This is a genomic window from Bradyrhizobium sp. USDA 372, assembly GCF_053629095.1.
This window is the reverse complement of the sequence record NZ_JBRJHR010000001.1, coordinates 7,926,244-7,975,116: the sequence shown is the minus strand read 5'-3', so window position 1 is coordinate 7,975,116 and position 48,873 is coordinate 7,926,244. Positions and strand designations below refer to the sequence as shown.

General features: G+C 62.2%; 65 protein-coding genes and 1 pseudogene (1 of these 66 only partly in view). 29 read left to right on the top strand and 37 right to left on the bottom strand.

The genetic code is table 11. The annotated features are described in order from the left end of the window. Positions 1-107: 107 nt before the first annotated feature. Positions 108-278 carry a hypothetical protein gene (locus tag AB7M16_RS37275; RefSeq protein ID WP_453947105.1) on the bottom strand — a complete coding sequence of 57 codons (171 nt, stop codon included), beginning with the start codon at positions 276-278 and terminating at the stop codon, positions 108-110. A 108-nt stretch (positions 279-386) separates the two neighbouring features. On the opposite strand from AB7M16_RS37275, the gene AB7M16_RS37270 reads away from it, so the two are divergent. The 3 genes from AB7M16_RS37270 to AB7M16_RS37260 all read left to right on the top strand — a co-directional run bounded on the left by AB7M16_RS37270 (position 387) and on the right by AB7M16_RS37260 (position 2,289). Beyond that, the gene (locus AB7M16_RS37270) at positions 387-1,298 is read left to right on the top strand and encodes a hypothetical protein (RefSeq protein WP_453947104.1); all 912 of its coding nucleotides are present in this window, start codon (positions 387-389) and stop codon (positions 1,296-1,298) included. An 87-nt stretch (positions 1,299-1,385) separates the two neighbouring features. Continuing rightward, entirely contained in the window at positions 1,386-2,060 is a 675-nt protein-coding gene (locus AB7M16_RS37265; protein WP_453947103.1) for a recombinase family protein, read from the top strand. Continuing rightward, a complete protein-coding gene (locus tag AB7M16_RS37260; protein ID WP_453947102.1) occupies positions 2,047-2,289 on the top strand; it encodes a hypothetical protein in 243 nt (80 codons plus the stop codon). The genes AB7M16_RS37265 and AB7M16_RS37260 overlap by 14 nt, the downstream gene beginning before the upstream one ends. Before the next feature lie 206 nt (positions 2,290-2,495). On the opposite strand, the gene AB7M16_RS37255 is transcribed toward AB7M16_RS37260, so the two are convergent. The 14 genes from AB7M16_RS37255 to AB7M16_RS37190 form a co-directional block, all read right to left on the bottom strand. Beyond that, entirely contained in the window at positions 2,496-3,179 is a 684-nt protein-coding gene (locus AB7M16_RS37255; RefSeq protein ID WP_453947101.1) for a helix-turn-helix domain-containing protein, read from the bottom strand. Between the two features lie 731 nt (positions 3,180-3,910). Further along, positions 3,911-4,420 carry a hypothetical protein gene (locus tag AB7M16_RS37250; protein ID WP_453947100.1) on the bottom strand — a complete coding sequence of 170 codons (510 nt, stop codon included), beginning with the start codon at positions 4,418-4,420 and terminating at the stop codon, positions 3,911-3,913. A 270-nt stretch (positions 4,421-4,690) separates the two neighbouring features. Then, positions 4,691-5,047, bottom strand: coding sequence for a DUF1376 domain-containing protein (locus tag AB7M16_RS37245; protein ID WP_453947099.1), 357 nt, complete (start codon positions 5,045-5,047; stop codon positions 4,691-4,693). Beyond that, entirely contained in the window at positions 5,044-5,262 is a 219-nt protein-coding gene (locus AB7M16_RS37240; protein ID WP_453947098.1) for a hypothetical protein, read from the bottom strand. Before AB7M16_RS37240 ends, AB7M16_RS37245 begins: the two co-directional genes overlap by 4 nt. Next, on the bottom strand, positions 5,259-5,558 hold the full coding sequence (locus AB7M16_RS37235) for a DUF968 domain-containing protein (protein WP_453947097.1): 300 nt from the start codon (positions 5,556-5,558) through the stop codon (positions 5,259-5,261). The genes AB7M16_RS37240 and AB7M16_RS37235 overlap by 4 nt, the downstream gene beginning before the upstream one ends. After that, positions 5,551-6,033 carry a hypothetical protein gene (locus AB7M16_RS37230; RefSeq protein WP_453947095.1) on the bottom strand — a complete coding sequence of 161 codons (483 nt, stop codon included), beginning with the start codon at positions 6,031-6,033 and terminating at the stop codon, positions 5,551-5,553. Before AB7M16_RS37230 ends, AB7M16_RS37235 begins: the two co-directional genes overlap by 8 nt. After that, on the bottom strand, positions 6,026-6,502 hold the full coding sequence (locus AB7M16_RS37225) for a hypothetical protein (RefSeq protein ID WP_453947094.1): 477 nt from the start codon (positions 6,500-6,502) through the stop codon (positions 6,026-6,028). The genes AB7M16_RS37230 and AB7M16_RS37225 overlap by 8 nt, the downstream gene beginning before the upstream one ends. Further along, entirely contained in the window at positions 6,502-7,191 is a 690-nt protein-coding gene (locus tag AB7M16_RS37220) for a hypothetical protein (protein WP_453947092.1), read from the bottom strand. The genes AB7M16_RS37225 and AB7M16_RS37220 overlap by 1 nt, the downstream gene beginning before the upstream one ends. Next, entirely contained in the window at positions 7,175-7,855 is a 681-nt protein-coding gene (locus AB7M16_RS37215; RefSeq protein WP_453947091.1) for an RAD52 family DNA repair protein, read from the bottom strand. Before AB7M16_RS37215 ends, AB7M16_RS37220 begins: the two co-directional genes overlap by 17 nt. Next, positions 7,855-8,184 (bottom strand): hypothetical protein, encoded by a 330-nt coding sequence (locus tag AB7M16_RS37210; protein WP_453947090.1) that lies wholly within the window; start codon positions 8,182-8,184, stop codon positions 7,855-7,857. Before AB7M16_RS37210 ends, AB7M16_RS37215 begins: the two co-directional genes overlap by 1 nt. Continuing rightward, positions 8,184-8,684: a siphovirus Gp157 family protein gene (locus AB7M16_RS37205; protein ID WP_453947089.1), complete on the bottom strand. Its 501-nt coding sequence runs from the start codon at positions 8,682-8,684 to the stop codon at positions 8,184-8,186. Before AB7M16_RS37205 ends, AB7M16_RS37210 begins: the two co-directional genes overlap by 1 nt. After that, positions 8,681-8,881, bottom strand: coding sequence for a hypothetical protein (locus AB7M16_RS37200; protein ID WP_453947088.1), 201 nt, complete (start codon positions 8,879-8,881; stop codon positions 8,681-8,683). Before AB7M16_RS37200 ends, AB7M16_RS37205 begins: the two co-directional genes overlap by 4 nt. Beyond that, positions 8,871-9,098 carry a hypothetical protein gene (locus AB7M16_RS37195; protein ID WP_453947087.1) on the bottom strand — a complete coding sequence of 76 codons (228 nt, stop codon included), beginning with the start codon at positions 9,096-9,098 and terminating at the stop codon, positions 8,871-8,873. The genes AB7M16_RS37200 and AB7M16_RS37195 overlap by 11 nt, the downstream gene beginning before the upstream one ends. A gap of 5 nt (positions 9,099-9,103) precedes the next feature. Then, positions 9,104-9,319, bottom strand: a complete 216-nt coding sequence (locus AB7M16_RS37190) for a hypothetical protein (RefSeq protein WP_453947086.1) — start codon at positions 9,317-9,319, stop codon at positions 9,104-9,106. A 216-nt stretch (positions 9,320-9,535) separates the two neighbouring features. Here AB7M16_RS37190 and AB7M16_RS37185 point away from each other — a divergent pair, with 216 nt between their 5' ends. The 3 genes from AB7M16_RS37185 to AB7M16_RS37175 all read left to right on the top strand — a co-directional run bounded on the left by AB7M16_RS37185 (position 9,536) and on the right by AB7M16_RS37175 (position 10,675). Continuing rightward, positions 9,536-9,904: a hypothetical protein gene (locus AB7M16_RS37185; RefSeq protein WP_453947085.1), complete on the top strand. Its 369-nt coding sequence runs from the start codon at positions 9,536-9,538 to the stop codon at positions 9,902-9,904. A gap of 76 nt (positions 9,905-9,980) precedes the next feature. Beyond that, positions 9,981-10,373, top strand: a complete 393-nt coding sequence (locus tag AB7M16_RS37180; RefSeq protein WP_453947083.1) for a hypothetical protein — start codon at positions 9,981-9,983, stop codon at positions 10,371-10,373. A gap of 2 nt (positions 10,374-10,375) precedes the next feature. Next, positions 10,376-10,675 (top strand): helix-turn-helix transcriptional regulator, encoded by a 300-nt coding sequence (locus AB7M16_RS37175; RefSeq protein ID WP_453947082.1) that lies wholly within the window; start codon positions 10,376-10,378, stop codon positions 10,673-10,675. Positions 10,676-10,701: 26 nt separating this feature from the next. Here the strand turns inward: AB7M16_RS37175 and AB7M16_RS37170 are convergent, their stop codons facing one another. Continuing rightward, positions 10,702-10,941: a PilZ domain-containing protein gene (locus AB7M16_RS37170; protein WP_453947081.1), complete on the bottom strand. Its 240-nt coding sequence runs from the start codon at positions 10,939-10,941 to the stop codon at positions 10,702-10,704. A gap of 166 nt (positions 10,942-11,107) precedes the next feature. On the opposite strand from AB7M16_RS37170, the gene AB7M16_RS37165 reads away from it, so the two are divergent. The 4 genes from AB7M16_RS37165 to AB7M16_RS37150 all read left to right on the top strand — a co-directional run bounded on the left by AB7M16_RS37165 (position 11,108) and on the right by AB7M16_RS37150 (position 14,733). Continuing rightward, positions 11,108-11,329: a hypothetical protein gene (locus AB7M16_RS37165; RefSeq protein ID WP_453947079.1), complete on the top strand. Its 222-nt coding sequence runs from the start codon at positions 11,108-11,110 to the stop codon at positions 11,327-11,329. Positions 11,330-11,464: 135 nt separating this feature from the next. Beyond that, complete coding sequence (locus AB7M16_RS37160) at positions 11,465-11,707, top strand: hypothetical protein (protein ID WP_453945074.1); 243 nt, start codon at positions 11,465-11,467, stop codon at positions 11,705-11,707. A 419-nt stretch (positions 11,708-12,126) separates the two neighbouring features. Beyond that, positions 12,127-12,567 (top strand): DUF1810 domain-containing protein, encoded by a 441-nt coding sequence (locus AB7M16_RS37155; RefSeq protein ID WP_453947078.1) that lies wholly within the window; start codon positions 12,127-12,129, stop codon positions 12,565-12,567. 84 nt (positions 12,568-12,651) lie between these two features. Next, complete coding sequence (locus tag AB7M16_RS37150; RefSeq protein ID WP_453947077.1) at positions 12,652-14,733, top strand: methyl-accepting chemotaxis protein; 2,082 nt, start codon at positions 12,652-12,654, stop codon at positions 14,731-14,733. A gap of 7 nt (positions 14,734-14,740) precedes the next feature. On the opposite strand, the gene AB7M16_RS37145 is transcribed toward AB7M16_RS37150, so the two are convergent. Then, on the bottom strand, positions 14,741-15,331 hold the full coding sequence (locus AB7M16_RS37145; RefSeq protein ID WP_453947076.1) for an NADPH-dependent FMN reductase: 591 nt from the start codon (positions 15,329-15,331) through the stop codon (positions 14,741-14,743). 50 nt (positions 15,332-15,381) lie between these two features. After that, positions 15,382-16,329, bottom strand: coding sequence for a helix-turn-helix domain-containing protein (locus AB7M16_RS37140; RefSeq protein ID WP_453947075.1), 948 nt, complete (start codon positions 16,327-16,329; stop codon positions 15,382-15,384). Between the two features lie 297 nt (positions 16,330-16,626). Here AB7M16_RS37140 and AB7M16_RS37135 point away from each other — a divergent pair, with 297 nt between their 5' ends. The 3 genes from AB7M16_RS37135 (at position 16,627) to AB7M16_RS37125 (ending at position 19,255) form a co-directional block, all read left to right on the top strand. Next, positions 16,627-17,736: a DUF2336 domain-containing protein gene (locus tag AB7M16_RS37135; RefSeq protein WP_453947074.1), complete on the top strand. Its 1,110-nt coding sequence runs from the start codon at positions 16,627-16,629 to the stop codon at positions 17,734-17,736. Then, positions 17,736-18,065 (top strand): PilZ domain-containing protein, encoded by a 330-nt coding sequence (locus tag AB7M16_RS37130; protein WP_172788528.1) that lies wholly within the window; start codon positions 17,736-17,738, stop codon positions 18,063-18,065. The genes AB7M16_RS37135 and AB7M16_RS37130 overlap by 1 nt, the downstream gene beginning before the upstream one ends. A gap of 68 nt (positions 18,066-18,133) precedes the next feature. Then, positions 18,134-19,255 carry an HD-GYP domain-containing protein gene (locus AB7M16_RS37125; RefSeq protein ID WP_453947073.1) on the top strand — a complete coding sequence of 374 codons (1,122 nt, stop codon included), beginning with the start codon at positions 18,134-18,136 and terminating at the stop codon, positions 19,253-19,255. Positions 19,256-19,282: 27 nt separating this feature from the next. Here the strand turns inward: AB7M16_RS37125 and AB7M16_RS37120 are convergent, their stop codons facing one another. Continuing rightward, positions 19,283-19,486, bottom strand: a complete 204-nt coding sequence (locus tag AB7M16_RS37120) for a hypothetical protein (protein ID WP_175422601.1) — start codon at positions 19,484-19,486, stop codon at positions 19,283-19,285. 512 nt (positions 19,487-19,998) lie between these two features. On the opposite strand from AB7M16_RS37120, the gene AB7M16_RS37115 reads away from it, so the two are divergent. After that, a complete protein-coding gene (locus AB7M16_RS37115) occupies positions 19,999-20,961 on the top strand; it encodes an alpha/beta hydrolase (protein ID WP_453947072.1) in 963 nt (320 codons plus the stop codon). Between the two features lie 6 nt (positions 20,962-20,967). Here the strand turns inward: AB7M16_RS37115 and AB7M16_RS37110 are convergent, their stop codons facing one another. After that, complete coding sequence (locus tag AB7M16_RS37110; protein WP_212258436.1) at positions 20,968-21,432, bottom strand: cupin domain-containing protein; 465 nt, start codon at positions 21,430-21,432, stop codon at positions 20,968-20,970. 203 nt (positions 21,433-21,635) lie between these two features. On the opposite strand from AB7M16_RS37110, the gene AB7M16_RS37105 reads away from it, so the two are divergent. Beyond that, on the top strand, positions 21,636-21,884 hold the full coding sequence (locus AB7M16_RS37105; RefSeq protein ID WP_172788524.1) for a hypothetical protein: 249 nt from the start codon (positions 21,636-21,638) through the stop codon (positions 21,882-21,884). A gap of 355 nt (positions 21,885-22,239) precedes the next feature. Next, on the top strand, positions 22,240-23,331 hold the full coding sequence (locus AB7M16_RS37100) for a type II asparaginase (protein WP_439363207.1): 1,092 nt from the start codon (positions 22,240-22,242) through the stop codon (positions 23,329-23,331). A gap of 248 nt (positions 23,332-23,579) precedes the next feature. Here the strand turns inward: AB7M16_RS37100 and AB7M16_RS37095 are convergent, their stop codons facing one another. Both AB7M16_RS37095 and pyrF read right to left on the bottom strand, forming a co-directional pair. Beyond that, entirely contained in the window at positions 23,580-25,202 is a 1,623-nt protein-coding gene (locus AB7M16_RS37095; protein WP_212258432.1) for an ABC-F family ATP-binding cassette domain-containing protein, read from the bottom strand. A 208-nt stretch (positions 25,203-25,410) separates the two neighbouring features. Further along, a complete protein-coding gene (gene pyrF / locus AB7M16_RS37090) occupies positions 25,411-26,415 on the bottom strand; it encodes an orotidine-5'-phosphate decarboxylase (protein WP_453947323.1) in 1,005 nt (334 codons plus the stop codon). A gap of 536 nt (positions 26,416-26,951) precedes the next feature. Between pyrF and AB7M16_RS37085 the strand changes: the two genes are divergently transcribed. Continuing rightward, positions 26,952-27,224 carry a hypothetical protein gene (locus AB7M16_RS37085; protein WP_172788520.1) on the top strand — a complete coding sequence of 91 codons (273 nt, stop codon included), beginning with the start codon at positions 26,952-26,954 and terminating at the stop codon, positions 27,222-27,224. A gap of 177 nt (positions 27,225-27,401) precedes the next feature. Here AB7M16_RS37085 and AB7M16_RS37080 read toward each other — a convergent pair whose 3' ends face one another. Next, entirely contained in the window at positions 27,402-27,644 is a 243-nt protein-coding gene (locus AB7M16_RS37080) for a hypothetical protein (RefSeq protein ID WP_453947071.1), read from the bottom strand. A gap of 130 nt (positions 27,645-27,774) precedes the next feature. On the opposite strand from AB7M16_RS37080, the gene AB7M16_RS37075 reads away from it, so the two are divergent. After that, positions 27,775-28,506: a DUF3750 domain-containing protein gene (locus AB7M16_RS37075; RefSeq protein ID WP_453947070.1), complete on the top strand. Its 732-nt coding sequence runs from the start codon at positions 27,775-27,777 to the stop codon at positions 28,504-28,506. Between the two features lie 106 nt (positions 28,507-28,612). Here the strand turns inward: AB7M16_RS37075 and AB7M16_RS37070 are convergent, their stop codons facing one another. The 3 genes from AB7M16_RS37070 to AB7M16_RS37060 form a co-directional block, all read right to left on the bottom strand. Then, on the bottom strand, positions 28,613-29,443 hold the full coding sequence (locus AB7M16_RS37070) for a hypothetical protein (RefSeq protein ID WP_453947069.1): 831 nt from the start codon (positions 29,441-29,443) through the stop codon (positions 28,613-28,615). Between the two features lie 337 nt (positions 29,444-29,780). Then, the gene (locus tag AB7M16_RS37065; RefSeq protein WP_172788518.1) at positions 29,781-31,061 is read right to left on the bottom strand and encodes an amidohydrolase family protein; all 1,281 of its coding nucleotides are present in this window, start codon (positions 31,059-31,061) and stop codon (positions 29,781-29,783) included. Positions 31,062-32,012: 951 nt separating this feature from the next. Further along, positions 32,013-32,363 (bottom strand): PilZ domain-containing protein, encoded by a 351-nt coding sequence (locus AB7M16_RS37060; RefSeq protein WP_172788517.1) that lies wholly within the window; start codon positions 32,361-32,363, stop codon positions 32,013-32,015. A 2,608-nt stretch (positions 32,364-34,971) separates the two neighbouring features. Here AB7M16_RS37060 and AB7M16_RS37055 point away from each other — a divergent pair. After that, entirely contained in the window at positions 34,972-35,310 is a 339-nt protein-coding gene (locus AB7M16_RS37055) for an H-NS histone family protein (protein WP_260383466.1), read from the top strand. 77 nt (positions 35,311-35,387) lie between these two features. On the opposite strand, the gene AB7M16_RS37050 is transcribed toward AB7M16_RS37055, so the two are convergent. After that, the gene (locus tag AB7M16_RS37050; protein ID WP_453947067.1) at positions 35,388-35,618 is read right to left on the bottom strand and encodes a hypothetical protein; all 231 of its coding nucleotides are present in this window, start codon (positions 35,616-35,618) and stop codon (positions 35,388-35,390) included. A gap of 217 nt (positions 35,619-35,835) precedes the next feature. Here AB7M16_RS37050 and AB7M16_RS37045 point away from each other — a divergent pair, with 217 nt between their 5' ends. From AB7M16_RS37045 to AB7M16_RS37005, 9 genes are all read left to right on the top strand, one after another. After that, complete coding sequence (locus AB7M16_RS37045) at positions 35,836-36,963, top strand: TRAP transporter substrate-binding protein (RefSeq protein ID WP_453947065.1); 1,128 nt, start codon at positions 35,836-35,838, stop codon at positions 36,961-36,963. A gap of 39 nt (positions 36,964-37,002) precedes the next feature. Then, positions 37,003-37,698, top strand: a complete 696-nt coding sequence (locus AB7M16_RS37040; RefSeq protein ID WP_306557873.1) for a TRAP transporter small permease subunit — start codon at positions 37,003-37,005, stop codon at positions 37,696-37,698. Further along, complete coding sequence (locus AB7M16_RS37035) at positions 37,695-39,218, top strand: TRAP transporter large permease (protein WP_172788514.1); 1,524 nt, start codon at positions 37,695-37,697, stop codon at positions 39,216-39,218. Before AB7M16_RS37040 ends, AB7M16_RS37035 begins: the two co-directional genes overlap by 4 nt. Positions 39,219-39,318: 100 nt before the next feature. Beyond that, entirely contained in the window at positions 39,319-40,638 is a 1,320-nt protein-coding gene (locus AB7M16_RS37030; RefSeq protein WP_439363218.1) for an amidase family protein, read from the top strand. Next, positions 40,635-40,805, top strand: coding sequence for a hypothetical protein (locus AB7M16_RS37025; protein ID WP_172788512.1), 171 nt, complete (start codon positions 40,635-40,637; stop codon positions 40,803-40,805). Before AB7M16_RS37030 ends, AB7M16_RS37025 begins: the two co-directional genes overlap by 4 nt. A 272-nt stretch (positions 40,806-41,077) precedes the next feature. After that, complete coding sequence (locus tag AB7M16_RS37020; RefSeq protein WP_172788511.1) at positions 41,078-41,293, top strand: dodecin family protein; 216 nt, start codon at positions 41,078-41,080, stop codon at positions 41,291-41,293. Positions 41,294-41,436: 143 nt separating this feature from the next. Continuing rightward, positions 41,437-41,748 carry a hypothetical protein gene (locus AB7M16_RS37015; protein WP_172788510.1) on the top strand — a complete coding sequence of 104 codons (312 nt, stop codon included), beginning with the start codon at positions 41,437-41,439 and terminating at the stop codon, positions 41,746-41,748. A 144-nt stretch (positions 41,749-41,892) separates the two neighbouring features. Next, positions 41,893-42,078 carry a hypothetical protein gene (locus tag AB7M16_RS37010; protein ID WP_453947061.1) on the top strand — a complete coding sequence of 62 codons (186 nt, stop codon included), beginning with the start codon at positions 41,893-41,895 and terminating at the stop codon, positions 42,076-42,078. 39 nt (positions 42,079-42,117) lie between these two features. After that, a complete protein-coding gene (locus AB7M16_RS37005; protein ID WP_172788508.1) occupies positions 42,118-42,444 on the top strand; it encodes a GcrA family cell cycle regulator in 327 nt (108 codons plus the stop codon). Positions 42,445-42,737: 293 nt separating this feature from the next. Here the strand turns inward: AB7M16_RS37005 and AB7M16_RS37000 are convergent, their stop codons facing one another. The 7 genes and pseudogenes from AB7M16_RS37000 to AB7M16_RS36970 form a co-directional block, all read right to left on the bottom strand. After that, positions 42,738-43,043 carry a VOC family protein gene (locus AB7M16_RS37000; protein WP_453947060.1) on the bottom strand — a complete coding sequence of 102 codons (306 nt, stop codon included), beginning with the start codon at positions 43,041-43,043 and terminating at the stop codon, positions 42,738-42,740. Between the two features lie 136 nt (positions 43,044-43,179). Then, positions 43,180-43,488: pseudogene (locus AB7M16_RS36995) on the bottom strand (GrlR family regulatory protein); the annotation flags it as partial. Between the two features lie 63 nt (positions 43,489-43,551). After that, positions 43,552-44,037 carry a hypothetical protein gene (locus AB7M16_RS36990; protein WP_453947058.1) on the bottom strand — a complete coding sequence of 162 codons (486 nt, stop codon included), beginning with the start codon at positions 44,035-44,037 and terminating at the stop codon, positions 43,552-43,554. Between the two features lie 317 nt (positions 44,038-44,354). After that, entirely contained in the window at positions 44,355-44,705 is a 351-nt protein-coding gene (locus AB7M16_RS36985; protein WP_453947057.1) for a hypothetical protein, read from the bottom strand. Between the two features lie 231 nt (positions 44,706-44,936). Then, positions 44,937-45,158, bottom strand: coding sequence for a hypothetical protein (locus AB7M16_RS36980; protein ID WP_172788506.1), 222 nt, complete (start codon positions 45,156-45,158; stop codon positions 44,937-44,939). Between the two features lie 27 nt (positions 45,159-45,185). Further along, positions 45,186-45,446, bottom strand: a complete 261-nt coding sequence (locus AB7M16_RS36975; RefSeq protein ID WP_373569492.1) for a hypothetical protein — start codon at positions 45,444-45,446, stop codon at positions 45,186-45,188. 124 nt (positions 45,447-45,570) lie between these two features. Beyond that, positions 45,571-45,753 (bottom strand): hypothetical protein, encoded by a 183-nt coding sequence (locus AB7M16_RS36970; RefSeq protein WP_172788470.1) that lies wholly within the window; start codon positions 45,751-45,753, stop codon positions 45,571-45,573. A 505-nt stretch (positions 45,754-46,258) separates the two neighbouring features. On the opposite strand from AB7M16_RS36970, the gene AB7M16_RS36965 reads away from it, so the two are divergent. Beyond that, on the top strand, positions 46,259-46,453 hold the full coding sequence (locus tag AB7M16_RS36965; protein ID WP_260383459.1) for a hypothetical protein: 195 nt from the start codon (positions 46,259-46,261) through the stop codon (positions 46,451-46,453). Positions 46,454-46,602: 149 nt separating this feature from the next. Here the strand turns inward: AB7M16_RS36965 and AB7M16_RS36960 are convergent, their stop codons facing one another. The 3 genes from AB7M16_RS36960 to AB7M16_RS36950 form a co-directional block, all read right to left on the bottom strand. Continuing rightward, a complete protein-coding gene (locus AB7M16_RS36960; RefSeq protein ID WP_172788504.1) occupies positions 46,603-47,307 on the bottom strand; it encodes a GrlR family regulatory protein in 705 nt (234 codons plus the stop codon). Positions 47,308-47,628: 321 nt separating this feature from the next. Continuing rightward, a complete protein-coding gene (locus AB7M16_RS36955) occupies positions 47,629-48,450 on the bottom strand; it encodes a tetratricopeptide repeat protein (protein WP_453947056.1) in 822 nt (273 codons plus the stop codon). 32 nt (positions 48,451-48,482) lie between these two features. Next, positions 48,483-48,873 carry the 3' portion of a substrate-binding domain-containing protein gene (locus AB7M16_RS36950; protein ID WP_453947054.1) on the bottom strand. The gene runs 293 nt beyond the window's last position, so only the last 391 of its 684 coding nucleotides appear in the window; its start codon lies beyond the right edge, outside the window; the stop codon is at positions 48,483-48,485.

The following is a 48,873-nucleotide window of genomic DNA, read 5'->3' as shown; positions in this document are numbered from 1 at the left end:
CGCGCTCTGCACGCCCTCAGCCACGTCGCGGCGATGCCGCGCCTTCCGGCTCGTGCCCGAAGCCTTACGCCAGTAGCGCCGCTTGTCCCGGTGTCGCACCGTCCGGCTCATGGCAGCACCTTCCGCGCCCGCTCCAGATCGAGCAGCGCCCAGCTCGCCTGCTTCACAGCTAGGGCGGGCGTCTTACCTACGGCCAGCAGCCCCTTCTCATCCGGGCTGGTCGCATACCAAAGGCCGCGCTCACCCTGCTCGACGACTACGGTCAGCCTGTTCGTCACGTTCGCTTCTCCTATTGCGCCAAGTGCTTTTTATTTCCACACTACCCCTGACTGTGCAGGCAGCTGCTGCCGCAGCTGTTGGATGATTTGCGACCGGCCGGGGGAAGAATGGTGAGAGAGCGAAAGGCAGCGCGGCCCAGGACGGCCGATATCCGCAAGCTTGCGCGTAAAGATCGCGCTGACCTGGAGAAGGCGGAAATCGAAGCAGAAGTTGCGAACACTTTCCGTAGCGCAGGATTTGAGCCCCTCTTCCCGACCAAGGGAGCGACCCATGTGATGATGGTTGACGCAGCCGGGTATCGTCTTTTGGTCACTGCACTCCCGTTGCTAACCATCGACGATGTCGAAGCCATCTTGAACTCGCGGCTTGTTAACAGCACCGCAGTCAGAGACCTGTGGCTCGTTTCTAGCGAGATGAGTGACGATCTCCACGAAAGCAGGAACAGGTACGGCTGCCGCATACTGTTCCGAGCTGAACTGAGGGAGGAAGTCGAGCGCCTAAGTCGCTACCGGCCACGGGAGCTTCCGCAGCCGCGCCCCTCTGCGCGGACGCCCGTCGGCAGAGCTTTGGCCTTGAACGCCGACGAGCTTAAAACAGCGGCAACCACCTCTTTGCTGCTGATCGAGGACCGGCTTGATGTCTTGACCAGCGAGCGGCCGAACTCGCCGGAGGGGAAGGCGCAGAGGCAACAAGAGATCGAGTCTCTGACGACCTTGAAGGACCAGCTCATCGTCATTCGCGACTTGCCGGATCAAGTCAAAAAGGGAGCAGTCAGCGAAGGGCAGGCAAACAAGTCGGTAAAGTCCGTGATGGAGGCCGTGCGCGAGTATTGGAATAAGAACAGCGAAACCATCTGCGGCCGAGCTGTGACCATCGCGTTGTTCACTTCCACTGTGCTCGTCTGCAAGCTGGCCGGGGCGTCCGGCGACTTCACCATCGCCGTTTCCGCCGCGATGGCGGGCGGCAAGACCGTCATGGACGGTCTAAAGGGGATTGCACACAAGCGCTTCAAGAGCTGACCTGACGAATTCCCTGCACGACCGAACGGGCCTTGACGTATAGGCATTTAATGCCTATATGGAGAAAGCTAACCGCAGGGCCTGATTATGATGTTCTCGCAAATCGTCGCTTACTATCGCGTCTCTACTGGCAAGCAGGGCCGCTCCGGCCTTGGCCTTGAGGCGCAGCAGGCTGCCGTGCATCGCTTCGCGCAGGCCGAGGGTCTGGAGATCGTCGCCGAGTACATCGAGACAGAGAGCGGCAAGGGCCACGACGCGCTGGAGCGCCGCCCGCAGCTCGCCGCTGCGCTGGCCAAGGCCCGCGAGCTGGGCAAGAACGTGCCGGTGGTCGTCTCCAAGCTGTGCCGTCTCGGCCGCGACGTTCACTTCATCTCTGGCCTGATGGCGCACCGCGTCCCCTTCCTCGTCACCGAGATGCCGGACGCCGACCCCTTCATGCTCCACATCCGCGCCGCCCTGGTTGAAGAGGAGCGCCGCCGCATCGCCTCGAACACTAAGGCCGCGCTTGCGGCCTGCAAGGCGCGCGGCGTCAAGCTGGGCGCGCCCAACGCTGGCCAGAGCAAGGCCGCCGCCGCTGCCGCGTTCGCCGAGAGCCTTCGCGAGGTCGTCGAGCCGATCATGTGCCAGTCGTCGCGCCAGATCGCGGCGCACCTCAATGCGCGCGGCATCACCACTGCGGAAGGCTCCTCGTGGCAGTCCGCTCAAGTCATCCGGCTGATCGCCCGCCTGCGACCGAAGGAGCAGCTCGATGCCGCAGCGTAAGACCCTCAACGCGCCCATGAGCGGCGCGGAGCTGGACGCCGCCCTCGTCAAGATTTTCGGCGAGAACCGCCAGTCCGCCTTCGCGCGGGCCATCGCCTCGACGCCGCGCACGGTGCGCTCGTGGATCGCCGAGACCTACGGCCTCGTGCCCACGCACATCGCCATCCTCGTGCGCCTGATGGTGCAAGCCAAGGTGACGCCTGATCAGCTGCCGGAGGTCGAACACTGATACGTATGAGGCCGCAGGCTTTCAGCGGGAGGCAAAAACCTACTTCGAGGTACGCCGCCCCTAGGGCTCGGAGCGGGCTCGCCGCCTGACATCCGCGTCTGGCACATAGCTGAAAAAAGCTGAGCTGATGGACGCCTGCGTAGCAGATCGGACGCGCGGCCGCTAACGCCCGGACCGCCGCCTTGAACCCGAACCGGACGGGCAACTCATTGATGGTGGAAATCAACCGCGCGAAGTCTTGCCCGGTCCAAGATGACGATTTCGCGCTGCGTCGAGCCCACGAAGTCGAGCAGTCCAGCGCGTCGCAATTTAGACAAGGCTCGCGATACGGTTTCGAGTGTAAGGCCAAGATAATCGGCAATATCCCGTCGCCTCATCGGGAGAGCCATGACTTGCGAATCAATGCGTTGATCCATTTCAACTAGAAAAGCGGCTACCCTCTCGACTGAGTCCTTGCGGCCCAAGAGCAGCATATGGTCCTCGGCATGCTTCAGATTGAGCGTAGTCCTGCTGAGGAGCTCGCGTGTTACAATAGCATCGGTCTCGGCTACGGAATCTAAAGTCCTACGCTTGATCAAACGCAGAGTGGTTTCGATGATCGCCTCGGCTGTGAACCGGTGTGCAACATCATCAGCCAGACCGAAAATATCTCCCACTAGGTGAAATGCCCCAATCTGGCGTCGGCCATCTGAGAGCAATTTGTATGTTCGCACGGCCCCCTTTTGAACTTGATAGACGTATTCGGCAGGCTCCTTTTCACCGTAAATTTCCGAGCCCTTTTTATATGTGATCTCGTTCAGGCATACGAACGGATCTGAATGGCTCGTTATACCAAATTCGCCGAGAGTATTAGGGTAAGACTTAGTGTTTCTTGTGATGCGCAGAAACATGGCACTCTCATTGATATTCCCCCATTCTGGACTGTAATTGCCCCCTGTACTAAGGAACATTGTCCCAAGGTACAGGTGTAGAGGATCAGTTTAAACGGCGCCGAAGCTTATCCATCAATTTGCGCAGGTCTTTCACGTAGTCTGAAATCATCCGCATGACCTCCTCGGACCTGCTCGCTTTGCGAACTGGGCTGCGCTTGCGTACTTTTGAACGCCGAGCGGTCTTCATATCAACAGGCTGATGTGAACACCGGTCGCCCGTTTGATATAGATCAAGTCCAGAGCTGCTACTCCCGAGGGTCTTCGGCTCAAGTCTGCTAGTGACCTTAGCGGTCCTCAGGGCGACGTGATGTCGGCTTTCCAAGATGGTACAGACTGGCGGCCTAGATCAATCTTTGAGCAGATCAACGTACCGCGCATGCAGGATCAGATAACTCTTGGCGCCGTCGAGTAGCACCTTGACCTGAGTGGCGGTTACTCCCCATCCCAGGATCGTTCCCCTGCGCCCACAAAGGCGGGGCCCCGCAGAAGCGGCAACAACAATCCTGCGGCCAGGCGTCAGTTCTTCTTTGACGACCCGCAGGTCTGCGGACCTGGGCAGGTTTCGGTTTGTGCTGCGGGGCATGCCGTGGTTCTGAAAAATAATAAGACCCGCGCGCTAGCGGTCCCGTTCTTCCTGCAATGAATCGGCGCAGTTCGGAATATAGCACAAGCGTGCCTCAATTCGCCCCTCAACGCAAGGCGTCGAAGAACACGCTGAGGCGGTGCCCCGCATCCGCCAGCAGCGCGGCGGCCTTCTGCCGCGCCCGGTACGGCGACCGCATCCCGAGGCTCTCGCCGGTCTCCTGCAGCCCCCTGCCGAAGCACGCCACCTGATCGGCCACGAATGAGGGCCGGAAGCCAATCGCCTGCTTCGCGCCGTAGTAGGTCCGCTTGTGATCGAGCTGCGCCTCCGTCCGCGCCAGCCCGCTCATGGCCGCCGGGTCGAAGCTGTAGATGCGGTTGAGATCAACACTGTTGAGCGGCCCCTGCAGGCCCGCCGCAGCCCAGTGCAGCGCGTAGCGGCGAAGCGCCTGATATTCGAGCGCGGACAAGATCTGACGCACCAGCGCCTTCCCCAGCGGGTCGTCCAGCATGGTGATGCGGCGGGAGGATCGTGAGCGGCCGACGAGCTGGAAGAACTCGCCCGCCTTCGCGAGCCGCTCCTGGGTGGGCCCAGCGTCGTCGATTGGCAGCTGCATCAGCGATCTCGATGTGAGTGAGGTGCTGCGCTATGCGCCACAATCTCCACATCGGCAAGCCCTTCGCTGCCAGACCAGAAGGAGGTGTTAGTTGTTTAAGTTTTAGATTAGAAGCAATTGCTTCGCTGTTTGCTTCAGGTTTGCTTCGCGTTTGCTTCGCCGGCGATGAGAGATTTCAACAAGTTGACTCTCGCGCGTGATGCGCGGCGCGCTTCGCGTGCGGCTGCGAAGGTGATGCCAATCTCGCATCACGCCTTGTCCACATATTTTTCAGTGATCGCCCAGCCGCGAGCGCGCGCGGCGGCTCATGCCGCTCGACTTGCCGCCAGCCTGCCCGGCGAAGGCGCGCAGCAGCGAGATGCGTTCCTGTTTCATCAGGTCGCGATCCGCGCGAGGGTTGTGCCAATTCTTGTCGAAGAATTGTGCGAGCACCGGCTTGGTGCGCCGCCACTGCTGGGCGTCCAAGCGCGCGATCATCCGCATGGCGGTGTCGTCCTCGTGCGGCAACGAACGGTGGATTGTGTAATGCATCAACAGATGCAGGTAGGCTCCGCTCTGCATCGCGCTAAGCTTCTGCGTGTCGCGCAGATATGGACCGATCTCGATGTTGAGATAGCGACGCTTCACGGCACTTCCTGCTCGGTCTCGTTGTCGATGATGCGCACCGTCACGTAGCGCGACTGCGTCAGCTTCTTGCGGGACAGCTTGCCGATCTCTGCGGTGCTGATCCGCTTGCCCCACGCAGCCGCCTTCAGCGCCTGCGGATTGCTGTCGCACTGCATCAGCTCGACATCGTGGTCGGAGCCGATCTCGCGCACCCAGATCGAGTAACGCTTCTTCACGTCAGCCTCCTGAGCGAGATCGCCAGCTCGAACGGGTTGATCCCGTAGCTGACCCAGAACTCGAGTTCGTTCATCGTGTGCTGCTCGCGGTGATGCCGCGAGCAGAGCGGCAGCGCCCACTTGTCGCTGCTCTTTTCACCCATGCCGGTCGCACGCTTCGGCGTGCTGGCAGAGATCAGGCCGACGCGTAGATGCGCGGCTTCGGTCGCAGTGTTGTCGCCGCAGATGCAGCACGGCAGCGTGCGGATGTAGGCGAGGTATTTCTCGTCGCGCTGACGAGGATCGCGCTCAGCCATCGAGCTTCCGGAGTCGGTGCGCCTCGAACTTGCGGCGCACCTCCGTGGGCAGGTCTTCCAGCTCGACCCGCTCCGCGCCGGTCGCCTCCATCGCCTCATCCACGCTGCCGAACTCGCCGGTCGCGACGCGGTCGAAGGCCTGCCGCATATTCGCGATCATCTCGGTGATCGCCGCCCTCATCTCGGGATTCTTGTCCATCTGCGCCTGCACCTCAGGCGAGATTTCGACGTGGTAATCCTCGCCACGCGGCACGCCGTGCTTCTCGAAATCCTCCACCATCTCGGCGTAGACCGGCTCCAGCTCGTCCCACGCGAGGTTGACGACCTTCAGCAGGTCGTCGCGGTCGATCTTCCCGGCGACCGCCGAGTAGATCAGCAGGCCCGACAGGACGGCGACACCGTCCGCCATCGTCGCGTCGTGCCTGCGGAACAGGTCGCCCACCAACGCGAAGAGCAGTCGTTGCTTGTCATCCATTTCCCCGCATCCTCCACGCCTGATAGTCGTAATCGAGCCGGTACCACTTCTGCCGTTCTTCGGTGCGGCCCGGCTTGCCGAGATCGCTGCGGCTCGCGACGCCGCAGATGTGGCGCACGCAGTCGGCGGCGTGCGCCTCGTCATGAACGTCGCTGTAGTGGCGCACCTCGCGCAGGTAAGCCCAGAAGGTCGGTTCCTTGCAGCGGATGCCCGCCTGCGTCGTCGGGCCCAGCGCGCGCCACTTGTCGCGCTCCTCGCGCGCGTGATCGACCGGGCTTTCGTCGTCGTTGACCTCGACGAGCACGCAGGCGAAGCGCGTGCCCATCGCGGCCTGCGTGATGCGGCTGTCCATGTCGATGGCCGCGATGGTCAGGCGCAACTGCCAGTCGCCGGACTGCCGCTGCGTCAGTCCGTCCTTCTTGACCTCCAGCGAAATCGCATTGCGCCGTGCCAGATCAGCGAGGTCCATCAGCGCAGCACCTTCTCGCAATCGGCGACAGCGCGCTCGATGCGGTCGGCGAGCGCCAGCATCTTCTTGATGTCGGGTTCGAGAGCGCGGACCAGGGCGACCGCCTCCCTCGCCTCGCCGAGGGTCTTGCGGATGTCCTCGTTGCCGACCTCGTCGCCGAAGTTTTCGTCGCGGATCACCTTGACCCACTGCAGCGGCACGCCGAGATCGTCCGCCACCTTCACGTCGGTCCAGCTCGCGGAGTACCCCACCTTGTCGTTGACGTAGACCTCGTTCAGCTTCTCGAAGATGATGCGCCGGTCCTCGCGCGACATGGCGCGGGGCGGCAGCACATCAACCGGCTTAGCGTTGCTCGCGACGACCTGCAGCGGCATCTCCTTCGCCATGGGTTCGATCCTCTCCTTCAAGACTTCCTGCTTGGTGGTGGTGCGGATTGCGTTGCACTTCGGGCAACGGTGCTCGCGCTTTCTGCGGCCGATGAACCAGCCGCGCGGCACCAGCCGCCGCTTCACGAACTGCAGCTCCAGCTCATACTGGTCGCGCTGGGTATTGCCCGGCATCGCGAACGTGTTGCTGGGCAGCTTCTCCGTCGCGCCGCAGGGGCAGCGCACGATCACGCCGCGCTTCAGCTTCTTGTCGTCGCCGAAATACATCGGCTGATGCTGGAAGGCATCAAGACGCTGCAGCATGGGCGCCTCCGAGCTGTTCGGCCTTCGCGATCACCAGCGCCTTCAGCATCTCGATCTCGGCCTCGCTCAGCTCGTAGCGGCGGCGGGCCGCCTTCTGCCCCTCGCTGTTCCACCACTCACCCAGCTTCTCGCGGCTGGTGAACTCGTGGGCGATGGTCGCCTTGAGGTGCTCGATGAACTCGGCCCGCTTGGGCGCGAGCGCTTGCCGCCGGCGCAGCTCGCTCTCGTCGATGACGTTGCTCTGCTCCTTGTCGTAGAGCGCGAGCCCGAACGGGTTGCCGAAGGTCATCAGCGCCCGCTTCATCGCGTCGGTCTCGGCCTCCTTGATCGCGCTCTCATGGGCGAGGCCACGGTCGCGGTCGATGCCGTGCCCGGAGCCGCAGCCCTCGCGCACGATGTCGCCCACGGTGACGCGCACCTTGCAGACGTAGGTCACGCCGAACCCCGGCACCTTGCTCTCCCCGATCTCGCGCTCGTAATCGGCGACGACGGTGGCGAAGATGGTCTCACGCTGCCAGCCGTCGAAGCCGAAGATGCGGTTCGCTTCGGCGATCACCTGCCAGCCCTCGATGTAAGAGAACTGGCGGCCTCCCTGCTTGCGCTCCCTGACGTAGGAGCGGTTGAGCGGTGCGCTGAGCTGCGTCTTCTGATCCTCACTGAGCATCACTTCACTCCCGCCGGAAAAGGGGACGACACACGAACCCACACCGCTGCCTCGTTGCCGGACTGCGTCAGCTCCTTGCGACCGCTCTCCACGACGTAGCCCATCTGGAACAGCTCGCAGCGGCGCGGCCGGTAGGTGTTCTGGTTCATCGAGATCGCAGCCGCGACGCGTTCGTCGCAGCCGCCATCGGGGTGCTCGCTCATCCACGCCAGGATTTTCTGGTGCGCATTGTTGATGCGCCGCCGCGCCTTGCTCGCGGCGGCGCGGCTGGTCTCGCTGTGCTTCTGGTGCGGCGGCTCGCCGCCATAAAGGTTGTAATCGTTGCTCATCACTTCACCGTCACGACAATGGAGGGCGGGGAATTGGAGAGCGCGAGGCCGGGCAGCTCGCGGCCCTCCTTCAGGGCGGCGAGGATCGCCTTGCGGTCGGGCTTGCGCTCGATCTTGACGAGGTCGTCCGGCAGCGTGGTCGCGTCCGGCTCGCCGACGACCTGCTGCGAGTTGTTGCGGAGGAAGATCGTGCCTTCCGGCAGCTCCAGCATGCGCAGGTTCGCGGCGTCCAAGATCGCCAGCATCAGCTCGCGCGTGAACTCCAGCCGCCGCTCGAACCGCTGGGCGCGCGCCTTCAGATTCTCCTGCTGGGTCTTGGTCGCCCCCTTCATCGCCTTGGCGTCCTCGCCCTCGCGGATCAGGTGGGTGAGCACGTCGCTCATCTGGGTCTCGCCATCGAGCATGTCGGCGCGCAGCACCTCATCGCCGGCCAGCTCCGGATAGAGCTGCAGCAGGCGCGCGATCTCGGCGCGGAGCATGTCGGCGTCGCGTTCGTTCATCGCTTCTTCACTCCCTCCCACTCGGCGCGGTCGAGCACGCGCGAGAGATTGTCGCGGGCGTCCTGCAGGATCAGGAACACGGAGCGCGCCTGGTTCTTGGTCATGGTGTCCTTGAGCAGGCGTGCGTCCTGCTGCAGCCGCAGCACGCGCTGCTCCATCTCGACGGACGGAACGCTGTGGACCAGCTCAACGGTCATGGGGCTTCTTCCGGTACGTCTTGAGGGCGTGGGAGACGCGGCCGAGCGCCTGCGTGAGCGCCTGCTCGCACAGCTCCATGTCGCCTTCGGCAAGCGTCTCGAAATCGGCCTGCACCGGCAGCGCATGGACGTGCTGCATGATGCGGTGGGCGTGCCAGCGGATTTCATCGAGCGACGGGCGCATCTCGATGTTCCAGCGGTCGAGGCTCATCCCCATGCGCGTCACTCCAGCCCGCGCATGCCCCACAGGGACGGACTGGCAGTCGCCCGCCGACGCCGCAGCGCACGCTGCATGACGGCGTAGGTCGAGGCGGGAAACGCCTTCTTGCGGCCGGGCCAGTTCTTCGCGGTGTTGATGTTGGTATCCGTCAGGATCGCCACCTTCGGCAAACCGCCGAGGTGATCGACCACTGCCTTCGCGGTCTTCAGTCTGCGCATGATCGCTCTCAATCCGCAAGCAAGATTAATATCGAACTGAATACGAGTAGGCGGACGAAGGCAGAATTGCGGCGCGGTCTAACTTAGATCGGTTCTAACGGTTCGTACTGATTGCGCCCTCGCGCTAAGTGCGATAAAACCTAGCGTAGGTTGAGTAACATATGTTAATGCCAGTTATAGGAATGCCGACGAGGAGAAGGGCTGGGGAGCCATTGCATGAAGAAGATCAAAGGTTTCGAGAAAGAGATGGACGCGTACAAAGCGCGCCTCAAGCTACTGCGGGAGGTCGTCTCGTCTGGAAGCCAGCAAGACTTTGCCGACAAGATCGGCATCGACATGAAGCGATGGAATAATTACGAACGCGGCTACCCCATCCCGCGCGAAATCGCCTTCCTTCTCAGAGAGAAGCTGAAGGAACCGCTGGCCGAGTGGCTGTGGTGGGGACTGGACAAGCACTTATCCCCGCAATTCAAAGCCAAGCTAAAAACTGCTGAGCAGCGCATCGAGGCGCGCGCAAAGCAGGAAGCTGAACTGGCGGCAGCGAAAAAGGCCTACGAGACGCTGAAGAAAGCCGTTCGAGCTTAATTCGACGACCGTTGCATTTCGTACTGAGTACGAGATACCCTCCCCGGCTCTCAACAGAGCCAAGGGGAATTTCGTCATGGATGCGCCGGCCCGCCAATCTTTCACACACAGCAACGAACGCGACCGGCTCGCCGCCTTGCGCGACGAGATCGACCGCAGCGCGACGCGCCTGCACGGGGCGCGCCCGCTGCCGGTGCAGCCGCAGCCGATGGTGCAGCCGCCCGCCTACGGGGCCCCGCAGCGCGACGCCATCAACGCCCTCGTGGACAAGGTGGTCAGCGAGGTCTGCGAGCGCATCGCCGAGCTGAAGAAGCAGCTCGACGCCCTGCAGCAGCAGGTGCTGGTCGGCGGGGCCGCCACCAAGGTGACCCTCAACGAGCAGATCGACGCCTGCATGCGCGTCCACGACGAAACCAACCGCATCGGGGATGCGGTCTCCGAGATCGCCGACCGGCTGCTGAGGCTGTGACCATGGCCGAGGACCGCGCCTTCATGCGTCTCGGCGGCGACGCCGAGATGAGCGACAAACCCGAACAGGTCCGCGAGATGCTGACCGCCGAGCAGGTGCTGGCATTGATCCCCATCAGCCGGACGACGCTCTTTCGGCTGGAGCGCGACAAGGTATTCCCCCAAGGCGAAGCGATCACCCCGCACCGCAAGCTGTGGTTCAAGGACGAAGTGATCGCATGGCAGCGCGATCTGCGCGATCCGAAGTCGGCGCTCTCGCAAGCGATGCGGGCGCGCAACACGAAAGCCAAGACCCCTTCCTGAAGGTTAGGGCATGTACTGAGGCGGCCTTACTTGTCGAAAGCTACACCGATCTGGCCGTCCTTTCGCCAAACAATATGGCAACGCCTCGAAGTGCCATCCGAGGTTATCGCGAGCACGAAGCTGTCAGGAAACCAAAGCGGGCCCCGCGCTTGGATGCGGGCACCCGTCGCGGAGATATCGCGAACGATGCAATCAACGGCCGATGAGCCGAACACAATTTGCCCGGCCTTGAGAATGCGACGGCGCTGGGAGGATCGGTCCTGCATGGTTGGAAGCTCCCACTGATTTATAAAAAGTGGATTAGGCTTCTTGGACCTATTCTGTTCTCATAGGGCAAAATACCACTTCGTGGGTAGAACGAATGACGGCCAGTTCCCGCTAAGCTCCGGTTCCATGGTATTGTGCGACCTCAGGCGTGCTGGAGGGCGAGACATGGCCATCTACCTGCATTTGCAAACCGACGGTTTGGCACCGAAGCAGATTGCCTGCATTACAAAGGCTTACGAGCAAACCTTACGCACACTTTGCGTTAAGGATCGTGACGATCCGCTCACGGAATTGGTGGCGAAGACAATCATCAAAATCGCTCAAAGCGGGATCAAAGACCCTGCAAAGATATCAGCGCAGGCAATCAGCGAACTCGAAATGCGCTAGGCGAATATCGTCTGAAAACCGTGAAGTGTGAAGCTATTCACCTTGGCCGGATCTCTCCTCGCCTACAATAGCAACGTTTCCCTCTGGGACGCTCATCCGGGAATGGACGAGTTGGGCGAGGCTGGAGGCGCGGCCATGAAGCGCCATGCCATGAGCAAGTATTTCGGTAATGGCGCCGGCCACGTTCTGCGCCAACACAATAGCGCCGTGCTGCTGTTCAGCTGGCGCGGCAGGCCCGACGGATCGGCCCGCTATGTCGAGCGCGTCAACCGCTACACCCGCGATGGCGTGGAATATTCCAGCCTTGCCGCCCTGCTCCGCGCCGTCGAGGACGAGCACGCTCAGACGCAGCCGCAGGAACGATCAAGCGGCGAATGAATCGCGGCCCAAGACGGCTTGGAACTGAAACACTCCCGCGAGCCGGGAGTTGGCTAGCGGGCTTCGGGGCTTCGCAACGTGCGAGGCACGCCATGACCCCTCTCCCGGTGAGCGATGTGTTTCTCACGGTCGCGATCATGGCCGCGACCTTCGTGGTCGAGATCGGCCTTTTCACCTTGATCGGAATGTTCTGAACGGATGTTCGGCTACAGGTCCACTCATCCCAGGGGCATTTAGCTGCCCCCGGGTGATGGTCTGGCTTTTCTCCTTGTTCTCGCGATCTCGTTAGCCCACCGTTAGCCCGAGACCGATTCTCAAAAAAAATACGCAGTATCTCCAATGGCTTAATTGCGTTGACTAACTCCGGAGCCAAAAGTTAGGCATAATCGGGGCCGGTAAGACACCTTCGGGGGTATCCGATGACCGATACTTTCGACCTAGAACGGTTCGTCCACGCCCAAAATCCGGTTTTTCGCGACGTCCAGGAGGAGCTGGCCCGGGGCCGGAAGCAGACTCACTGGATGTGGTTCATCTTCCCCCAGATCGCAGGTCTCGGCGTCAGCGCCATGTCGCAGCGCTACGCCATCGGCTCCCGCACTGAAGCCGAGGCCTATCTCGCCCACCCCATCCTGGGCGGGCGGCTGATCGAATGCACCAGGCTGGTGCTCGCGGTCGAGGGCCGGACCATCAACGCGATCCTCGGCGCGCCGGATGACGCCAAATTCCGCTCGTCGATGACGCTGTTCGGCGCGGTATCCGACGAGCCCGTCTTCGATCAGGCGCTCGCCCGATATTTCGCAGGCGAGCGCGACGCCGCCACGCTGGAGATCCTTGCCAGGCTCGAGCGGACATCCGGCTGAGCCGGCCAGGTAGCGTAAACCGCAGATTAACATGGCCGCCCTATCGTCCGGGCAAATAATTCTCCGTTATTTGCCGGACTAACCATGAAAATCGGTACGCTCCTGACCAGCGCCATCGTCTCGCTCTCGACCGTCGGGGGTGGCCTCGCCGTCTACGTCGCCGTGACGAAATACCAGACGATGGAGCGGATCACCGAGGCGCAGGGGCGGCTCGCGATCGTCCGTGCGGTCAGCGACATCCCGCGCTATCTCAATCCGGAGCGCGGCTATTCCACCAACATCCTGTACGGGCCTGCGGCCATCGACCCCGCGCTGCTGGCCGAGCAGGACAAGCTGCGCAAGCAGACCGACAGCGCCCGCGACAAGATGAACGCGCTGCGCAAGGAGCTGCCCGGCCCTTTCGACGACGGCACCACGATCGGCAGCAACATCGACGGCATCAACGCGAAGTTCATCGCGTTGCGCGAGGCCATCGACAAGGCGCTGGCAGGTCCCGCCGAGGCGCGCAAGGACGCCGCCAAGAAGATCGTCGCAGACAATGCCGTGCTCAACGGCGGCGTCACCGCGCTGCTCAACGAGCAGGTCCGCCGCATGGCGATCCTGAACGGTGACGCTTACCGGCAGGCCAGCTACGCCAATATGGCGATGACGCTGCGCGACGTCGGCGGCTTCAACTCGAGCCTGCACAAGAATCTCGTTGGCGGGAAGAAGCCGGCGACCGATGCCGAGAAGGCCGACATCAGCCGCTCGCAGGGCCGCAACGACCAGCTCGTGATGGCGCTGCTGGAATTGCGCGGCAATCCGGCAACGCCCGCCAACGTCGCCGCGGCGCTGGAGAAGTTCAATTCGGTCTATGTCGAGGAGTTCGGCCGCGAGCTCAAGCTGGCGAAGGACGGCGCCGTCACCGGCAAGTACGAGCACGACGTGGATACCTACTACGCCGCCACGCAGCGCGGCCTGTCCACCGTCATCGAGGTCCGCGACGCCTTCTACGACAACGCGGAGCAGATCCTCGCCGGGGCCTCCTCCGCCGCGCGCACCAGCTTCACGATCGCCCTCGTCGGCCTTGTCGCCGTGCTGATGGCCAGCGCCGGCCTCATCGTGACGGTTCGCCGCCGCGTCTGCGCGCCGATCGTCGGCCTGACGACGCGGATGTCGCGGCTCGCCGACGGTGAGGTTGCGGAAGAGATTCCCGGCGCCGAGCGCTCCGACGAGATTGGCGCGATGGCCGCGGCCGTTCAGATCTTCAAGGACAACATGATCCGGGCCGACCGGCTCGCGGCCGAGAAGCAGGCCGAGAACGACGGCAAGATGCGCCGCGCCCAGGCGCTCGACGATCTCACCCGCGCCTTCGAGGCCAAGGTCACCGAGCTGGTCGGCGGCCTCTCGCGAGCCTCGGCGGCGATGGAAAGCACCGCGCAGTCGATGACCTCGACGGCGGCGCAGACCAACAGCCAGGCCGCCGTGGTCGCCGCCGCCTCCGAGCAGACCTCGACCAACGTGCAGACCGTCGCGAGCGCCACCGAAGAGCTGACCTCCTCGATCGCGGAGATCGGACGTCAGGTCGCGCAAAGCACCGAGATCGCGGCCCGTGCCGTCGACAATGCCCGCCGCACCGGCGACACCGCGCGCACGCTCGCCGAGGGCGCCCAGAAGATCGGCGACGTCGTGACGCTGATCCAGAGCATCGCCGAGCAGACCAACCTGCTTGCGCTGAACGCGACCATCGAGGCTGCCCGTGCCGGCGAAGCCGGCCGCGGCTTTGCCGTGGTCGCCTCCGAAGTCAAGTCGCTGGCCGGCCAAACCGCCAAGGCCACGACCGAGATCTCCGAGCAGATCACCGCGATCCAGTCCGCGAGCGACGAGACGGTGGCGGCAATCCGCAACGTCGCCGACGTCATCGCCGAGATCGACCAGATCGGCACCGCGATCGCGGCGGCGATCGAGGAGCAGGGCTCGGCCACCAAGGAGATCGCCCGCAGCGTTCAGGAGGCCGCCCGCGGCACGCAGGAGGTCAACAGCAACATTTCCGGCGTGCAGCGCGCCGCCGACGATACCGGCACCGCCGCGAGAGAGGTGCTGGGCGCAGCCGAGCAGCTCTCGACCCAGTCGCGCGATCTCGCCGGCCAGTTCGAGCGCTTCCTCGGCGAGGTCCGGGCGGCGTAGCGCGACGTCAATACGGCGGTGCCTTGCGCGCCCGTTGTGCTTTCGCCGCCTCGATCCACCAGGCCAGATCGTCGGCGAAGCGCGGGAACGCGCGCTCCAGGGCCTTGCCGCCGTCGCCGATCGGCTCGCCGGCTTCCGACAGCGTCTGCGCGATCGGGCCGACGCCGATGGTGCTCGACACCACCACCATGCCCATCTCCGAGAGCGTGCCGTGCCAGGCCGTCGCCGCGCGGGCGCCGGACAGCCGGCCGGCCGAATAGCTCACGATCGCGGCCGGGCGCCAGAACCATTCCTCCAGGAAGTGGTCGGTGAGGTTCTTCAGGCCGGGCTGGATGCCCCAATTGTACTCGCCGGTGACGAAGACGAATCCGTCGGCGTCGCGGATCTGCCCGGCCAGCTTCTCCAGCGCCTCCGGCGCCGAGCCCTTGGGATGTTCCTTGTACATGCGGTCCAGCATCGGCAGCCCGATCGCCTTGGCGTCGATGAACTCGACGTCCTCGCCGCGGCCGCGCAGCCGGTTGATGACGAAATTCGCAAGGCGGATGCCCATGCGGTCGGAACGGTAGGAACCGTAGAGAACGAGAATGCGATTGTTCATGGCCGAACGGTAGCACGAAACCGGCGCCCAGCCCTACCCGATTTGTCGCGCTACCTTCTGCGACCGCGGTCCAGCGTTTGCGACGGCGTCTCGCCGAACTGGTCGCGGTAGCTTCTGGAGAAATCGCTGAGATGCCAGAAGCCATACGCCAGCGCGACCGCCTTGACGCTGTCGGCCCCGGCGATAAGGCGCCGGCGAACCAGCCACAGCCGGTGCAGACGCAAGTAGCGGTGCAGGCTCATGCCGCGATAGCGGCGAACGACGTCGTGCATGGTGCGAACGGACAGCCCGAGCTTGCGCGCGATCTCATCGCTATAAATCGGCTCCGACAGGTCCTCAGACAGCAGCGCGCGGATGTCCTGGAACATCTTGAAATTCCGTCCGTCGTTGGGACCCAGGGTCCAGCGGGCCGAAACGATCGTTGCAAAGGCCTCGTCGACGGCTCCGAGCAGGGACTCCTTCATCGCCGCGCCCTTCAACAAGAGCTCCTGCGCCTCGACCGGGCCGGACGCCTCGGCCAGCACTTCGCGAACCACGCCGCGCAACCGCTGCAAGCCGACCGTGGAGATTTCAAAAATCTTGAAGCTCGAGAGCGTGAGCGGCCAACCACGATCCCTCACCTCGGGCCGGAAAATCACCGAGGCGATTTGCCGCTGCACCTCCTCGATGGTGGTGTAGGCCGCTCCGCTGTTGCCTATGACCACGACCGGTCGCGCACGTTGCGAGCCGTTGAAGCGAATCGGCACGTTGAGATCGTCCATCGTGAAGCCGATCGCAGTGCAATTCTCCACGAGTTGTGCGTCAACCACCCGCGGAAACGCGCGCGTCAAATTCACGTCGCAGCCGGGCAAGGCGAGGATTGTCTGCTCAGCCGAAATCTTCCGCACAAAAGGGGTGAACTCGAAGTTCAGCCCGCGTATGGCGTTTCGAAATTCGTCGACGTCTGAAAAGCGAAATGTTTTGAGTGCCGACCTCGGCACATCGTCAATGCTGTTCATGGAAACAAGAAAATGCCGCGCCGCTCTGGATCTGCGTCCGGCCGCGGGGTGCCGGTTCGCTTCCTCCTTCGATTATTTCGTCAGAATCGATCCTAACTGTGGCCTGATTAAATGCAGAGGGGTTGGTTGAAAGAACAATCCGGGACAACCCGGTCTCGCCGAATTTCGATAACGTTTCCTACAAGGCCGGCGGTGCGTCAATACCCGAGCCTTCGAGGATTAAAATTCAAATTAACGCCTTTGAGGCGGAATGACCGTCGGTTGATCGTTCAATTTATTTAATTTCAGGCTCCTGCCATGATGGCAAATTCGCCTGCTGATAGTCTGGTCGATCTGGAGAACGCGGTTGCAACATGTCCGCTGGACCGGTGTGCTCGCATCCTCTCAGGCATATTGCAACTGCTCACAAGCAGCCGCGACCGATCTCAGGAATTACTCGCCGACATGGCCGACGGCGTCCTGCTGCGGCTGGTCGAGCGGGTTGAGGCCAGCACGCTGATTGATGTCAGCGCGGCGCTCGCAGAGCTCAAAGTGGCTCCGCCGAAGACCGTGCGACGTCTCGCCTCACACCACGATCCGGAAGTCGCCTGCCCTGTCTTGCTCCGCTCGCAATCACTGTCCACGGCCGATCTCAAGTCGGTCGCAGCCGCGAGCGGCGAACGACAGCAATGTGCGATCGCCGGCCGCGCGCCGATCGATCCACTGGTGATCGAGACGCTGATCAAGTGTGGCGCCCCCAGTGTTTGTCTCGCACTGATTGGCAACAGGGAGGCAAGATTCTCCGATGCCGCCTACGTTGCGTTGATTGAGAAGTGCCTGTCGGATGACGAACTGACCAAAGCTCTGGCGCTCAGGCCGGACACGCCCGATGGGGTCATGCGGGAGTTGCTGTCGGCCTTGCCAGCGCCGAAATCTGGCACAGGGCCGAAGGCCATCGGCTCGCATCAGACCGCAACGGCCGCGCCGAACGTCGCCAGGCTGCCCTGCGCCGCCGCTTATGCACGCGCGCGGCCGGAAATCGTCGCGCTCAACCGCACCGGCAAGCTCAACGATTCCACGGTAAACCGCTTCGCCATTCGCGGCGAGACTGCCAACCTCGTTACGGCGCTGTCGGTGCTGTCGGGGACTCCCATCGAGATCGTCGAGCATGTCATCACCGACGAGGATTGCGAGGGTCTCGTCATGGCCTGCCGCGCCTCGCGGCTGAACTGGCAGACCACGCTCGCCATCCTGAGCAACCGCTGCGGCACGCGGCTTTCCTTCGCCGAGCGCGGACGCGCACAGCACATTTTCGAGACGTTGCTGCTGTCGACCAGCCAGTGGACGGTGCGTTGGGGCGAAATTGCTGCAAACGCCAAGGAGAGCGGTCGGGGTCATCGGGACGCAAAGAACATGGGGGTTAGCTGATGAAGTTCGACGGTCGAAAAGCCGCCCGCGTGAAGCTGGACCACAGGCAGCCGGTCAATCTCATGGGGTCCGACGGCACCTGGCGGCGCAGCTGCGTCCTGCTCGACGTATCGCAGACGGGCGCGAAGGTCGAGGTCGAGGGCACGCTCGACGTGCTCAAGGCCAAGGAATTCTTCATGGTGCTGTCGTCGACAGGCCTCGCCTACCGGCGCTGCGAGCTGGTCTGGATCGACGGCACCACCGCCGGCGTCCATTTCATTACCGTTGACGGCAAGAAGAAATCTGCCGGCGCACCAGCGCCCGGGCAGAACGCGGTCCAGGTCAAATAGAGGCAAATAGAATTCGAAGGTTCCACCCGCAGTTTTCACATCCAGATAGTCGCAATCCAGGTCAGACCGTGCAAGACGCGCGAACCAGATCCGGCTCCGTCAATGGTGACGCCGGCATCCGAACGACGGCAACGGCTCGTCCCCTCCTGCACGTGCTGGCCGACACGTCCGAAAAGCTCTCGGGCATCTGCTCGATCCTCCAGGAGAGGTTCGCCATTGCAGGCGAGCGGCTCGATGCCGATTCCAGGCTGTCGCAGACACCGGTCGCCATCGTCATTCGCGCGGAGCTGCGCGACGTCGACAATATCGCCGCCATCAAGCAGCGGGCTGCCAAGTTGGCGAAGGTCGGGAAGCGCATCTTCCTGCTCGAGCACACCTCCCACGTCTGCATTTCCCAGGCCTATGCGCTCGGGGCGACGCTGGTCCTTCCCAGCACGGTCGGCCGGACCAAGCTGCTGGCGGCACTGGCCGATCCGGCCGACGGGCCGTCCGCTTCGTCAGGCGATACGCTGCAATCCGACAACGCCGTCGAGACCGCAGCGACCGCGATCGCATCGATGTTCGCGGCTGTCACCTTGGGCCAGCCGCTCGATGTCGATGGTGCCAAGGAGGCCGGTCGCCAGATCGCCGAGCGCATCACCCGGCAGGGCCTGACCGAGTGGCTCATGACGGTGCGGCGCCACCACGAAGGAACCTATCAGCACTGCCTACTGGTGACCGGTCTTGCCATCGACTTCGGACTGAGCCTTGGCGTCGGCAGGGCCGACCTGGAACGTCTCTACTCGGCGGCCATGTTCCATGACATCGGCAAGGCGCAGATTCCGCTCGCGGTGCTCGACAAGCCTGGTCGCCTCGATGCCACGGAACGCGCGCTGATCGAAACGCATCCGGCCGCCGGCTACGACTTTCTCAAGGACCATGACGGAATATCGCGGGAGATCCTCGATGCCGTTCGCCACCATCACGAGTATCTGGACGGGAGCGGCTATCCCGATGCGCTCTGCGGCGAGAGCATTGGCGATATCGTCAGGATTCTAACGATCTCGGACATCTTCGCAGCGCTGATCGAGCACCGGCACTACAAGCCGACCATGCCGCGCGCGGAGGCCTACGACGTTCTGTGCGGGATGAATGGCAAGCTGGAAAAGGCGCTGGTCCGCTCGTTCAAGCAGGTCGCGCTCACACGATGAGCGCTGTACCCCGTCTCGAACGCCGCCTTAATGCGTCGCACGATAGCTGGCGCGGCGCGGGATGGAGCGGCAGGCCAGCCCGTCGGCCAGCAGCTTCATGTCCTCGTGCCGGCCGCTGCGAATCAGTCGGCCGAACTCTTCGGGTGTGAAAGGAAGACTTGGATCATCATCGATCTTGTGCCGCAATCGCGGACCGAAGAACCGCCGAACCAGGCTAGCCAGCCGCCGCATGTCAATTCCCTCGCGCCAGCAACAAACCTCTCAGTCCGCATATTGTTCCTCCCGCAACTTCGAGATTGCAAGAGGCCACTCGCGACGCCGCACCAAAAAACTTTCCGCCAGAGAATAATCTCCTCTTGCTCGCGCTAATCGGCAAAACCCACGTGACGCACGAACTCGTGGTTGTGCTCGCGGTCCGAGCGAACTGCGTTCGCGAAAAGCTGTCGTCGGGATAGCCCATCGCGACGCTCATGATGACCTCGTCCTTCCGGAATCTTGGCGACCTCGCGCACAATGTCGGAGCGCATGGCGATGTCGACCTGCCGGGTGCGATCACCGCGCGCGGCACCGGCGTGTTTTTGAAGCCACGCACGCTGCGGCGCGACTGGATAGCGTCTCGAATTCCACCTCGTGAACCTCCCTGCCCGCTCGTCCGGCGTTGCGACAGACCACCGGTTGCCGATGCGGCGCGCAAAACCTATGCTAATGACCAAGCAAGACCAAGAACCCTGTGAGGAAAGCCCATGGCCGCACCGCTCGATCCCGTCATCGCCCAGATCATTCCGCTCATGCCGATGCGCGATCCCACGGTCATGACGCCACAGAGCGCCCGCGATTCCTTGCGCGCACTCGCTGCCTCGCGCGCGGCCATTCCGCCGCCGCCCGTCGATAGCGTCGAGGATATCAAGGTGAAAGGCGGCGCCGGTCCGCTTCCTGCACGGGTCTACCGGAACGGCAGCCCGCCGGCACCGACGGTGGTGTTCTTCCATGGCGGCGGCTGGGTTGCGGGCGATCTCGAAACCCACGACCGGCAGGCGCGCAACCTTGCGATCGAGACCGGCGCGGTCGTCGTCTCCGTCGACTATCGACGTCCGCCCGAGACGCGCTTTCCCGGCGCCTTCGAGGATGCCTTCGCCGCGGTGAGCGACGTGTTTGGCCGCATCGCGGAATTTGGCGGTGACGCAAAGCGCTTCGGCGTTGCCGGCGACAGCGCCGGCGGCAATCTCGCTGCGACGACCGCGATCGCCTGCCGCGATGCCGGCATCAAGCTCGCCGCGCAGCTCCTGGTCTATCCGGTCACCGACGTCGTCGGCGCTTATGCCGATGCGCGCGAGAACGCACGCTATCCCTCGCGCGCGGAGAACGCCGACGGCTACTTCCTCACGCGCGCGACCATGGAATGGTTCTGCGGCCACTATCTCGCCGATCCCGCGCACGCCGGCGACTGGCGCGTCTCGCCGCTGCGGGCCGCATCGCTGGCCGGCGTCGCGCCCGCGGTCGTGACCACCGCCTGGTTCGATCCCCTGCGCGACGAAGGCGCGGCCTATGCGCGGGCGCTGGAAGCGGCCGGCGTCCGCGTCAAGCATCATGAGGGCCCCGGCCTGATCCACGGCTATTTCGGCATGGGCGACGCCTCCGACGCCGCGCGCGCCGAAGCCCAGCGCGCGCGGGCCGACTTCAAGGCGCTGCTCGTGCGCGGCGTGTGAAGGCGATCAGGCGCTCTGCGCCCGCTGCGCCGCGGTGTGCCCCCAAACCTCGTCCCAATCCTGGCCGGCGGCATCGACCACGCGGCCGTCGGCCTCGAAGAACTTGTTCGGCACCTGGAAGATCGCGAGGATCAACGCGCCCTCCGGGCACCAGGCGGCGTGCCGGCTGCCCGCCTCGCGCCAGATGAATTCGCCGGCCTTGCAGGCAATGCCCTTGGCCGGGCCCTCCTTGTCGACGAGCGCACCTTCGATGACCCAGCTCTGCTCGATGCCGACATGCTCGTGATCGGGCAGCACCGATCCCGGCGCAAAGCGCATCAAGGCGGTCATCAGCCCCGTGCCGCGATCAAACAGCAGCGTCTTGGCCTCGCAGCCCGGAAAGCGCGTCTTCTGCCAATCCATGTCCTGGGGGCGAACCAGGTGGGAATGCCGCTCAGCGGCGCCCTGGTCGTGCGGGATCGCGGCGTCCATCACGATGCTTCCTCTCCATCTCGAGGGACCGACGCTAGCAGGATCGCCCGATGAGGTCAGCGAGCAGTGCAACAGAGGCGACATCTTCCGCGCTCGAAGCGCAAAAATCAGCGGGGCGAGCGGGCGGCCGGTGCTCATCCTGCTTGATTGCGCCACGATTTGCGGCTCCAATCTCCCGGCCATTTCTGGCTTAGGAGACCCCCATGATGAAGCGGATTTTCCTCGCTGCGATCGTTGCCAGCTTTGCAGCGGGCTCGGCCCTTGCGCAAGAAACCTGCGAAAGCAAGGCCGTCGGCAAGGACGGCAAGCCGCTGGCCGGCGCCGCCAAGACCTCGTTCCTGAAGAAGTGCAAGGAAGACGCCTGCGCACCCAAGGCCGTCGGCTCCGACGGCAAGCCGCTGGCCGGCGCCGCCAAGAACAGCTTCATGAAGAAGTGCGAGACCAGCGCGTAAGCGCGCAGTCCGTTCCCGGCTTTTTCAGCAAAGCCATCACAACGAAATGCCGTCATGGCCGGGCATAAGCGCGTCTTCGCGCGAGAGCATGATCCGGAAAAGTGCGAAGCGGCTTTCCGAGAAGATCATGCTCAAACAATAAGCTAGAGCGCGATGACGATTCATCCCGATCGCATCGCGCTTTAGACCTCCCGGCCATTTGGTTCTTGTGCCTTCCCCGCCGCCAGTTTTCCGACGCGCCGTGCGCGTAAAGCAAACTCCTCGCGACCCTAGACAGAACGCAGCGGCTGACGGATGATGCAGCGCTGAGCGAACCGGGGCGCGTCGACGAGGCTTCCAGCAAAGGATGGGCGAGATGTTGCAGTTCCGCGTGCGTGATCACATGATGGCGACAATGAGTGTGCTCTTTGCGCTGCTCATGATTGTTGACGTTGCCAACGCCAGAGGCCCTGGCCTGCCCAACGTCATGGTTCTCGCAACCGGCGGCACGATCGCCGGCAGCGGGGCGAGCAGCACCACCGTTGTCGGGTATACCGCAGCCACGGTGGGCATCGAGACCCTCTTGAACGCCGTCCCCGAGTTGAAAACGGTGGCCAACGTCAAGGGCGAGCAGGTCTTCCAGATCGCCAGCGAGAACATGAACAATGATTATTGGCTGAAGCTCGCCAAGCGCGTCAATACGCTCCTCGCGCAGGACGACGTGGACGGGATCGTGATCACGCACGGGACCGATACGATCGAGGAAACCAGCTATTTCCTGAATCTGGTCGTCAAGAGCAAGAAGCCTGTGGTCGTCGTCGGCGCGATGCGGCCGTCGACCGCGATCAGCGCGGACGGCCCGATCAACCTCTTCAATGCGGTGATCCTCGCAGGCAGTGAAGAAGCCGTCGGCAAGGGCGTGCTCGTCGCCCTCAACGATCAGATCAACGCCGCGCGCGACGTCACCAAGAACAACACGTCCACGGCAGACACCTTTCGCACGCCTGAACTCGGCTTTCTCGGCTACATGCAGGGCAACAAGCCGTATTTCTATCGGCAATCGACCCGCCGGCACACGGCGGATTCCGAATTTGACGTGTCCAACCTCGATGTCCTGCCTCAGGTCGACATCGTCTACGGCTACGCCAACATGAACCGGGTTGCGATCGACGCTTTTGTCGCCGCCGGCGCCAAGGGGGTCGTGCATGCCGGCGTGGGTGACGGCAGCCTGGCCCGCCCCGCGGTCGAGCCGGCGCTGGACGAAGCCCGCAAGAAGGGAGTGGTGATCGTTCGCAGCAGCCGTGTCGGCAACGGCATCGTCGCGCGCAATGGCGAGGCCAAGGACGATGAACACGACTTCGTCGTCTCGGATACGCTCAATCCTCAGAAAGCGCGCATCTTGCTGATGCTGGCGTTGACCAAGACGACCGACACCAAGGACATTCAGCGGATGTTCTACGCTTACTAGTGCGTCGGCTACGCTCGCTTGAAGCGGCGGTCATCACAGACCGCGCGGCGTCGATGGCGAGGTGCTGAGGGAGAACTTGCGGTAAGCGATCGCGAAATCCGGGCTACACGGTCGGATTTCGTAGGGTGGGCAAAGCGAAGCGTGCCCACGATCTGCCGCAGATCAGAACGAGATGGTGGGCACGGCGCGAATTGCGCCTTTGCCCACCCTACCAGAGCTCCGTCATTGCAAGGTCCGCGGCCCCCTCACTAGCTCCGCAACCCCGGCGCCTCCTGCCCGGTGCGCGCGACATATTCGGTATAGCCGCCGCCATATTGGTGGATGCCATCAGGCGTCAGCTCCAGCACGCGGTTCGACAGCGTCGCCAAAAAATGCCGGTCGTGCGAGACGAACAGCATGGTGCCCTCGAAATCCGACAGCGCGTTGATCAGCATTTCCTTGGTGGCAAGGTCGAGATGGTTAGTGGGCTCGTCCAGCACCAGGAAGTTCGGCGGATCGAACAGCATCTTGGCCATGACGAGGCGCGCCTTCTCGCCGCCCGAGAGCACGCGGCAGCGCTTCTCGACATCGTCGCCGGAGAAGCCGAAGCAGCCGGCGAGCGCACGCAAGGAGCCCTGCCCCGCGGTCGGAAACGCGTCCTCCAGCGACTGGAACACGGTGCGCTCGCCGTCGAGCAGATCCATCGCATGCTGGGCGAAATAGCCCATCTTGACGCTGCCTCCGAGCGCCACCGTGCCCTGGTCCGGCTCGCTCGCGCCGGCCACCAGCTTGAGCAGCGTCGACTTGCCGGCGCCGTTGACGCCCATCACGCACCAGCGCTCCCGACGGCGGATCATGAAGTCGAGCCCGTCATAGATGCGCTTTGAGCCATAGCCCTTGTGCACGTTCTTGAGCGCCACGACGTCCTCGCCGGAGCGCGGCGCCGGCAGGAAGTCGAACGCGACGCTCTGGCGGCGCCGCGGCGGCTCGACGCGCTCGATCTTGTCGAGCTTCTTGACCCGGCTCTGCACCTGCGCCGCATGCGAGGCGCGCGCCTTGAAGCGCTCGATGAACTTGATCTCCTTGGCGAGCATGGCCTGCTGGCGCTCGAACTGCGCCTGCTGCTGCTTCTCGTTCTGCGCCCGCTGCTGCTCGTAGAATTCGTAATCGCCGGTGTAGGTGGTGAGCGAGCCGCTGTCGATCTCGATCACCTTGGAGATCACGCGGTTGATGAACTCGCGGTCGTGCGAGGTCATCAGCAGCGTGCCTTCGTAATCGTGCAGGAATTTTTCCAGCCAGATCAGGCTTTCGAGGTCGAGATGGTTGCTCGGCTCGTCGAGCAGCATGACGTCGGGGCGCATCAGGAGAATACGCGCCAGCGCCACGCGCATCTTCCAGCCGCCGGAGAGTTTGCCGACGTCCCCGTCCATCATCTCCTGACTGAAGCCGAGACCGGAAAGCGCTTCGCGCGCGCGGCCGTCGAGCGCATAGCCGTCCAGCTCCTCGAACCGGTGCTGCACCTCGCCATAGCGGGCGATGATCTCGTCCATCTGGTCGGCCTTGTCGGGGTCGGCCATATCGGCCTCGAGCGCGCGCAGCTCGGCCGCGACCTCGCTGACGGGACCAGCCCCGTTCATCACCTCGGCCACCGCGCTGCGGCCGGACATCTCGCCGACGTCCTGGTTGAAATAGCCGATGGTGATGCCGCGATCGGTCGAGACCTGCCCCTCGTCGGGCAGTTCCTCGCCGGCGATCATCCGGAACAGCGTGCTCTTGCCGGCGCCGTTCGGTCCGACGAGACCGATCTTCTCCCCCTTGTTGAGGGCCGCGGAGGCTTCGATGAACAGGATTTGGTGGCCGGCTTGCTTGCTGACGTTGTCGAGGCGGATCATGAGTGTCTTTGGGGGGATTTTTGCGTTGCAGCGTCATAGGGCATGCGGGGCGTGAGGGGAAGCCCGGCGGGGTACGGATCGGCGACCGGCTTCGGCCACCCACTTGCTATGGGCAAGAGCCGGCCGGCGCGCTGGTGGAGGCCTGGATGGCAGGTGGGGCGTGCGCTGCCGGCGTGAGCAACCGCGTGCGGACCTCCTCCCGTGGGCTTCAACCCGTTGCACTAAGCTTCGATGGAGCCGCGATCACGGCCTTGAACAGCTCAAGACGTTCTTTGATGAGTTGTTCGTATTCGTCCAGTGCAATAGACCGATCGTCCACCCGAAGCAGACCACGAGAGACCGGTACTAGAAGATCTCCCGGATGAGAGCCCCGCAATGCATTCAATGCTGTCACATCTCCTCCCTGCGGCCCGAGCCCTGGAGCTAGAATGATGGCGTTCGGCAGCAGGCTACGAAGCCGCTTTCCTTCTTGTGGAACTGTCGCGCCTATCACGGCCCCGACCGGATTGAGGCGCGCCCCCTGATTGCAATCCTTGCCGACAGTCGCGATCAAGTCAGCGAGCCGATCGGAAACAAAACGGTTTCCCGTCATCCGGTCTTGTAACCAGCCTGCACCGGGATTCGAGGTACGGCATAAGACGAACAAGCCCTTGCCATACCTGCGAACACAATCGAGGAATGGCTCCAAAGTGTCTGGTCCCATCATCGGATTAACGGTTAGGCAATCCGCCTCAAAGTCGCCGCTGCCACCAGCAGTCCCAGGCGTGAGGTAGGCTCGCCCATACGCCGCGGCGGTCGATCCGATATCACCGCGCTTCGCATCAAGAATCACGCCCATACCCGCACTCCGAGCCCGCTTCATTGCCAACGACAAGGCATTGAGCCCTGCAAGGCCATATGCCTCGAAGTAGGCAGATTGGAATTTCACGAAGCCGACCCGACCAATGGTCCGGTCCAGGACGAAATCAAGGTATCGGGGCAGCCAATCGAGGCGCCCGCCCTCGCTCTCGAAAGCCGCGGGAACATCTGGCAGATATGGATCAATGCCTACGACGATGCCCCCGTAGCTCGACGCATTCGCTTGAACGATGTCGGTCCACGCCTCGGCTCGCATTCCGTCTTCCTCCACCCATTTGGCAACACATAGCCGATCAGCGATTGAGTATCCATCGCAGCCGAGACCTTCGAGCGCCGGCGCGTTGCCGCGGCGCATCCGCGCCACGATGGACTTCCTCGCAGCACGTCTGTCGGCCCTGCGGATAGGAGTTGCGGCTCATGATGCAGGGCCGGCGATGCGCCCGTGCATCACGATCGCCAACTCGTTGACAACGGAGTTACGACGAGCAGCACCGCGCTCTACCCACCCTACGAGCTGAGCATAATAACGACGACAGCGAAGCTCTACGCCAATGATCATTGCGATGATCGAGATGGCATGAACATCGTCTTTCTCTAGTTGCGGTCTTTGCAGCTAAGCGATTGGACGTGCTTTACGAAAAAGACCGTCCAGACGACTATGCGCCGAGAGTGATCTGGATCTGGGAGCCCCCTGCACAAGATCTATATCGGATCCGGCAACGGAGCGGAAAACCCGAACATCCTGATGCTGTGCAGCAAGGGGTGGTCCATCAATTTTCCGGGTTGGCGTCCAGCTCCCTGAGAGGAGCGGACTGGGGCCGGTCACACTTGACATGCCACGACAACCTAAGGGAGCATCCGGCGTTTTTTCATCATTTGGAGATTGCCGCGATGACTACCATCCACATGGACTCGTCCGTAAGCCAGACTGTCACCCGCGCCGTTTTGAACGGTGGAGTTCTGGTCTGCACCAAGTCCAGCGACAAGGACGTTTACTCTCATTCGATTTGGGCGACCGAAAGCAACATTCGGCAGTTCACGATGCACGAAGGTGACAGTATCGTCATCCCACCGGGTTCGACATTGACCATCTGGATATTCCGCAAGCAGCCAGGAAATTCGACTTGGACCATGGATTTTGAACTCAAAGAAAAGGCTGCTTGATGCGCCTTACGAAAAGGCCGCTCTCGGGCAATCCGTGAGCGGTCCCTTGACCGGAGTCTCCGGCATTCTGGAAGGCGGCCCTCCCAGCGCCGCCATCCTCGCGATCATCTCGCCGCTTACCAGCAAGTCATAAATCGCCGCAGTCTCCTTGTCACGAAATGCGCAAGCTCACAGCTCCTACCGCCGGCGCGCGATCCACACTCCGGCCAGGAAAGCGACAAACAGCGACCGTAGAGGCGCTTTCATCGTGACCTCTCGCAACCGGTCAGCCCATCGCCTGGCGGAATCCAGCGAAGGCGAGTCGGGTTGTGGCTTGGCCGCTCCGGAACCTGGCCGCGGGCTTGAGATCTGCTCCAAGCCGTCCTGATTGGCTGCCAAGCCGGAGGCTTCCGTCGTCGCCGCAGCTTCCTTCATGTCCATGCGCGTGCTCCAATCCTGCTGCGGTTGCGGAACAACCACCTGATCTCAGCGCCTTCGGCTCTGGCGGCGGCATTCATGCGAACTATATGGTTTGTCAAACGTCCGCCGCATCACTCCCTTGAAGAAGCCCTTGCTGATCTTTCTGTTCCTTGTCTTGGCACCGCTGGCCGCGTCGGCGGTGAGATATTTCTGGCTGGGCGATGGCCGCCAGAATTGGCAAACCGCCGATCGGTCGAGCGCAGGTCTTCTGCTTCCCGCTGCCGATCATCCCGAAGCCGTCATACGGGTGTTCGGGGCGAGAACGGTGCGGTGGCGCAGCATCTTCGCGGTTCACACCTGGATCGTCGTCAAGGAGAAAAATGCCCCGACCTACACCCGCTATGACTACACGGCGTGGGGCGAACCGATCCGCACCAACGGCTTCGCTCCGGACGGGCGGTGGTTCGGCGCGGCGCCAGAAACCATTGTGGCCGTCAACGGAGAGCGCGCCGAGGCGCTGATCCCCAAAATCCGATACGTGATCGAAAACTACCAGTTTCGGTCCTATGGAGATTATAGCGTCTGGCCCGGTCCCAACTCGAACACCTTCGTGCAGGCGGCCCTCGATGCCGTCCCCGAGCTCCGAGCCGTGCTGCCGCCGACCGCGATCGGCAAGGACTTCCCGTACACGGGTAAGTGGGTCGGCCTGACGGCGTCCGGCACAGGCATCTATGCTTCGCTTGCCGGATATGTTGGCTTTTCCGTCGGCTGGGTCGAAGGCTTGGAGATCAATTTCTTCGGCGCCGTGCTCGGGCTCGACATCCGACGCCCGGCGCTCAAGCTGCCTGGTCTCGGCCGCTTCGGGGTGACGCCTGGGCTCTAGGAGGAAGAGATCCCATGATGCCTAACAAGCTGGCCATTTTTAGGAGCATCGAAACTCGCCAACGGATCATAAGCCGTCATTCGACACTAAGGCGGCCTCAATCCGTTCACGGCGGCAAGAATGCCGCGACTGATCCGACGACTTCGCTGCTAGCTGCCGGTTGATGGGATCGGACGAAAATGAAACGAGAGGTCACGGGTATATCCGCTTCGGCTCGACCATCCTGGCCGATTAGGATCAATCCGGCGCCGCCATTTGCCACATTCAGAATAATCGGCTCGCCGCTCCATGTCTTGATCGGCTCCATTCCGATGATGAGAAATTCGCCGACAGGTTGGTCGAAATATTGGATGCGCAATTGCGGGCCGACTTCGGCCGCAGCAAGCTTAAGGCCGACCTGCTGGGCGCGTGCGTATACGTTAGCCAGTGTCACGGTGTCGAAGGTAAACCCAAGCTGCGCAGGTGATAAATGGACGAGCTCGACATTTGTCTTCTGAGAGCTAACGGTGAACGCCGGCCGAGCAAGGATTTCTGCAGCCTGACCACCGACACTGCAGCCCTTGCTAGCGAGCTCGTTGCGCAAGGTAAGTGAGTTGGCGAAGGTACCTAGCGTGATCGTCTTCCAGGTCGCAACGTCACTAGCGGACCTGATAGGCTGTTCGGACGCTGGGGCCGAGTGCGTCTTGGGCTTCAGCCGGTTCTGCAAGACATCGCGGGCTGCGCATTGCGCGGACGCGGTGCTCGCGAAAGGAACGACGCAGGCGGCTTGGAGTATGCAAGCCAAAAAGTAGTTGCAAACTCGCCTTGCGCTTGAACGGCCACTACCTGCCGCGCACCGGGCTCGGCTTCTGAAAGTAGACATGGCGATGGCTTTTTCTAGTTGGACAAAAAAGCCCGCCTCCGAGTCAATGGGAAGAACGGAGGAAAATGACGTCAATCAACATTCTCCGGCCGACTTTGAAATGCGTCCGGAGGCGGGGCCTATGGCTAGAATATTCCAGTTTCCAAATTGGCAGGCGGCAGTCCGTAAGCCTGATAACCCGCCCGTCCCATCAGCCCAAGGGCAATGATGTCGCTCGAACATAGCACCCGGAACAAATCGGCTCAACGCCAAAGTCGGCTATCGCTCAAGGCTGCCTCAGCAGTTCCGCCCCGGCGAAATCGAAACTGCCGCCGCCGTGCCCGACGGCGAACAGTACGCCGCGCTGAGCGGCGGCTTGCCGTCCTCGACGTGCAGACATTTCCCGAAGCGGCTCGAGACCGGCGCCGACTCTCTATCTCACCGAGAACGGCGCCTGATAAGGCCGCCCGAAGGGCACGCCGTTGATGACGGTCTGGATCGGCTTGAGCTGGGCTTTCCCTTCCCTCCTGTTGTTGCGCGTGTCGACGAAGCTGACCGGTCCCTCCACCAGCTCCATGATCGCGACGTCGGCCGGCGCACCGACCTGCAGCGTCCCGATCTTCGGCGCGCGATTGATGATCTTCGCCGGCGCCGTCGTCGCCATTGCGACGACCTGCTCCAGCGTGAAGCCAAGCAGCATGAACTTGCTCATCACGTTGGGCAGGAAGGGAATGCCCGGCGAATTGCCGGAGAAGACGTGGATATCGGACGAGATGGTATCAGGAGCGCATCCGCCGGGGATCGCCACTTCCGCCACGGTGAAATCGAAGCTGCCGCCGCCATGTCCGACGTCGAACAGCACGCCACGCTGCTTGGCTGCCAGGGCCGCTGGCAGCAGCTTGCCGTCCTGGACGATATTCGTGAAGACGCTCGACATGTTCGGGGCGCCCGAATAGGCGTGCGTCAGCACGTCGCCCGGGCGCATCAGGTCGAGGATCTGCGACATCAGCTCCTTGGACTCGACGCCGCCGATATGCACCATCATCTTCGCCGGCCAGCCGCACATCTCGCAAGCCTGGATACCGCGCTTGAGCGGCTCGAGCCCATGCTTGAAGATCACGTTTTCCGACATGCGAACCTTGACCCCGAGGAGGAAGTCCGAATTCTCGGCCAGCGCCATGGCGCAGGCTTCGGTCTGCGCGGTGTCGATGTTGTAGAGCTCGGCGACGGGGAACGCGGACAGGCCGTTATTGGCGATGTGGACGAAGGCGTACATCCGAGCCCGCGTCTGGGCCACGATGAAACGGCGCAACGCCGCCAGATTGTTGACGCCGGCATCGCCCGCCGACACGACGGTCGTCGTGCCCTGGAACTGGACCAGCTCGTCGGCGGGAATGCCGATGGCCGAGCCGTAGGGATAGACGTGACAATGCAGATCGATCAGGCCGGGCATCACGAGCTTGCCCGAGGCGTCGATGCTCTTCAACGCGCGCTCGGCGGGGATCGTCTCCTGGACGGCCTCGATCACGCCCCAGCGGATGCCGATATCGCGCCTGGCGCGCAGCGACTGGCTGGGGTCGAGCACCTCGCCGCCGCGGATCACCAGGTCGTACTTGTCGTTCGGCCCCATCGTCCCGCGCGCGGGCGCGGCGAGCCCGACGGCTGCGGCTGATGTCGAGAGTGCCAGGAAATCGCGGCGTGACAACGCAGGCATGATGGTCCCCCCTCTATGCTTTTGTTGGTAAAGGCAAACCTTGACGCGCGGATCGGCGACCGGCGCCGCGTCCGAAACCAAAAACGATGCCATTGGAGCTCGGGCCTCGTCGCCCGGGTGATCCATCCTATGACCACACGCCCGCGTTGAGGAGCTGCGAAATTTCTCTATCCTCAGATGAACCTTCTTCGACAAGCATCGACTAAGCGAACGCTCGCACCGGGGCCTAGTCATTTCGTCGATCCGGCGGAGGTCAGGCATGGACCACGATGCGACATGCAGGCGGATGTTAATGAACAGCAGCCCCTCTTCTTATCGCCGTCAAACGCATTTACAGCGTCGAACAGCCGCTTCCCTGGACTAGCCATGGCTGGATCGAAAGTGACGTCGAGCACGAAACGAGGTCTTCGGCTTCGAAATAACCCAATGATGTCCACTACCGGCACCCAATGTTTGAGCGCGACTGCTGATACTTGCGCGGTGCCGTCGCTTCAGGCAGCAGCTCTACTCCATTCTGGCTGAGGCGGTCAGAAACACTGGCTAAGAGCTCGCCACGAACGTCCTTGCGCTCCCGTCAATTCCAAGCCCCCCCTCGATGGGCTCGGCCCTCGGGTACCTTTCCAAGCCTTCGTCTGCTTCGGGTCGAAATCGGCGATACAGAGTCGCAGAAGTGTGTCTTCCGACGGGGGCCGAGGAGAGCTTAACCTGCATCAGGGAGTGTTCACGGGCGGTGGAAACCCCGCAACCGTACAGGAACGACGAGGAATACGCCTCATTGTCGGAGATCGATGGCGATCCTTGCTCTCCTCCCAAGTTGACTTACCCGGTCAGCACTGCTGGCCGGCTTTTCTCGGAGCCGAATATCCGTCGTGGTCACGAGCGGCGCCTTGCGACGATTGATCGAGACTAAGCCTTCTCAAGTCCGAAAGAGGCGTGCTGTGCAGCACGACGCTAAAGGTGAGCGGAAACGGGCCCATTGCCGCACACCATCCGGGGGCCAAGTCGCGCTGCGAGTGCAGTGATGCTGGAATCATTCTCTAAGTTCGGCGAGCAGTGTCGCAGAAGAAAGCGGACCCCGCAAAGCGTCTCCTTCCTCCACACAACGCGACAGACGAATATCCCGGAGTGACTGTCGAACGACAGCGCAAATTCGTTCGCGAATATGTAGTACGGCGTGGAGATGCAGGCTCCCAAGGCGCTGATGTCCCGCACCATGCAGGGATGAGTCCCAATGATTTCACCGAATGACAGCCGCGCCGCCCGGTTGATCGCTATCCGCTTCATTGCACGACGTTCGATCATGGCGAGACTCCGAATGAAGAAGCCAACCTAAAATGCGCTTTCTCGCGCGACGTCGGGATCTGCAATTAAATCACATCCGGCTGACTTCGGCATTATTTAATTGATTAAATAATTTGTTGAGCCGCTCGCACTTGACCCGTGCAATGATGCGAGTTCCAATCTAAATGCTGATTTGTGATGAGTCGGGGATTGCCGTGGGTATTTACTTGCTCTCACTCGCGGCGTGCGTTGTCGGGGTTCTTCTGTTCATGGCATTCCATCGATAGGGCCGACAACGGACGCAAGCGTTACCGTGAATCCTCAGCCCAAAGCCGAAATTAATAATCTCGGCCGGTTGATTTTGACTGTGCACGAATGAGCGCGTTCAATTCCAGACATTGGAGGCGAACGTGTTATTCACTCTTTTGCTCGTCGTTCTCATCGGCGTCAGTGCAGTGGTCCTAATCGCCCATGCGATCGACGCCATGCGTTCGTGAGGTTGGGCTTGCGATTGGATCCCTCGCAGGTCCAAGTCAAACGGCTCGCGCGTGTCAAAGTCTCCGATTTCGCTGTCCAAATGGTTTCGGGCCATGGAGCAGTGGAACGCTTCCGCAAACCTCCGGACTCGGGATTTTCGGGAGGCTTCTGGCCAGGGCCGCTCTTGCGGCGTGGCATTGAGCTGACGAGGGTCGGCTAATTTGGAGTACTTTTGTTCCGGTGCCCGACCTGAGGTCCCACTCTCCTCGCCTCGCCGCTGTCTGAGAACTCGCGCAGACCCGACCGATAGTCTGATCAACACAATTGTGTTGTTGCGCCACAGGCTCCTGACGAGCGCACAATCGCGTGGCGAGGCGCTTCAACTCGCAACGCGAACGCAGCACGTCGCATTCGAAACCGATCTGAACTCCGAACCGAAACAAATGCCCGTTAGTTCGCCTGAGGAACCCTAGTTGACTGCCCTTAAACGATAATTTTGATTATGACCGATAATGATGATGACTCCAGCACGACATTAAACAATATGTTGAAAACAAAATATAATGGGAGGTTGGAATGGAAGTTGCCCGCCGGTTTCGCGCAATGGCATTGCTTTGCCGACAGAGTGCCGCGCGCTATCCCGAGAGAAGCTGGAAGCTGCTCGCAGAGGCGGAGTATTGGGAACATTTGGCGGCCACTGCTCTGACTCACTGAACTTCGGCCGACTGAATTTTGTCCTTTCTCTTTTTATGAACTGCCTCGAGGCGTGCCATGTCCAGTATGCGTCAAGTTTATACTTGTGCTGTTTTGAGCGAGCGACTCCACGCACTCGTGGCGGAGCTTAGAGAGGTCGAAAAGCTTCGAAGCAAGCTCCGACGTGTAGAGGCCAGAACACTCGGCAGAAGGCGGCGTGTCGGACTGGGTCGCGGAGCAAGAGCCGCAAGCTAACTCGGCGGCGAGATCCGCCGTCTATTCAGGATGGAGCGGTCGCACGGATTCCCGTTCGACTTCGAACTCCTGAATTCATGGATCTCGTGGCGGCGCGTCAGGTAACGTGCCCGGCGTATCGCACTCTCGGTGGGCGCAATCGCACCGCGTCCCGAAGTGTGCGGCTCGAGCTTAAGACTGACAGGCCCCCCAGCGCCATCAGCAGCACGCCCAACCAGGGCAGCGCCGAGCTCCGCTCCTCCTCGACCACGCTGATCGCGATAGCCGGCGGATCCGACGAAGGCCCTGCGTCAGCGATGGGCCCCGCCGCGAGAGGCTGCTTTACATCGGCTTGGCCAGGCACTGAATGTTCGGGCGCAGCGAGCTCCGCGATGGAAGCCACCCACGTCGGGGCGGCGCGCGTACTGAGCTCCGAAGCGGCATCAGCTACCTTGAGTTCGAGCGCCGGCGGCGTCGCCGAAGTCCCCTCGGCCGGTGCCGACCTCAGTAACTCCGCGCGCGCATCAATCACCGGGCCTTGCCTGTGCCGCCCAGCCTCATTCCTGTCGGGACTGGCGCCGCCTTTCGCCGCGCGATCACGAACCGACTTTCGCACGACTGCGATGCCCTCGGCCAGGAACCAGCACTTGCGATGGCCGTCCCGCCGATACACCCAGCGCTGGCGTGGGCCAGACGAGTTGCCGGGCCGCAGCAAGCATTCTGGCTGCACCGGCGACGTTGCAGCGGGCTCGCGAGGACCAGTATTGAACAGGTCGGTGATGGGATTGGCGGACGCAGGTGCCGCCGAAACAGCTCCAACAAGAACCAAACTGGCGAAGCAGAATCGCAAATGACCGGACATCGAAAACTCCCGGTGTTGCCCCCATCCGGCACAAGCCTTCGCGGCAAGATGGGCTCTCATGCGGCTTAAATTGGGCGATGCGATGATTAATTTTGCGCTCGGCTATCCAATTAATAGGTCGATCCAGCTCTAGCAGGCTGCAAAAGCGACGAAATCGAGCCACCCGCGAGCGCCGAGCGTCGCCCGCGTCCTTGTCCTCACCCAATTAAATGTTCCGCCACGATATAACCGCCGTCGCGCCTTTCTCCCTGCTACCTCGCACTTTAATGTGGATTGTACGGCTAATTTTTAAATGTCGGGTTGTCTGTCCCTTCATTTTACGGCTTGTGTGACTGGCCTTCTCACCAGAACCGGATCTGTGCCATGAATGCCGCGCAATTCAACTTGCTCTCGCTTGACGAGCTCTGGATAGTTCACCAGCAGGTTACGGCCAGCCTTACTGAGAAAATCCTGGTGCAAAAAGCACGATTGGAGGAACGGCTCCACAAGATTGGACTCGCCAACGAGGCCATACGGTTCGATCGTAAGCGTCGTCCCTACCCGCCGGTCCGGCCCAAGTATCGTAATCCGAACAACCCCGCAGAAACGTGGTCGGGTCGCGGTAGGCCACCTCGCTGGCTGCAACCGCAGCTTCGATGCGGCCGGAAATTAGACGATTTCTTGATCGAGCGGTCTTCGCTCAAAGGCGGCAGACGAATTTAGCGCCGCGGTCTCGTGCGCTGAAAAACGGCTAGCGCGAAGAAGTACTGCTTCTTCAGCCTTGCGCCTCCGAAAGTCGCCTATCGACTTTCGGCCTTTAATGCGCCCAGCGTGCCCAGCGCGTCCTGGACCTGATTTGCCGTGAGCGAGGCTGTCAGGCGCAAGCCTCGCTTCCCCGCGAGCGCGATGCCTTCGAGCTCGCCGCTGTCTTCATTGCAGGTTCCTGAAAATCCGATGCCGACCTCGAGGCCGCCGAACGCGGGGGTTCTCGCCTTTCGCCGGCCGCGCCAATGGCGGACGTCCGGCTGCATCTTTGCTGCGCTGCGACAAGCGCGAGGATATCGGCTGCCAACAGACCATATGGAGTCGCCTAAGACCAATTGTGCGACACCGGTGCGCTTGTCGGACGCCGGCCATGCGTCCAAACTGTGATCAAAGTCGCTGGAATGCGGCATACCTCCAGCGGTTAACAACGACAAGCGCACTGAAGCGCGTTCGAACAACCAGGGCCGCCAGGGAGGGACGTCCATGAGCTCAAAGGCTGAGAAGACCAAAACCACTCGTCGCAAATTCTTGCTGACGGCCGGCGCGGCCGGCGCCGCCACCATTGCCATGCCGCAAGTCAGTCGGGCGCAAACGGTGGCCCTGAAGATGCAGGGCTCGTGGGGCAAAGCCGATGTCTTCAACGAGATGGCCGAGGATTATGTGAAGCGCGTCAACGAGATGGCCGGTGGTCGGCTGCGCATCGACTATCTCGTCGGCGGTTCGGTCGTGCACCCGTTCCAGGTCTTCGATGGCGTTCATGGCGGCCAGCTCGACGCTGCACACACGGTCACTGTCTACTGGTACGGCAAGCACAAGGCCGCCTCGCTGTTCGGTACCGGCCCGGTGTTCGGCTTCAACGCCAACGAAGGCCTCGGCTGGATCCACAACGGCGGAGGCAAGGAGCTGTTCGAGGAGCTCCAGACCAAGATCATGAACGTCAACATCAAGAGCTTCTTCGCCATGCCGATGCCGACCCAGCCGCTCGGCTGGTTCAAGAAGCCCATCACCAGTGCCGATGACCTCAAGGGTTTGAAGTATCGCACGGTGGGCCTGGCCGCCGACCTCTTCCAGGCGATGGGTGCATCCGTCGCGCAGCTGCCCGGTGGCGAGATCGTGCCCGCGATGGAGCGTGGCGTGATCGACGGGTTCGAGTTCAACAATCCGACCTCGGACCGGCGCTTCGGCGCGCAGGATGTCGCCAAGAACTACATGATGGGCAGCCATCATCAGGCGACCGAATATTTCGAGATCATGTTCAACCGGACGAAATTCAACGCGCTGCCGAAGGAACAGCAGGCGATCCTGCAATACGCCGCCGAAGCCGTGTCTTCCGCCAACGAATGGAAAGCCATGGATTACTATTCGAAGGACCTGCAGGAGCTGATCAACAAAGACAAGGTCAACGTCCAGCGGACACCGAAGTCGGTGTTCGACGCCCAGATCAAGGCGTGGGACGGTCTGATCGCCCAGCTCGGCTCGGATCCGTTCATGAAGAAGGTCATGGACTCGCAGAAGGAATGGGTGCGCCGCGTGGTCTACTACAACATGAACAACGCGACGGACTACCGCGGCGCCTTCGAGCATCACTTCCCGGGGGTCCTCAAGGCGTGACGACCTCGGCGGCGCAGCACTGACGCTGCATGATGACGGGTGGCGCTGTGCAAGCGCCGCCCGGGCACCAAATTGGTTGGGGGACATCCGGATGTGCTACTCGCCGCGGGCCAAGCTCGCATGAGAAATTTCCTCTTCTTCATCGACGAACTCAGCACCTGGGTCGGCAAGGCATTCGCCTGGCTGATCCTCATTCTCAGCATGTCGGTAACCTACGAGGTCTTCGTCCGCTATGCCTTGAACGCGCCCACCACATGGGCTTTCGATTTCAGCTACATCACCTATGGCGGTCTCTTCCTGATGTCGGGTGCCTATGCGCTGGCGCGCAACAATCACGTGCGCTGCGATTTCATCTACAGGACGTGGGCGCCACGCACCCAGGCGACGATCGATCTCGTTCTTTTCGTCCTGTTCTTTCTTCCGGGCGTTCTCGCTCTGGTCTATGCTGGCTTCAACTACGCCTCGATGTCGGTACGCTTTCGCGAAGTGAGCGTCTTCAGTCCGGCTGGCATCCCGGTCTTTCCGCTCAAGGCACTGATCCCCCTCGCCGGCACGCTGCTCCTGATCCAGGGCGTCGCCGAGATCATCCGATGCATCCTTTGTATCCGCGACGGCCAATGGCCTCAGCGACTGCATGACGTCGAGGAAATGGAAACGGTCATCCTGCACCAACAGCAATATCTGGCCGAGCATGACCGGCAGGCTCCGTCCGTCCGCACAGGGGGCTCGGCATGACCGATCCCCAACTCGGCATTTCGATGCTGATCATCTTCATCTTTCTGATCGTGCTGGGATTCCCGATCGCCTTTACGCTGATGGCGATGGGCGTCAGCTTCGGGTTCTACGCCTACTACGTGCCAGGCCAGGAGCTCACGTCCAATCGCGTATTTACGCTGCTGGTGCAGAAGGCCTTCGAGGTTTCGTCGAACGACGTCCTGATCTCGGTCCCGGTCTTCACCTTCATGGGCTACATCATTGACCGGGCGAATATTCTCGATCGCATGTTCCGCGCCCTCCAGCTTGCGATCGGCGGTCTGCCCGGCTCGCTTGCCCTTGCGACCATGGTGGTATGCGCCCTATGGGGCATTGCCTCCGGAATCGTCGGTGCGGTGGTCGTGTTGATGGGCCTGCTGGCGATGCCGGCGATGCTGCGCGCAGGCTATGACAACAAGCTGGCGTCGGGCGTCATCTGCGCCGGCGGCACCCTGGGCATCCTGATTCCGCCGAGCGTGATGCTGATCCTGTATGCCGCAACCGCAGGCATTTCTCCCATCAAGCTCTATCTTGCCGCCTTCATTCCCGGCTTCGGCCTGACCGCCGCCTACCTCGTCTACATCATGGCACTTGCGACGTGGAAACCGGAGCTCGCGCCGAAATTGCCGAAGGAGGAGCGTAGCGCGCCGCTTGGCACCGTGCTTTACGAAGTGCTGGTATCGTTCATGCCGCTGACGATCCTGACTTTCGTCGTGCTCGCGGTGATCTTTGCAGGACTGGCCACTCCTACCGAATCGGCGGCGATCGGCGCCTTCGGCGCGCTGCTGCTCGCGATCGGCTATGGCGCGGACTATTCCAAGCGCCACAACCTGCTCATCCTGCGCAGCTACGCCGTGATCATGACGGCCGTTGTCGTCTGGCTGATCGGCGTTCGCTACTTCGGCCTGCCGCGCTTGAACGCAGTCCCTATCGCCGCCGCGGCCCTGACGATCCTCGTCATGTGCGCGCTGCTTCCGAACAATGCGTTTACCATGGATAAACTGCGGGAGTCGGTTTTCCTCACCGCCCGCACCACGGCAATGGTCTGCTGGCTGTTCGTCGGCTCGGCGATCTTCTCCTCGGCATTCGCGTTGCTGGGAGGGCAGGCCTATATCGAGCAATTTGTCGTCGGCCTCGGCCTTTCGGCGTGGCAGTTCATGCTGGTGGCCCAGCTGATCATCTTCTTGCTTGGCTGGCCACTGGAATGGACGGAAATCATCATCATCTTCTTGCCGATCTTCCTGCCGCTCCTGAAGCAGTTCGGCATCGATCCGCTGTTCTTCGGCGTCATGGTCGCGTTGAACCTGCAGACTTCGTTCCTGTCGCCGCCGGTGGCAATGGCACCGTTCTACCTGAAGGGTGTCGCGCCATCGCATGTGACGATCAACCAGATCTTCTCGGGCGTGATGCCCTACATCTGGATCGTGGTGGCGTTCATGGTGCTCATGTATATCTTTCCGGGCATGGCGCTTTGGCTGCCGAACTACTGGTCCCGGCTATGAGAACGAGCTTTCGCAGAATTGAGGACGAGGCGAGATGAGTCTCTGCGCACTGCGTCTCACCGAAGCTGCGGCCGGCATCCGCGACGGCCGGTTCAGCTCGGTGGAACTTGTCGGCGACTGCCTCAAGCGCATCGATGAGGTTGATCACGACATCCATGCGTGGGCGTTCCTCGATCGCGACCACGCGATGCGGCAGGCCGAGGCTGCCGACGATCATCGCAAGCACGGCAAGGCCGTAGGCCCGCTGCATGGCGTGCCCTTGGGCATCAAGGATATCTTCGACACTGGCGACATGCCGACGGAATTCGGATCGGATCTGTGGGCCGGACGCACGCCGCGTCGCGATGCGGCGGCCGTGGCGCGTCTGCGGGCGGCAGGAGCCGTGATCCTCGGCAAGACGGTGACCACCGAGTACGCGTACTACAATCCCGGCAAGACGCGAAATCCGCACAATACGGCTCACACGCCGGGCGGATCGTCCTCGGGCTCCGCCGCGGCCGTTGCGGCGCTGATGGCACCAGGTGCCATCGGCTCGCAGACCAACGGCTCCGTGATCCGTCCTGCCGCCTTCTGTGGCGTGGTCGGCTTCAAGCCCACGCATGGCCTGATTCCGCGCAGCGGCGCGCTCGAATTGTCGCGCACGCTCGATCATGTCGGCGTGTTTGGGCGCAGCGTCGAGGACGTGGCCCTGCTCGCCGAGGTCCTGGTCGGCTTCGACCAGGAGGATCCGGACACCCGGCCCGTTGCGTGTCCGCCATTCACCGCCGTAGCGGCGAGCGAGCCGCCGTTACCGCCGCGATTTGCCTTCGTTCACTCTCCGGTCTGGGATCAGGCCGAGCCGGTGACGCGGGATGCCTTTGCCGAGCTCATCGAGATTTTGGGTGACGCGTCGAGCGAAGTCGAGCTTGGCCCTCGCTTCGCCAAGGCCGTCGATATGCATGGCATCATCATGGAAGTCGACATGGCGCACAATCTGCGGCGCGACTACGAACGAGGCGGCGACAGACTGAGCACCCGGCTGCGCCAGGCGATCGAGCGCGGTCGCACGCATCTCGCGGTGGATTATTGCAACGCACTGTCCGGGATTGCGCCGCTCAATCAGGCGCTGGACCATATCTTTGACGAATACGACGCCATCCTGACGCCCGCAGCCCCCGGCGCGGCGCCCGGAATTGAGACGACCGGCAACCCGATTTTCTGCACGCTCTGGACCTATCTCGGCGTGCCCGCCATCAGCCTGCCGTTGATGAGCTCCGAAACCGGCCTTCCGCTGGGCGTTCAGCTTGTCGGCCGCCGCGGAAACGATGCCCGCCTCTTGCGCACGGCGCACTGGCTTGTCAGGGCTAGTGGCACTCGGTGCAAAGTCCCGAGCGCCGGGGCGAAATCGGCTCCCGGTGCGGCGAAAAGGAAGATGCGATGACCAATGTGATCACCGGGATCATCGGCCTTGCGCTTGTCCTGGCGTTTCTTGGAATCCTGGTGGCCTGGATCAAGGCCATCCCGCTCATCATCATTGTTGTCAGCGTCATGGCGCTGGCAGTGATCGATTTCGTGCGATCCTTGCGGATGAACGGCGGTCTCCGCTGACTGCCGGTCTGGCCGGCGCGTAGGACGGTGGAGCGCCGGCGCAACCCATCGCTCCCACCATATGCGACGAAGCATGATGGGTTTCGCAAGGGCTCACCCCATCCTACGAGCTGAAATGCGAACGCAATCCCCGACAGGACAACCCGAGTTCTTCCTTGGGTCGAACAGGAAAGTGACAGACAGTCGGACCTTTTCCGCGGCATCCCTTGGGCGTATCAGCGTCGATTTCCTGATGCTACACTTCCTGCTCCCTGCCGATTAGGAGGACGAACATGCCCGATAGCATCTACAAGGTCATTGAACTGATCGGTACCAGCACCGACTCATGGGAGAAGGCGGCCGCCAATGCGGTCGAGCAAGCTGCCAAATCTCTGCGGGATCTTCGCGTTGCAGAGGTCATCAAGCTCGATATGCAACTGGATGACAAGGGAAAGGTCGAGGCCTATCGCGCCAAGCTCAACGTATCGTTCAAGTTCGAGGGCTCCTGAGCCTCAGCACCGAGGATGGCTCATTGGCAAGGCGCGTTGCGCGGTCCGCCCGGCCGGACGCGAGGTCCATCGCGGAAGTTAGCACTAGTCCGAGCGCGACCGAAATGCTTTGATGCGATTGGGCGTATGGCACGTGGTGCCCCATGTACATGGTCATTCGCAAGTACAGCAAGGTTCGTTCGGTAGCGGACGCCGCTCGTCGCGCAAAGAGCGGCGTTGGTGAGATCCTGAGGCAATCGCCGGGATTCAGATCTTACCATGTGCTGGATGCGGGCGACGGTGTCGGCATCGCCGTCATGATATTTGACGACCGCGAAAGCGCCAACGCAGCGAACGCCAAGATACTGGCATTTGTTCAAGCCAGTCTACCCGACCTCGATCTTGGAGTTCCCGAAATCTCTGCCGGCGAGGTTTTGGTGAACATAGAGCCCAATGGGTCCTCGGGCATCAAGTAGCCGAAAACGCTGCCGGTTAGCCTGACGCCCGCTGATGGTGCAATCAACCTGATCTGCATCGCGCTTGCGGCGATCGAGCCCTGCCACCTGAATGAGCCGCCCAAGAATTTGCGAGCGCACGTATTTGTCGAGGAGCACAAAGGCATGAAGCAACACACCTCCGAAGCAGTTTCCACCAGAGCGATCGGCTGGACACTACTCACGCTGATGCACATCGTGATGCCGCCCCGGGATCCCGATGAAGACGATGAAGACGAGGACGACGAGGACGACGAGGAGGAAGACGATGATGATGAACCGGCGGTCGTGCGCGAGCCGGAAGAAGACTAGACTGGCCCGGGTCCGGCAGTCGGTGTTATAATATGTTTCATGGGATGGGATGCGAAAGACATAGCGCTTCTGAAAAGGCTCTGGTCCGCAGGACAGAGCGCGGCGCAGATTGCGCGCCATCTCGGCTGCAGTCGTAACGCGGTTTGCGGTATGCTGAATCGTCTGGGCCTGAAGCGCGGTCACAAGCCGCCCACAGCACGGCCCCAGATAAGGCCGGCCCCGAAGCTGAGGCCGTCGTCGGCAGCCTGCGCCCGTCCAATCGCGCAGAAGGTGTCATCGAATACAGCAGAGAGGAAGCAGACAAAGGAATTCAGCAGGCAGCAGCTTTACGCCGTTCTGGCTGAGGCGGTCAGAAACACTGGCTAAGAGCTCACCACGAAGTCCTTGCGCTCCCGTCAATCTCCGGCCCGCCGCAGCCACCAACGACGCGTTCTGCGAACGCTCGGATCAATACCCACCGCGAGATTGGCCAGGCTTGTTGGATAGGCCATCGCGCCCTTCGTTGAAGGCAGCGCTGGCGCTGCCGATCGCCTCGAGCGCCAACTACGCCCCAGCCGCCCGTCAGGAACGTATTGGCTGACCGATCCCAAGAAGATTGCCTTCGCTGTCGCGGAACCACGCACCTCGCTCACCGGTGCCCTTGCTGGGGTAGTTCCCGGTTATTTGGCAATCCCCTCGACCGTCTTCAGACCAGGCAGATCATATTCCTCGAATTTGACTCCTCGCGCGCGAAGCTCGCGCACTGTTGCTTCGATATCCTCGACTTCCCAACCCATTTGCGTATGCGTGCCGGATTGCGTGCCAGCTGAGACGAATATCGCAAACTCGCCATTTGCGCAGACATAGCGCAATCCGCCTTCGCGCTGTTCGATCGGCTCAAGGCCGAGTTTTTCGGAATAGAACGCCCGAGCCCGATCCAGATCCTTGGCTGGAAGGCGGGCGGCCACTTTCGCTTTCAATAGCATCCTTCTCTCCTAAGCTCAGTCGATCTCTCAATTAGGCCGAACTTGGCATCGGACCGCTTGCTGACATTGGCGAGGGCGACCCATCAGGCCTGCTTCACCTCACGACGCCGGCATCCGACGTTCGTGAGCACTTGCCCTACGCCCGTCGCATCAGCTTGAGCGAGGCTGCCAGCCGCAAGCTTCGCTTCCCTGCGAGCGCGATGCCTTCGAGCTCGCCGCTGTCTTCCGTGCAGCTCCTGGAAACTCCGATGCCGACCTCGAGGCCGCCGAACACGGGGTTCTCGCCTTTCGCCGGCGTGTGCTCCAGGTTCAGCATCTCGCCCTTCCAGCGGCCATCCGCCGAGGAATAGGAGCCGAGGTAGTGGAAAAACGCATCGCCTCCCAGGATGCGCCCGTCGATCAGCAGCATCACGCCGGACAATCCGGCATCGACGCACCTGTTTAGGCGACGGGTAGGTCTCCCAAAACCTCAAAGGCACGATCAGCGTCAACAAACTCAGGGAGGGCTTCACGCGGGTTTTCGGAGCTGTCGTGAGGAAGCCATCTCGACCTCAGCCTCTTTTATTGTGTTGAGAACGTTTCTCACGGACGCTTCCCAATTAGATTCAAGATCGGGATCGGCTTCGATCCGCGGTGGACACAGTAAGTAGACGGGGCGAGCATCGTCGAGCCGTGCTTCGGAGCGACGCGTCGCAGCATAGGCCAACACGCGTCGGGCATCCTTATGGTGAAGGAGCAATGGGATACCAAGTGCGACGAGTGCCATCATCATCGCTACCAGCCCGTCGAGTGACAGCGTTGTCGACGCGTCGTACTGTTCAATAACGGAGGGCGGGTTGACTTGAGCGACATCCGCCGAGGCATCTACGAATGCCGCGCCGATCGTTTGCTCGCTTTCGCGCTCGATCGCGGCTGGCGGGGTGATCTTGACCACATCCGCCGACGCATCTACCGGCGCCGCGCCAGTCGTTTGATCTTCCTTACGCTCGATCAAGGATGGCGGCGCTACCTGTACTTCGACTCGTGAACGATTTACCGGTCGGCGGCTAGCCGTCGCATCGCCCTCCCCGCGACGCGCGTCCAATGAGGTTCGCGTCCCGAACGATTGCACAGATTTCTGGCCCGACAGAATCTTCCGCATGTCGTGCGGCCCGACCCTTGTTCGCTGAGCCTTGTGAAGCCTGTGGAGGTCAGACACGGGCGCCGCGTGCCTCCACATATCCCACCGCAGCCGGGGCGCGGGTCCGCGGAGTGGATAAAAAGTATCCTCACGAATCCAGCCACCACCAGACCAGGCCTTGCTCCTTTGAATCAGCTGCATGTTCGTGCCCAGCCGACTGGAATAGGGCAAGCTGTATGCACCAGCATCATGATGGCCCCCGCCATAACTGCCACCGGCACCACCAGCGGTACCCGCACCACCGCTGCCGGCCCCGGCACCACCAGCGCCACCGGCACTACCGCCGCCAGCTCCAGCACCACCAGCGCCGCCGGCACCACTGCCGCCAGCTCCAGCACCACCAGCGCCGCCGGCACCACTGCCGCCAGCTCCAGCACCACCAGCACCACCGCCGCCAGCTCCAGCGCCACCAGCCCCACCGGCACCACCGCCAGCTCCAGCGCCACCAGCACCACCGCCCCCGGCACCACCGCCACCACCACCACCGCTCCCGTGGCCAAAGGCCTGGGTGATGACCGGCGGGCCAATCAGGGTGATCAACAACGTTGCTATGACCGTAGACTTGATCACCGACCTGAGCATATCTGCCTCCAATGCGCCCTACTCTTTGGCGCGGCAACACTCTTCAGAGGCCAATAGGTCGCCAGAAGCTGAAAGTGGCCGAGTTCATTATGCGCTAAACGGCGCTTACTGATGCCCGGCCCAGCCTTTCATCAGATCAATTTCGGGTCGTGCTTCTGCTCAGCCTCAAGCACTCGTACGCGAAGCGCTTCCAGTTCGGCGAGCTGAGAAGCGAGCGCTTCGAAACGGTGACGAAGAAGAGCAGCAGCGGCAGCAGCATCCGCCCAAGGATTGCCCGCAGGCACCTTGGCCGATTTGAAGAGATCGGCCCGCGGGGCCGACGAGGAAGTCTGGATATGGTGGAGACCACCCATGGCCGGGTCCTCCGCGTGGCGACGTACCTAGGGTTCGACCCTGAGCACGTTCCCCACTGATTTCGTCGCGAGAAGAGATGGAGCGGCAAGCCGCGCCCCGGAGCGACCCTCAGCTAATCTCACCGTGTTTGTGATGATGGTGTTCGTGGGACCCCGCGCCCTCCCCGCCAGACGCCGCGACCGAGTTGATGTCGACATCAGCATGGTCACGGCAGGAGGAGTTACGGCGGCGAATTTTCCGCAGGTCTTCAAAAACTCGCGCCGGTCGTCGTGTTCGTATGAGGACATCGCGCCTCCTCATGACTCTTGCAATTAAACACGTCCGCCAGTCTGAGTAAATTAAATAAAGTTAATCGAGTTCAATCACTAAATATAACAAACCCCGAGTCCCGCTAAAAACCGGCTTCGCGTCCTAGTGCTTCGCCGGGGAGTTCTTCGCCGGTTCGTTCGAGTTTGCTCCTTGGCCGAGCTGATCGAGCCGCCGTTCGAGCTCGCGCTTTTCTGCAACGAGTCTCGCCGCGAGGATCTGATCGACCTGCGTGTGCAGCGCCCACAATTCATCCATGGACAACGCGTCAAGGTATTCTCGATCCATGCCAGCCAGCTCCGTACGGATAGAACGAGTTTGGGCCCTAGGGCACTTGCATGCGCAACGCCCTGGCCAAAAGTTCCTCGGGTATGCTCGTGATTTACCGTATTTAATATTTCCAATAATTAACGTGTATTAAATCTAGGATAATTAATTCTTCCCGTGAAGTGCTTTGGGGCGAGAATTAAACCAAAGAGCAGCCCGAAAAACGACGTGCTGGACAGAGAGGCGACGACAAAGGATGCCTCGCGGTGTGCATGACGCCACTCCTCACCTCGGAAGCGGACAATGCGAACGAGCAGAGCGGAGGTCAGCCACCAGCCAAGGGGAGACGTCAGTTGATGGCTTCGGCGCTCACAAGGACGAAAGGCGGGATGGTGATACCAAGCGCGCCCTTAACCGAGAAAGTCCGCGCGACAGCAGAGCCGCAGAGGTCGGTGGTCTCTCCATGCAGGAAAAACCCGGTCAGCAGTGCTGGCCGGGTTAGTCGAGGGAGGGACATGTGTCATCGATGTCGGGCAACAAGGCTTATTCCGAGCCGTTCCTTGCGAATTGCTGCTTTCCTTCCATTCTTGAAGAGTTGCTGATGCAGGTTAATCGCCAGTCGAGCAAGGAATTGCCACTGCACTGGAGCCCTGATTCTACTACCTTGAAAGAGCAGTTGCCTTCGATCGGTTTGCTGCCGTTGAGAACGACGCCGTTCTGAAAGCTGATCTAGCAGCTGATCTGGGACGCCAGGCAAGGCATACCGACAGCTTGCTGCGATACGGGCGGAAGGAATGGGTCTACCCGCACCTAGCCAACCCGAGGCATGCAGCTCACGAAGCGGACATCCGATGCCAATGAGTGTGCGCCCTACGCCCTTCGCATCAGCTTGAGCGACGCCGCAAGCCGCAAGCTTCGCTTTCCCGCGAGCGCGATGCCTTCGAGCTCGCCGCTGTCTTCCGTGCAGGTCCCGGAGAAGCCGATGCCGACCTCGAGGCCGCCGAACACGGGGTTCTCGCCTTTCGCCGGCGTGTGCTCCTGGTTCAGCATCTCGCCCTTCCAGCGGCCGTCCGCCGAGGAATAGGAGCCGAGATAGTAGAAGAACGCATCGCCCCCGAGGATGCGTCCGTCGATCAGCAGCATCACGCCGGACAATCCGGCATCGACGCCGTCGAGCGCGCTCAGCTTCATGCCATAGAGCCCGTTGGCGATGCCGCCCGGTCCGACCGCACCGCTCGGCGGCAAGCCCTCGTCGTCGAGGCGCGTGAGATTGGCCCAGAACCTGGCACCAGGCATGGTGTCCGCGCCGCCCTCGAGACGGATCTGGTTGCCGTAGAGGCGGCCGCGCGCCCGGATCGAGGCGACGTCGGCACCCATCAGCGGCTTGTAGCCGGGGTCCAGGTTGTGCCGCTCGGTGATGACCTGGGCGATGATCTCGCCGTCGCGCTCGACATAGGTGCCGAGATGCGCAAAGCCCGAATTGCCGCCCAGCATCTTGCCGTCATGCAAGCACATGATGCTGCAGCCGAACGCATCGTTGACGCCGTATTCAACCTTGTAGAGCCCGTCCAGCAATGCAATTCGCCCGCAAAATCAATATGGAATCGAGGGCTACCTAGCACCGCTGCCGCACCGATTCCATCCGGCCTTTCCGCGCAGGGGCCCTGCTCGAAAACGTCGGTGGCCATGATACCACTATACCCCTGTTTTGCCCGACGGGTCAAACGAACTTCGTAAAATCCGCAAGCGCGAATTTCGCTGTGATTTCAGCGGGGGCCCTACTGCGCATGGGGTTGTTTTCGGAGTTTTGTTTTTAGCGGCCCGGATGAGGGCCGATGTTCACCTGCCCGATGCGCGCCCATTGCGACTGGCCGCTCTTGAAGGGAGCGCGATCAATCAGAAGCACAGCGTGGTGACGAGCTTGCCCTGCTTGTCCTTGATCGCATAGGGACAGCGAATGCGCTCCAGCGCCTTCTTGGCGTCCTCGTCGCCGAGCGCGGCGGCGCGCTCGTAATAGGCCTTGGCGGCGTCCTTGTCCTTCGGACCGCCGCGGCCTTCCTGCGCGAAGGCCCCCATCCGCTCCAGCGCGCCGGGATGGTTTTGCGCCGCCGCCTTCTCGAACAGCGCGCGCGCCGCGACGTCGTCCTTTGCGCCGCCATCGCCTTCAGACAGCATCAGGCCGAGCTGGTACTGCGCCTCCGCATTGGTCTCGGCGGCCTTGCCGAGCAGCGCGCGGGCCTGGGCGGGGTCGGCCGGCGCGGCGCCGCCTGCACTGCCGAGCGCGGCAAGGTTGCTGACGCCGCGCGGGTTGCCGGCCTGCGCCGCCTTCTCGAACAGCTTTCGCGCCTGCGCCTCGTCCTTGGCGACACCGGCGCCGGTGCCGTAGAGCACGCCGAGCTCGACCATGGCCGCACTGGATCCCTTGTCGGCCGCCTTGCGCCAGGCCGCGATCGCCTCCGCTGTCTGCCGGTTGGCCGCATAGGCGCGCCCCAGCGCGAACATCGCGCGGCGCGAGGCGTTGGCCGCCTGCCTGCAGAATTTGACCGCGGTTGCGATGTCGGCGGACGCGATCTCCGCGACGCCCTTCACGTCGGCCGGCTTGTCGGGATCGCTGGGATCGGCGGCGAGACGGTCGCACAACACGAGATCGGCCGATTGCGCCTGCGCCGTCAGGGGCGCGGCGAGGGCCAGCAGCATGGCAAGGAGGAAAATCCGCATGATCGTCACGTTGCGTCTGTGGCTCGGCAAATTCAAGGCTCGAGTCCCGACTGGCGCAGGACGGGGGCGACCTCGGGCGATGCCAGATAGCGCAGCAAGCGGTCCGCGGCGCCGGCATGTTTCGCATTCGCCATGCGGCCGGCGGAGAACACGGCCGGCGTCTGCAGCTCGCGCGGGATCGGGCCGACCACCTCGATGCCGCCGACCTGCTTCAGCTCGCTGATCTGCTGCACGGCGAGGTCAGCTTCGCCCGTCACGAGCCGCTCGGCGGTAAAGCCCTGCTCGACGATGCTGGCCTTGGCGTTGATCTCTGCCGCGATGCCCATCCGCACGATCAGCTGGGCGAAGTACACGCCGCTTGCGCCGAGCCGCGAATAGGCGACGGACCGCGCAGCGAGCAACGCCTGGCGCAGCGCGGCTTCG

Coding starts and splice junctions, on each gene's coding strand:
- AB7M16_RS36980 (WP_172788506.1), bottom strand. CDS start 45,158: ATGGGTGGTCTCCACCATATCCAGACTTCCTCGTCGGCCCCGCGGGCC.
- AB7M16_RS37065 (WP_172788518.1), bottom strand. CDS start 31,061: ATGCCTGCGTTGTCACGCCGCGATTTCCTGGCACTCTCGACATCAGCC.
- AB7M16_RS37250 (WP_453947100.1), bottom strand. CDS start 4,420: ATGCAGCTGCCAATCGACGACGCTGGGCCCACCCAGGAGCGGCTCGCG.
- AB7M16_RS37020 (WP_172788511.1), top strand. CDS start 41,078: ATGCCCGATAGCATCTACAAGGTCATTGAACTGATCGGTACCAGCACC.
- AB7M16_RS37255 (WP_453947101.1), bottom strand. CDS start 3,179: ATGTTTCTGCGCATCACAAGAAACACTAAGTCTTACCCTAATACTCTC.
- AB7M16_RS37000 (WP_453947060.1), bottom strand. CDS start 43,043: ATGCTATTGAAAGCGAAAGTGGCCGCCCGCCTTCCAGCCAAGGATCTG.
- AB7M16_RS37135 (WP_453947074.1), top strand. CDS start 16,627: ATGATGGCAAATTCGCCTGCTGATAGTCTGGTCGATCTGGAGAACGCG.
- AB7M16_RS37035 (WP_172788514.1), top strand. CDS start 37,695: ATGACCGATCCCCAACTCGGCATTTCGATGCTGATCATCTTCATCTTT.
- AB7M16_RS37110 (WP_212258436.1), bottom strand. CDS start 21,432: ATGGACGCCGCGATCCCGCACGACCAGGGCGCCGCTGAGCGGCATTCC.
- AB7M16_RS37225 (WP_453947094.1), bottom strand. CDS start 6,502: ATGGACCTCGCTGATCTGGCACGGCGCAATGCGATTTCGCTGGAGGTC.
- AB7M16_RS36970 (WP_172788470.1), bottom strand. CDS start 45,753: ATGGATCGAGAATACCTTGACGCGTTGTCCATGGATGAATTGTGGGCG.
- AB7M16_RS37230 (WP_453947095.1), bottom strand. CDS start 6,033: ATGGATGACAAGCAACGACTGCTCTTCGCGTTGGTGGGCGACCTGTTC.
- AB7M16_RS37130 (WP_172788528.1), top strand. CDS start 17,736: ATGAAGTTCGACGGTCGAAAAGCCGCCCGCGTGAAGCTGGACCACAGG.
- AB7M16_RS37120 (WP_175422601.1), bottom strand. CDS start 19,486: ATGCGGCGGCTGGCTAGCCTGGTTCGGCGGTTCTTCGGTCCGCGATTG.
- AB7M16_RS37105 (WP_172788524.1), top strand. CDS start 21,636: ATGATGAAGCGGATTTTCCTCGCTGCGATCGTTGCCAGCTTTGCAGCG.
- AB7M16_RS37015 (WP_172788510.1), top strand. CDS start 41,437: ATGTACATGGTCATTCGCAAGTACAGCAAGGTTCGTTCGGTAGCGGAC.
- AB7M16_RS37205 (WP_453947089.1), bottom strand. CDS start 8,684: ATGAACGAACGCGACGCCGACATGCTCCGCGCCGAGATCGCGCGCCTG.
- AB7M16_RS37080 (WP_453947071.1), bottom strand. CDS start 27,644: ATGGACATGAAGGAAGCTGCGGCGACGACGGAAGCCTCCGGCTTGGCA.
- AB7M16_RS37190 (WP_453947086.1), bottom strand. CDS start 9,319: ATGCGCAGACTGAAGACCGCGAAGGCAGTGGTCGATCACCTCGGCGGT.
- AB7M16_RS37215 (WP_453947091.1), bottom strand. CDS start 7,855: ATGCTCAGTGAGGATCAGAAGACGCAGCTCAGCGCACCGCTCAACCGC.
- AB7M16_RS37165 (WP_453947079.1), top strand. CDS start 11,108: ATGGCCATCTACCTGCATTTGCAAACCGACGGTTTGGCACCGAAGCAG.
- AB7M16_RS36965 (WP_260383459.1), top strand. CDS start 46,259: ATGTCGGGCAACAAGGCTTATTCCGAGCCGTTCCTTGCGAATTGCTGC.
- AB7M16_RS37010 (WP_453947061.1), top strand. CDS start 41,893: ATGAAGCAACACACCTCCGAAGCAGTTTCCACCAGAGCGATCGGCTGG.
- AB7M16_RS37005 (WP_172788508.1), top strand. CDS start 42,118: ATGGGATGGGATGCGAAAGACATAGCGCTTCTGAAAAGGCTCTGGTCC.
- AB7M16_RS37060 (WP_172788517.1), bottom strand. CDS start 32,363: ATGATCGAACGTCGTGCAATGAAGCGGATAGCGATCAACCGGGCGGCG.
- AB7M16_RS37235 (WP_453947097.1), bottom strand. CDS start 5,558: ATGGCTGAGCGCGATCCTCGTCAGCGCGACGAGAAATACCTCGCCTAC.
- AB7M16_RS37220 (WP_453947092.1), bottom strand. CDS start 7,191: ATGCTGCAGCGTCTTGATGCCTTCCAGCATCAGCCGATGTATTTCGGC.
- AB7M16_RS37095 (WP_212258432.1), bottom strand. CDS start 25,202: ATGATCCGCCTCGACAACGTCAGCAAGCAAGCCGGCCACCAAATCCTG.
- AB7M16_RS37185 (WP_453947085.1), top strand. CDS start 9,536: ATGAAGAAGATCAAAGGTTTCGAGAAAGAGATGGACGCGTACAAAGCG.
- AB7M16_RS37145 (WP_453947076.1), bottom strand. CDS start 15,331: ATGAACAATCGCATTCTCGTTCTCTACGGTTCCTACCGTTCCGACCGC.
- AB7M16_RS37195 (WP_453947087.1), bottom strand. CDS start 9,098: ATGGGGATGAGCCTCGACCGCTGGAACATCGAGATGCGCCCGTCGCTC.
- AB7M16_RS37100 (WP_439363207.1), top strand. CDS start 22,240: ATGTTGCAGTTCCGCGTGCGTGATCACATGATGGCGACAATGAGTGTG.
- AB7M16_RS37270 (WP_453947104.1), top strand. CDS start 387: ATGGTGAGAGAGCGAAAGGCAGCGCGGCCCAGGACGGCCGATATCCGC.
- AB7M16_RS37265 (WP_453947103.1), top strand. CDS start 1,386: ATGATGTTCTCGCAAATCGTCGCTTACTATCGCGTCTCTACTGGCAAG.
- AB7M16_RS37180 (WP_453947083.1), top strand. CDS start 9,981: ATGGATGCGCCGGCCCGCCAATCTTTCACACACAGCAACGAACGCGAC.
- AB7M16_RS37175 (WP_453947082.1), top strand. CDS start 10,376: ATGGCCGAGGACCGCGCCTTCATGCGTCTCGGCGGCGACGCCGAGATG.
- AB7M16_RS37115 (WP_453947072.1), top strand. CDS start 19,999: ATGGCCGCACCGCTCGATCCCGTCATCGCCCAGATCATTCCGCTCATG.
- AB7M16_RS37150 (WP_453947077.1), top strand. CDS start 12,652: ATGAAAATCGGTACGCTCCTGACCAGCGCCATCGTCTCGCTCTCGACC.
- AB7M16_RS37160 (WP_453945074.1), top strand. CDS start 11,465: ATGAAGCGCCATGCCATGAGCAAGTATTTCGGTAATGGCGCCGGCCAC.
- AB7M16_RS37260 (WP_453947102.1), top strand. CDS start 2,047: ATGCCGCAGCGTAAGACCCTCAACGCGCCCATGAGCGGCGCGGAGCTG.
- AB7M16_RS37210 (WP_453947090.1), bottom strand. CDS start 8,184: ATGAGCAACGATTACAACCTTTATGGCGGCGAGCCGCCGCACCAGAAG.
- AB7M16_RS36975 (WP_373569492.1), bottom strand. CDS start 45,446: ATGTCCTCATACGAACACGACGACCGGCGCGAGTTTTTGAAGACCTGC.
- AB7M16_RS37025 (WP_172788512.1), top strand. CDS start 40,635: ATGACCAATGTGATCACCGGGATCATCGGCCTTGCGCTTGTCCTGGCG.
- AB7M16_RS37200 (WP_453947088.1), bottom strand. CDS start 8,881: ATGACCGTTGAGCTGGTCCACAGCGTTCCGTCCGTCGAGATGGAGCAG.
- AB7M16_RS37055 (WP_260383466.1), top strand. CDS start 34,972: ATGAATGCCGCGCAATTCAACTTGCTCTCGCTTGACGAGCTCTGGATA.
- AB7M16_RS37085 (WP_172788520.1), top strand. CDS start 26,952: ATGACTACCATCCACATGGACTCGTCCGTAAGCCAGACTGTCACCCGC.
- AB7M16_RS37050 (WP_453947067.1), bottom strand. CDS start 35,618: ATGCAGCCGGACGTCCGCCATTGGCGCGGCCGGCGAAAGGCGAGAACC.
- AB7M16_RS37045 (WP_453947065.1), top strand. CDS start 35,836: ATGAGCTCAAAGGCTGAGAAGACCAAAACCACTCGTCGCAAATTCTTG.
- pyrF (WP_453947323.1), bottom strand. CDS start 26,415: ATGCGCCGCGGCAACGCGCCGGCGCTCGAAGGTCTCGGCTGCGATGGA.
- AB7M16_RS37140 (WP_453947075.1), bottom strand. CDS start 16,329: ATGAACAGCATTGACGATGTGCCGAGGTCGGCACTCAAAACATTTCGC.
- AB7M16_RS36955 (WP_453947056.1), bottom strand. CDS start 48,450: ATGCGGATTTTCCTCCTTGCCATGCTGCTGGCCCTCGCCGCGCCCCTG.
- AB7M16_RS37170 (WP_453947081.1), bottom strand. CDS start 10,941: ATGCAGGACCGATCCTCCCAGCGCCGTCGCATTCTCAAGGCCGGGCAA.
- AB7M16_RS37155 (WP_453947078.1), top strand. CDS start 12,127: ATGACCGATACTTTCGACCTAGAACGGTTCGTCCACGCCCAAAATCCG.